The organism is Bartonella sp. B23 (assembly GCF_053793815.1).
The window spans coordinates 1,127,501-1,185,171 of sequence record NZ_CP200033.1 but is presented as its reverse complement, the minus strand read 5'-3'; the positions used below and the strand labels follow the sequence as shown (position 1 = coordinate 1,185,171).

At 37.9% G+C, this 57,671-nt stretch carries 38 protein-coding genes, 2 pseudogenes and 1 riboswitch (2 of these 41 running past the window's edge); of the genes and pseudogenes, 24 read left to right on the top strand and 16 right to left on the bottom strand.

The features are described 5' to 3' along the window. The 10 genes and pseudogenes from V4B17_RS05245 to V4B17_RS05200 form a co-directional block, all read left to right on the top strand. On the top strand, positions 1–5,152 hold the 3' portion of the coding sequence (locus V4B17_RS05245; RefSeq protein WP_455479128.1) for an autotransporter outer membrane beta-barrel domain-containing protein. Its footprint begins 446 nt before the window's first position; only the last 5,152 of its 5,598 coding nucleotides appear in the window; the start codon falls outside the window, past its left edge; it ends in the stop codon at positions 5,150–5,152. A gap of 657 nt (positions 5,153–5,809) precedes the next feature. After that, on the top strand, positions 5,810–9,304 hold the full coding sequence (locus V4B17_RS05240; RefSeq protein WP_455479127.1) for an autotransporter family protein: 3,495 nt from the start codon (positions 5,810–5,812) through the stop codon (positions 9,302–9,304). 1,487 nt (positions 9,305–10,791) lie between these two features. Beyond that, positions 10,792–10,968, top strand: coding sequence for a hypothetical protein (locus V4B17_RS05235; RefSeq protein ID WP_455479126.1), 177 nt, complete (start codon positions 10,792–10,794; stop codon positions 10,966–10,968). After that, a complete protein-coding gene (locus tag V4B17_RS05230; protein ID WP_455479125.1) occupies positions 10,958–11,131 on the top strand; it encodes a hypothetical protein in 174 nt (57 codons plus the stop codon). Before V4B17_RS05235 ends, V4B17_RS05230 begins: the two co-directional genes overlap by 11 nt. A gap of 1,454 nt (positions 11,132–12,585) precedes the next feature. Then, a complete protein-coding gene (locus V4B17_RS05225; protein ID WP_455479124.1) occupies positions 12,586–14,217 on the top strand; it encodes a hypothetical protein in 1,632 nt (543 codons plus the stop codon). Next, positions 14,171–14,968: an autotransporter outer membrane beta-barrel domain-containing protein gene (locus tag V4B17_RS05220; protein ID WP_455479123.1), complete on the top strand. Its 798-nt coding sequence runs from the start codon at positions 14,171–14,173 to the stop codon at positions 14,966–14,968. The genes V4B17_RS05225 and V4B17_RS05220 overlap by 47 nt, the downstream gene beginning before the upstream one ends. A gap of 99 nt (positions 14,969–15,067) precedes the next feature. Continuing rightward, a complete protein-coding gene (locus tag V4B17_RS05215) occupies positions 15,068–18,337 on the top strand; it encodes an autotransporter outer membrane beta-barrel domain-containing protein (RefSeq protein ID WP_455479122.1) in 3,270 nt (1,089 codons plus the stop codon). 162 nt (positions 18,338–18,499) lie between these two features. After that, positions 18,500–21,955, top strand: a complete 3,456-nt coding sequence (locus V4B17_RS05210; RefSeq protein WP_455479121.1) for an autotransporter outer membrane beta-barrel domain-containing protein — start codon at positions 18,500–18,502, stop codon at positions 21,953–21,955. Between the two features lie 799 nt (positions 21,956–22,754). Beyond that, on the top strand, positions 22,755–22,961 hold the full coding sequence (locus V4B17_RS05205) for a hypothetical protein (protein ID WP_455480230.1): 207 nt from the start codon (positions 22,755–22,757) through the stop codon (positions 22,959–22,961). 22 nt (positions 22,962–22,983) lie between these two features. Beyond that, positions 22,984–23,089, top strand: a pseudogene (locus V4B17_RS05200) (autotransporter outer membrane beta-barrel domain-containing protein); the annotation flags it as partial. Positions 23,090–23,222: 133 nt separating this feature from the next. Here the strand turns inward: V4B17_RS05200 and V4B17_RS05195 are convergent. The 4 genes from V4B17_RS05195 to V4B17_RS05180 form a co-directional block, all read right to left on the bottom strand. Then, complete coding sequence (locus V4B17_RS05195) at positions 23,223–24,194, bottom strand: WD40 repeat domain-containing protein (protein ID WP_455480191.1); 972 nt, start codon at positions 24,192–24,194, stop codon at positions 23,223–23,225. A 10-nt stretch (positions 24,195–24,204) separates the two neighbouring features. Then, entirely contained in the window at positions 24,205–25,233 is a 1,029-nt protein-coding gene (locus tag V4B17_RS05190) for a CobW family GTP-binding protein (protein WP_455480190.1), read from the bottom strand. Between the two features lie 14 nt (positions 25,234–25,247). Beyond that, the gene (locus tag V4B17_RS05185; RefSeq protein WP_455479120.1) at positions 25,248–25,988 is read right to left on the bottom strand and encodes a creatininase family protein; all 741 of its coding nucleotides are present in this window, start codon (positions 25,986–25,988) and stop codon (positions 25,248–25,250) included. A gap of 670 nt (positions 25,989–26,658) precedes the next feature. After that, positions 26,659–27,852 (bottom strand): multidrug effflux MFS transporter, encoded by a 1,194-nt coding sequence (locus V4B17_RS05180; protein ID WP_455479119.1) that lies wholly within the window; start codon positions 27,850–27,852, stop codon positions 26,659–26,661. Positions 27,853–28,597: 745 nt separating this feature from the next. Between V4B17_RS05180 and V4B17_RS05175 the strand changes: the two genes are divergently transcribed. The 5 genes and pseudogenes from V4B17_RS05175 (at position 28,598) to V4B17_RS05155 (ending at position 31,680) form a co-directional block, all read left to right on the top strand. Next, positions 28,598–29,089, top strand: coding sequence for a hypothetical protein (locus V4B17_RS05175; protein WP_455479118.1), 492 nt, complete (start codon positions 28,598–28,600; stop codon positions 29,087–29,089). 126 nt (positions 29,090–29,215) lie between these two features. Then, positions 29,216–29,779, top strand: coding sequence for a recombinase family protein (locus tag V4B17_RS05170; protein WP_455479117.1), 564 nt, complete (start codon positions 29,216–29,218; stop codon positions 29,777–29,779). A 69-nt stretch (positions 29,780–29,848) separates the two neighbouring features. Next, positions 29,849–30,153 (top strand): annotated as a pseudogene (locus V4B17_RS05165) (hypothetical protein). A 215-nt stretch (positions 30,154–30,368) separates the two neighbouring features. Next, entirely contained in the window at positions 30,369–30,566 is a 198-nt protein-coding gene (locus V4B17_RS05160; RefSeq protein ID WP_455479116.1) for a hypothetical protein, read from the top strand. 766 nt (positions 30,567–31,332) lie between these two features. Further along, complete coding sequence (locus V4B17_RS05155; protein ID WP_455479115.1) at positions 31,333–31,680, top strand: hypothetical protein; 348 nt, start codon at positions 31,333–31,335, stop codon at positions 31,678–31,680. Positions 31,681–32,091: 411 nt separating this feature from the next. On the opposite strand, the gene V4B17_RS05150 is transcribed toward V4B17_RS05155, so the two are convergent. Beyond that, complete coding sequence (locus V4B17_RS05150) at positions 32,092–33,420, bottom strand: NAD(P)H-dependent oxidoreductase (RefSeq protein WP_455479114.1); 1,329 nt, start codon at positions 33,418–33,420, stop codon at positions 32,092–32,094. 165 nt (positions 33,421–33,585) lie between these two features. Between V4B17_RS05150 and V4B17_RS05145 the strand changes: the two genes are divergently transcribed. Next, positions 33,586–34,065 (top strand): MaoC family dehydratase, encoded by a 480-nt coding sequence (locus V4B17_RS05145; RefSeq protein WP_455479113.1) that lies wholly within the window; start codon positions 33,586–33,588, stop codon positions 34,063–34,065. A 6-nt stretch (positions 34,066–34,071) separates the two neighbouring features. Here V4B17_RS05145 and V4B17_RS05140 read toward each other — a convergent pair whose 3' ends face one another. The 3 genes from V4B17_RS05140 to V4B17_RS05130 are packed head-to-tail and all read right to left on the bottom strand — an operon-like array spanning position 34,072 to position 36,583. Then, the gene (locus V4B17_RS05140; protein WP_455479112.1) at positions 34,072–34,731 is read right to left on the bottom strand and encodes a methionine ABC transporter permease; all 660 of its coding nucleotides are present in this window, start codon (positions 34,729–34,731) and stop codon (positions 34,072–34,074) included. Beyond that, positions 34,724–35,758, bottom strand: a complete 1,035-nt coding sequence (locus V4B17_RS05135; RefSeq protein ID WP_455479111.1) for a methionine ABC transporter ATP-binding protein — start codon at positions 35,756–35,758, stop codon at positions 34,724–34,726. The genes V4B17_RS05140 and V4B17_RS05135 overlap by 8 nt, the downstream gene beginning before the upstream one ends. Before the next feature lie 6 nt (positions 35,759–35,764). Further along, a complete protein-coding gene (locus tag V4B17_RS05130; protein WP_455479110.1) occupies positions 35,765–36,583 on the bottom strand; it encodes a MetQ/NlpA family ABC transporter substrate-binding protein in 819 nt (272 codons plus the stop codon). A 499-nt stretch (positions 36,584–37,082) separates the two neighbouring features. Here V4B17_RS05130 and V4B17_RS05125 point away from each other — a divergent pair, with 499 nt between their 5' ends. Then, positions 37,083–37,709, top strand: coding sequence for an SH3 domain-containing protein (locus V4B17_RS05125; RefSeq protein ID WP_455479109.1), 627 nt, complete (start codon positions 37,083–37,085; stop codon positions 37,707–37,709). 88 nt (positions 37,710–37,797) lie between these two features. Here V4B17_RS05125 and V4B17_RS05120 read toward each other — a convergent pair whose 3' ends face one another. The 3 genes from V4B17_RS05120 to V4B17_RS05110 all read right to left on the bottom strand — a co-directional run bounded on the left by V4B17_RS05120 (position 37,798) and on the right by V4B17_RS05110 (position 41,283). Continuing rightward, positions 37,798–38,829, bottom strand: coding sequence for an aspartate-semialdehyde dehydrogenase (locus V4B17_RS05120; protein WP_455479108.1), 1,032 nt, complete (start codon positions 38,827–38,829; stop codon positions 37,798–37,800). A gap of 1,571 nt (positions 38,830–40,400) precedes the next feature. Beyond that, positions 40,401–40,607, bottom strand: coding sequence for a Trm112 family protein (locus V4B17_RS05115; RefSeq protein WP_455479107.1), 207 nt, complete (start codon positions 40,605–40,607; stop codon positions 40,401–40,403). Between the two features lie 13 nt (positions 40,608–40,620). Further along, complete coding sequence (locus V4B17_RS05110) at positions 40,621–41,283, bottom strand: LON peptidase substrate-binding domain-containing protein (protein WP_455479106.1); 663 nt, start codon at positions 41,281–41,283, stop codon at positions 40,621–40,623. Between the two features lie 461 nt (positions 41,284–41,744). Further along, positions 41,745–41,844: riboswitch (glycine riboswitch) on the top strand. A gap of 136 nt (positions 41,845–41,980) precedes the next feature. On the opposite strand from V4B17_RS05110, the gene gcvT reads away from it, so the two are divergent. From gcvT to gcvP, 3 genes are read left to right on the top strand one after another with little or no spacing between them, the layout of a single operon-like run. Continuing rightward, positions 41,981–43,099 (top strand): glycine cleavage system aminomethyltransferase GcvT, encoded by a 1,119-nt coding sequence (gcvT, locus tag V4B17_RS05105; RefSeq protein WP_455480189.1) that lies wholly within the window; start codon positions 41,981–41,983, stop codon positions 43,097–43,099. A 5-nt stretch (positions 43,100–43,104) separates the two neighbouring features. Then, the gene (gene gcvH, locus V4B17_RS05100) at positions 43,105–43,473 is read left to right on the top strand and encodes a glycine cleavage system protein GcvH (RefSeq protein WP_455479105.1); all 369 of its coding nucleotides are present in this window, start codon (positions 43,105–43,107) and stop codon (positions 43,471–43,473) included. A gap of 5 nt (positions 43,474–43,478) precedes the next feature. Further along, the gene (gene gcvP / locus V4B17_RS05095; RefSeq protein WP_455480188.1) at positions 43,479–46,274 is read left to right on the top strand and encodes an aminomethyl-transferring glycine dehydrogenase; all 2,796 of its coding nucleotides are present in this window, start codon (positions 43,479–43,481) and stop codon (positions 46,272–46,274) included. Between the two features lie 299 nt (positions 46,275–46,573). On the opposite strand, the gene alr is transcribed toward gcvP, so the two are convergent. Next, positions 46,574–47,692 (bottom strand): alanine racemase, encoded by a 1,119-nt coding sequence (gene alr, locus V4B17_RS05090; protein ID WP_455479104.1) that lies wholly within the window; start codon positions 47,690–47,692, stop codon positions 46,574–46,576. Between the two features lie 566 nt (positions 47,693–48,258). Here alr and V4B17_RS05085 point away from each other — a divergent pair. Then, positions 48,259–49,089, top strand: coding sequence for a ferredoxin--NADP reductase (locus tag V4B17_RS05085; RefSeq protein ID WP_455479103.1), 831 nt, complete (start codon positions 48,259–48,261; stop codon positions 49,087–49,089). A 64-nt stretch (positions 49,090–49,153) separates the two neighbouring features. On the opposite strand, the gene V4B17_RS05080 is transcribed toward V4B17_RS05085, so the two are convergent. Further along, a complete protein-coding gene (locus V4B17_RS05080; RefSeq protein ID WP_455479102.1) occupies positions 49,154–49,276 on the bottom strand; it encodes a hypothetical protein in 123 nt (40 codons plus the stop codon). Between the two features lie 522 nt (positions 49,277–49,798). On the opposite strand from V4B17_RS05080, the gene trhO reads away from it, so the two are divergent. The 3 genes from trhO to V4B17_RS05065 all read left to right on the top strand — a co-directional run bounded on the left by trhO (position 49,799) and on the right by V4B17_RS05065 (position 53,606). After that, a complete protein-coding gene (gene trhO, locus V4B17_RS05075; RefSeq protein WP_455479101.1) occupies positions 49,799–50,716 on the top strand; it encodes an oxygen-dependent tRNA uridine(34) hydroxylase TrhO in 918 nt (305 codons plus the stop codon). Positions 50,717–51,842: 1,126 nt separating this feature from the next. Then, the gene (locus V4B17_RS05070; RefSeq protein WP_455479100.1) at positions 51,843–52,976 is read left to right on the top strand and encodes a type III PLP-dependent enzyme; all 1,134 of its coding nucleotides are present in this window, start codon (positions 51,843–51,845) and stop codon (positions 52,974–52,976) included. Positions 52,977–53,021: 45 nt separating this feature from the next. Beyond that, complete coding sequence (locus V4B17_RS05065) at positions 53,022–53,606, top strand: GNAT family N-acetyltransferase (protein ID WP_455479099.1); 585 nt, start codon at positions 53,022–53,024, stop codon at positions 53,604–53,606. A gap of 1,071 nt (positions 53,607–54,677) precedes the next feature. Here V4B17_RS05065 and V4B17_RS05060 read toward each other — a convergent pair. The 3 genes from V4B17_RS05060 to V4B17_RS05050 all read right to left on the bottom strand — a co-directional run. After that, positions 54,678–56,249: a DHA2 family efflux MFS transporter permease subunit gene (locus V4B17_RS05060; RefSeq protein WP_455479098.1), complete on the bottom strand. Its 1,572-nt coding sequence runs from the start codon at positions 56,247–56,249 to the stop codon at positions 54,678–54,680. A 37-nt stretch (positions 56,250–56,286) separates the two neighbouring features. Then, complete coding sequence (locus tag V4B17_RS05055) at positions 56,287–57,363, bottom strand: HlyD family secretion protein (protein ID WP_455479097.1); 1,077 nt, start codon at positions 57,361–57,363, stop codon at positions 56,287–56,289. 157 nt (positions 57,364–57,520) lie between these two features. Next, positions 57,521–57,671 carry the end of a Fur family transcriptional regulator gene (locus V4B17_RS05050; protein ID WP_455479096.1) on the bottom strand. 242 nt of this gene lie beyond the right edge of the window, so only the last 151 of its 393 coding nucleotides appear in the window; its start codon lies off the right edge, out of view; the stop codon is at positions 57,521–57,523.

Sequence of the window (57,671 nt, the reverse complement as noted above, 5' to 3'; positions counted from 1 at the left end):
AATGGGAAAGCGCATTATTAATGCTGGTGCTGATGGTGCTACTGGCGGCATTAATGCTGGTGCTGCTGGTGCTACTGGTGGTATTAGCGCTGGTGCTGCTGGTGGTGTGCTACCTGTTGGTATGGCATCTGAAGAGACAACTGTTAAGTTGCATGATATATCTATCAGGGGCATATCTTATCTTAAAGATAAGGGTATTAAAGATCTTATAATTCCCTTTGGTGATAGTGAATGTGGTGATGTGACGCTTGGCTTCGGGAGTGGTGTATTTGCAGGAATGGATTCAAATATTGAGTTGAAGAATTCAAATATTGAAGCTTTTGTTGCTGGGCTTAAAGCTCAAGAGGGTGGGAGAATTATCATGGATGGTGGGGGTATTAGACGTTCTAGCGTGGGTGTTTTGGCTAATTCCGAATCATCTGTTTTGTTGAATAAGGCAGTTATTGATGTAAATGAGGGTGGTCTTCGAGCTGTTGAAAATTCCGGAATAGTGATGAATTCTGGATCCATTTCCTTTGCAAAAGGTGGGATAGCAGTTGTGTCGGAAAGTGCGGCATCTGTTAAACTAAATGGGGTTAACATCACAATTAAGGAAGAAAAATCTAAAGAACAGGGTTCTGCGTTTGGACCTGAAAGTCTTCTCTTTCTATTAAGAGGCGGTTTTGTTTCTTTTAGAAATGCAAATGTTGATGTTTCCGATGCCGCTGTTCTGTGGATTAGGGATGAAGTTGCTGGTGTTTCCGATGCTCCCGATGTTAGGGTTCCTCTTAATAATAGAGTTCCTCTTGCCCCCCTTGTCTATAGTCCGTATGGCGTACATAGCGCTGAAGACGTTGCTGAGGCTAATAGAATGTATAATAAGTTCCGTGGAGCCCATAAAACCCAAGATGAAGTTTTTGGTGATACTATTTCCGCTATGTCTAAAATTTTCGGCCATCGTAACGTCTTTAGAGAAGGTGTCTTGAAGGTTAGCGCTGATATCCGTTCTGCAAACATTAAAGTGAGTGGTCTGGAATCTTACGGTGTATATTTTGATGGGGCGGCAAAAGGGGTTTTAGATGGGGCGGCAAAAGGGGATGCACAAGATGCGATAGGTAACAACAAGACGCATACAGTTCTTTTGAAAAGGTCTACCCTCGAAGTTCCGGATGGTGCAGCCGTTTATGGCCGTAATTCGAGAGGTTTTGTCCTTCTAGAGGAGAAGTCGAAACTTTCCGGTGATCTATTATTTGAAGCTGGACATTCTTCCAATTTGTCGGTTTCCGCTCATGACTCTGTTATTGAGGGTAGTGTTCACCTTGCTAAAAACGCTGATGTCAACGTTTTTTTGTCTCACGGATCGGAGTGGATTCTAAAAAAAGGCAAGCGTGGAAATTTGAGGAATTTAGATAATTTAGCTGAGAATTGTATAGGTTCATGTATCTCATCTTTGAGTCTTGTAGACAGTACTGTTCGGTTCAAATCTTTTTCGAGTAATGGGAGTGATGAATATCAAACACTTCGCATCGGAAAAGGGAAAGGCTTTGTTTACAGCTCTGATGGTCGGTCTTGGATTCACTTTAATGCGAATCTAGTTCCTAACGATTCGAATGATAAGCAGATATCTGATAGGCTTCTAATTCATGGTAATGTCTCTGGAGAGACAATAGTACATGTGCATGCGGTTTTAGCGGGTAATGAAGAACAATCGAATAAACCTCAGAGTGTTTCACTTATTCAAGTTCACGGAAAAGCAAAGAGAGATTCTTTTAAGTTGAATGGTCAGTACATTACAGTAGAAGATTCACCTTATAGATATACCCTTCACGCTTATGGTCCATATATTCCTCCGCGGCAGGAATTTTTCGATAAGAAGTTGATAAAAGACAGTGACGATTTTTGGGATTTCCGTTTAGAAAATACAGAGTTTGTTCCTCTTACTTATCGGTATAATTCCTTTGCTGCTCAGCAAGAATTTCCTCAGCGTAGTGATCCTTCTCAACGTAATAATGAAATTTCTACGGCATCTGCTGATGATGTTGTTTTTGGTGTTGATGTCAATGTAGTTGATGTGTCTGGGGTGGTTTTGGCGTCTAACGAATCTGGAGAACTTGGTTCGGTGTCTACTGATTCATCTGTTAGACCTCCTTTGCCGGTTGAAACTTTGAATTTAGGTGAAGATGAAGTATCTTCTGCGTCTGGGAGATCTGAGATAGATGAATCCCTTATAGGAGGTTCTTCGTCTGTTGTAATACCTCCTGCAGCTCCCGTATTTCGTGGGCCTGTACCTATAATTTCAGTTGCAGCTTCCAAGCCTGATTCCGCGTTGTCTGCGGTCTCTGGGGGATCTGAGGGAGCTAATGTTGCATCCGTTGTAAATGGTGTTGGGGATGTTGTTTCTTCTAGATGTGGTGGTACAGAACAAAATGATGCGGAGAAATCGCAAGTTGCTTATTCGTGCGGTGATGGCGGATCACATACAATAAAAGGTCATACATTGAGGGCAAGTGGTATGATGGGACATTCTGTGCATGCAAATAACGATAATACAATTGTTAATTTGGAGAAGGCTACTATTATTGGTGCGGGTTCTTCTGATCGTGAAAATAGTGTTGATCTTGGTGAGTTACCACTTGTGAGCGCTGTACTTGCAGAAACAAGTGCAAACATTGTTTTGGAAAAGGAATCAAAAATTCAATCTTCCATGATTGGGCTTGAAGCTCAAAGGGGTGGGAATATTAAAATGACCGATGGAATGGTCAATGCTCTTTATGTAGGTGCTTTGGCGGGTTCTGGTTCCTCTGTTCGTTTGGATAATACGAATATTTTTGCGAACGGACCTCTGGCTATAGCTGGTCTGGCTAGTACTGGTGGTGAGATAACCATGAATTCTGGAGCGATTACTCTTGCGGAGGGAGTCGCAGTTAGATCAGAAATGGGAGGACGTGCCGCATTAGACAATGTTAACATTACTGCAAAAAGAGAAAGAGGACAGTCAAATTCTGCAGAGGCGTTTGGGCGTTCGGCTTTTCTGTTAGGCAATAGTAGTTCTATTGATTTTACGAATGGGAATGTTGTTACCGATGCCGACGGTTTGTGGGTTAAGGATACCGGGGGTGTTGTTGGGTCTAACTCTTCTAGGAGAAGAAGATCTGCTGAGGTTCGTTCCCCTATAAATAGGGCTAGCATCGAATCTTCGACTATAACGGTAGAAGGTGAAAGGCGGTACGGCATACATTTTGATGGGTCAGAACAAGTTAGACCGCCATATGAATTACATGAATTTTCAAAGCCTTTCGAGGAATTAACCTTGGTTTCATTGAAAAAAACAGTTTTGACCGCTCCTAAAGGTACGGCTATTTATAGCAATAATTCTGGTGGTCGTGTTTCCTTAGAAAAGAAAGCAAATCTTGCTGGTGATTTGTTATTGAGATCTGAAAATAATTCTAAAGTGTTTGTTTCAGTTAGTGATTCTGAGCTTACAGGAGGCGTTCGTCTTGATAGGAGCTCTGCTGCTGAATTTTTGTTGAAGGATAGAGCAAAATGGACTTTAACACGACCAAAAAATAAAAACTTGCGCAATTCTGGCTCTATGAGTGATTCATCAATTTCATTGATACATCTTATTGATAGTTCTATTGTTTTTGAAGAACAAAACTCCAGCGAATCGGATAATTATCAAACGCTCCGCATTGGAAGAGGAGTAGGTGAGGTTTATAAAGCGCAAGGTGATACACACCTTTATCTCAATACATACTTGAATAAGGGAGGTCCTCTTCGGGACCAAAAAACGGATCGTGTTTTAATTCATGGTGATGTTTCTGGAAAGACGATAGTACATGTGGGTGCTGTTTCAGGAAGTCCAGGGGAAGGCACAGGGCTTGATGGAAATAACAAGGGTATCTCAATTATTCAGGTTTCCGGAAGAGCAGAGAAAGATTCCTTTGAGTTAAATGGTGGTTATGTCGCGCTGGGAAATTCACCTTATAAGTATGTGCTTCATGCTTATGGTATAGGTTCTGAATTAGGGAAAGCAAGTGCGGCTCAAAGATTAGTTGAGGGAGGAGGAGAATTTTGGGATTTCCGTCTCGAGAATGGAGGTATTGATCTTGATACTCCACCTGTGTCAGCTCCTGATCTTCGTCCTGGATCTGGTCTGAATCCTTCCATAAGGCCAACTGCAAAACCTCTTCCGGAGTCAATGGTTAAGGCTGTTGTTCCACAAGTTCCGACTTATCTGCTTTTGCCGGCCAGCGTGTTTCATGCTGGTTTGATGGATATAAATAATCAGAGCAAGCAATTGGAAATGCTGCGGTCTACATCTACTGGAATGTTAGAAATTCGCGAGAATCCTGCTTTATATTTACATAGCTACGGTGGACGTTTCCATTATACTTCAAACTTATCTGCACGGGAATATGGTTATGGAGGAAATCTTAACTATAATGCTGTGGAGGCAGTTGTTTTGTTACAAACCATTGAAAATGCATCCAGTGCCATTTCCTTGGGTGCCATTGGATCTTATGGAAAGTTTTCTCTAAAGCCTCTGAATGTTGAACAAAGCAAGGAGAGTGCATTTGATAAATGGACTGGTACAGCATACGGCAGTATACAACATGATAGTGGCCTCTATGTGGATGGTCTTTTCTCTTATGGATTCCTAAAAGGTGATGTTCTCACGTCTGCACGAGGGAAGACAGCAACATTGAAAGGCAATCCTTTAAGTGTGTCTTTGACTGGAGGCCAAGCATTTGAGACGGGATATGAAGGTTTCGTATTTGATCCGCAGGTTCAGGTTGTTTACCAGCGTCTCCAGTTCGATAAGGCTCGTGATGTTGACAACTTTGATATTAACATGGGTAAACTTGATCAGTGGGTAGCACGTGTTGGTGGACGTTTGGTTAAGATTCCTAGGGAATTTGAAGGAATGAATTCTATCGCTTTCTATGGAAAACTTCATTTGTCTCATAACTTTGGAGGAAAACAATCTATGTGTTTTAAAGATGCTTTCCAGTTGGGTGACTTTGGTTCTTCCGTAGAAGCTGGATTAGGCTTTAATGCGCGATTATCCAGAAATTTTGCACTTCATGCTGATATGATTTATCAGCATAAATTAACAAAGGCTGGTTTTTCTGGAGCTAGTTTTTCTGGAGGATTACGTTATCAATTTTAAGATAAGGCAACATATAACTTTATATGAAAGGCAGAATATCATTCTGCCTTTTTTTGGTAATGATCTGTGTTGCTATCAAAAGTTTTTTTCTTTTTGATATAAACAAAAAAGTTACAGTATTTTCTCTTTTTATTTTATGTGTGAGAAAATATTATCTATGATGAAGCGATTTTTTTGATAATGATATGGTACAGAGATTGACCTTTATGTTTTTTAGTGGTTGAGAGCTCGGTATTGATATGTAATATTTTGCCTTATGCTAATCTAATTTATTTACTATAGCATCTAAATTTCTCTTAAATTGCATTTTTACTGATTTGGACAATTTTTTCACTCAGATCTTTGAGAAGTTTAAAAATTGATAATTTTAAATTATGGATTTAATTAATTAGGTGTTATGAGTTATATTATTGCTTTACAAAAAGTACACAATGTATTATACAACCAAAAGTTGTAATGAGTATTTATTCTTTATGTAAGTGGTTGTGATGTTTCTAGTGAATTTTCTACCAGGCTTATTTGAATGATTCGTTGCGCTAATCAATGAGCAGTGGATGCATCCTTTTTGCTGCACCTTTTTGTATTGTGGTGTGCTGAGGGGGCGTTTTCGTGTGCTTTCGTTTTCAATGAGAGGGGAAAGAAAGTTTCGAGGGAACTATGATTAAAATATTTAGAAATCATGTATATTTATGTACCTTCACAACAGCTGTCCTTTCTTTTTTACAAAATGGGGTAGGAGTTTGTGCGAATGCAGAGGGAGAGAATGGATACAGTCTCAGTGGGAGAATTTTGGATAACGGATTTTATGGTATCGATTCTATTGGCTTTGAGGGGACAGGGTATAATCGTGTTCCTAGTGAGGATATCAACTTGGCCGGTACCAGTGCATCAGCCAACGCGCTCTATTGGGCAGCACCGATTGACTCGTATGTAGATAGTCTTAACAGTCACGTAATTCCTGATGTCTATGGATACGTAATTTCTGATGTAGGTGGCCATGTAATGCCTGGTGTAGATGGTTATGCAATTCCTGCTTTAGGTGGCCACGTAATGCCTGATGTAGATGGTTATGCAATTCCTGAGATAGGTTCTGCAAATAATGGATTTTATGGTGTCGGTTCTACCATCCTTGGGGGCGCTGGGCATGATCACGTTCTTGGAGGGTATGATAGCGATCTTGGCGAGAGTGGTAATTTTACCGATATCAATATCACTCCGATCGATGCGCTTGATCCGAATACTCCGATCAATGCACATTTGGGTGGGCATCTTGACGGCCATGAAATTCCTGAAGTTCCTCATACTTCTATTGATGCATCCCCTGATATCTCTATGGATGAAGTTGAGTATAATGCTACGAGAGGCAGGAAGAATTCATCTCCCTATTTCAGATATGTAGGTAGAAACAATAATCGTTTGGATCTTCTAATATATGATGGGCCGTATTATATATGTGATAATTGTGGTGAGGATAAAATTGGCTACAAATCTTATCAAATCACGCGCGACAAGGTTTCCAAATATCCTCCCGAATATGCCGCTAATTTTTCTTTTGCTATAAGAGTAAAGGGGCCGCATGCGGTGGTTCATGGAAAGAATATAACTGTTAGCAGTGGAGTATCCGGCAAAATCTTTGAAAATGGTGTGTTTGTATCAGAGAACGGAAAGGCTGTTTTGACAAAATCAACCATCAAGAATACGGATGTAGCTCTTTATGTTAATAACGGAATAATTGAGGTAGATAAGACGACTATTGATGAAAGTGCAACTGGTGTTCAGGCAATAGGGAATCCACAAGATGATGGTGTAACGCGTGTTGTGTTAACCAATACAAAGATTAAAACCCGTGATGGAAAGGCAAGTTTTTTAGGCTATCGCAGTGCAATTAAGATGGAAGGTGGAGAAGTCGATTTCACGAATAGTCATGGGGTTTATTCAGTGCGAGGTGGAAGGTTAGTTTTTGATGATGTTGCTATTACTGGAAGGGGAGAAGATAAAAATAAGAAAAATCATGCAGTTTTTTTCATGGATGTAGGTGGTTCTGTTAATTTTCAGGGGGTTGTTAATGCTACGGACGTCCATGGCATGCTGTTACGAGATACTGAAAATATTTTTGATTTGATTCCGGCAAATGATATTTCTTCGGAAAATATTGCTATGACTGAGATTAATATTAAATCTTCTTCTGTTACAGTAAATGGAAAAACATCTTATGGTATATACTTTCAGGGAAAAAGTAAGCGGGAGAGCATCGACAATGCAGAAAATTCAGAGGAAGCAAAAAAACCACCCAGATTAGAGGCTGTTAATTTGAGAACGACGATGTTTTCGGTTCCAGAGAGTACGGTTATTTATAGTACCGATGCCACTTATGGTGTTGTTAATCTAATGCAGAGCAATCTTTCAGGGAGTTCATTGTTAAAAGTTGTGGAGGGGGCTTCTGTGAAAGTTTTAGCTAGTGCCTCTACTCTTGAGGGGGGAACCTATGTTGATGATAATTCTACCGCTGAGCTTTATTTAGGCAGCGGTTCAACGTGGATTTTAAAACAAAAGGAACAAAAAAATCTCAGTGAATCTGATCCTATATATCCTGCGTCTATTATTTCATTAGTGAGCCTCATGGATAGCTCTATTAAGTTTCAAAAATTAGAATCTACTTCTCCTTATAATTATCAAACACTCCATATTGGAAAAGGATCTGGCAAGGTTTATATAGCGCAGAACAATGGTGCGAAAATTTATCTTAACACATATCTGAATGCTGGTGGTTCGCGGGATAATCAAAAAACTGATCGTGTTTTGGTCTATGGTGATGTTTCTGGAACGACTTTGGTTCATGTGCATGCTGTTTCAGAAAGTCCAGGCGGATCTACGGGGAGCGGCGGAAATAACCAAGGGATTTCTATTATTCAGGTTTCTGGAGAGGCAGAAGAAAATTCTTTTAAGTTGAATGGTGGTTATGTCGCGCTGGAAAATTCACCTTATCAGTATAGGCTTTATGCTTATGGTCCAAAATCTGATTTAGGAAAAGCGGATTCTGCCCAAAGATTGGTTAGAGGTGAAGGAGATTTTTGGGATTTTCGTCTCGAGAACAGACATGTTGACTCTGAGATTAAACCTGAACCTAGTCCAGCTCCTGGTCCCAAACCTGAATTTGATCCTCATCCTCGTCCAGATCCAGGAGTGAGAGCTGTAGTTCCGCAAGTACCGACTTATCTGCTTTTGCCAAATGCTTTGTTTCAAACGGGGTTGATAAATATTGGCAATCAGGGCAAGTGGGTAGAGGCTTTGCGGATTGCCCCCAGTGGGATGTTAGATATGCGTGAACGTTCTACCTTTTTTGTACGTGGTTATGGTGGAAATTACCGTTATACTTCGAACCTTTCTGCGCTTGAGTATGGTTATGGCGGTGAGCTTGATTCTAATACACTCGAGGCAGGTGTTTTGCTGCAAACAGTTGAGAATGAATATGGTAATACATCCTTTGGAATTATAGGGTCTTACGAGAGACTTACTTTGCAACCTTTGGATGTTGAACAAAGCCAAAAAAGTGAGTTTGATAAATGGACTGCTACAGTATATGGCAGCATGCAACATAATACGGGTTTCTATGTGGATGCTCTTTTGTCCTATGGTCTATTTCAAGGTGATGTTCTCACTCTTGCACGTGGGAAGACGGCGAAATTGAAGGGAAATCCTCTAAGTGCTTCATTGGCTTCTGGTAAAGCGTTTATGATAGGTGATGAAGGTCTTATTTTTGATCCGCAGGTTCAGGTCGTTTATCAGAATCTCCGATTTAATAAGACGCATGATGTTGACGGTTTTGATATTGATATGGGAAAACTTGATCAGTGGATAATGCGTGTTGGTGGTCGTTTGGTCAAGATTCCGAATAGAGCTGAAAAAGTAAATGCTGTCGCTTTTTATGGAAAACTTTATTTTTCTCATGGTTTTGGGGGAGCACGATCTGTGCATTTCAAAGATGCTTTTCAGTTAGGTGCTTTTGGTTCTTCCCTAGAAACAGGATTGGGTTTTAATGCCCGATTATCTCAAAAGTTTGTGCTTCATGGTGATCTTTCTTATCAACATAAATTAACCAAGGCCGGTTTTTCTGGAACCAGTTTTTCTGGTGGAATTCGTTATAAGTTTTAGCAGCCATATTTTTGACCAAATCTTTAAAAAGTCATAAGTACAACTTATGACTTTTTTCTTTATCTCTTTTCTTTTGTGAGATTTTTATAAAGATATAAATATTTTGCATGTTTTTAATGTGCTTTTTGGTTGGATTTTTTCAATTTTTCGTGAAAAATGAAATCGATTATTTGTGCTTAATAGTTTGCAAATTGTTTATTTTATAAAGATTTATTTATGTTAGTATCATGATCTAGTTGATAAAGATAATTCGTTGTCGCAGTTTTATTAAGAGTGCTGAGTATAAAAATATTCCCTCATCTCATTCTTTTTTTTGATGATGCAACAAGAATCATTCGCTCGCATATTACAAATGGAATTGGTATGCAGACTCAAAACCATTTTATAAAAGGCTCAAAATACATCTTAAAATCGTTTTTGTGCAAAGCATTTTTAAAATATTTAAGATCGAAAATAGAATGGTGCTGTTGTTTATATTTTTCTAAGGGTAAAAGATAAATTCTCATGGTTCTTGTAATCTTTATGGGTGGTATTGTGAGATGGAATTGAGGGCAATGAGAAATGTTTTTTAAGAAAGTGTGCGGATGAGTTATAAAATGGTATGCTGTTTTTCATGAAGGACGTATTATCATTAAAGAACAAAACAAACAAAATGAGAGACAATGAACAATCTTTACTCTTTCAAAAATATTGTTGTAAACGCATTTGAGAGTCGTAAAGTCGAATAAAAGCAAGTGATAAAGAGAGGAAATTGCTTTTATTTTATGAATTTTATATCTTTTCAAAATTAGTCAGAAGTTCTACTTCAGAGGGAAATAAGATGGATACACAGTAGTCTTATGCCACTTTTTCATATAGAGGCTGTAGCTATTTGCAGAGTGTTGGTTTGTCTTAATTTTCATTTTTATACCATGGTTGCATAAATTCTAGGTGTTGATTTACAAAAAATAGCCAAAACATCTATTTTTATAGGCACACTCACTAAATTTATTTTGGTCGGATTGTGTTTTTTACTCTGCATCTATACAAAAAACAAAATAAATTAATAAGACAAAAAAATATTTTATAAAACGTATCGGCTTTTAGTCCGTGGTGATGTTTCCGAGACAACGATGGTTCATGTACAAAGTGCTCCTGAAAATCCATGGTTGTACATGGGAGAGCGTGAAAACAACAAAGGCATTTCCTATTCAAGTTTATGGAAAGGCAAGTAAAACTTTTTTCAGCTGAATGGTTGCTATGTCACGCTGGACGGTTCACCTTATCAGTATAATCTTTATGCTTATGATCCAGGATCTGATTTATGGTGAGCGGATTTGTCTCAAAAATTGATTGAGAATATAGGAGATTTTTGGGATTTTTTGCCTCAAAAGTGAATTTGTTCGGTCTTCTCCCTCTGATTACAGGGAGGTGTTTCTTTTTGCTAATTTTTCCACCAACTTCGTCCCAATGTTATTCTATCCATTGGATATTCTGCCGCTGAGATTATGGGGTTAGATGGTTTTTCTACTTCTCATTTACCTTTTTCTGCATCATGTGATCTTATGGTTTCTGAATCCGATGTACCTGTTGTCGCTGATTTTGGTGTTGTAAGCCGTTCTTCTGTGTCTCGTTTAATTTCTGCCACATCTAATCCTACGGTTGCTGAAACCATTGCATATTGAAACCATTGCATATATTGTCACTGAAATTGATACTTCAGAGAAACATGCTTCTGCACTTGATGATGTTGTTTCTGCATTTGTTCTGGTCACACTCAATGGGGATGCTGCTCTATCCGATTTAGATTGTGGTTTTCTTATCTCTAAGACTTTTCTCTTCATTTAAAAAAATGTAAGAGCTGTCGTCCCACAGGTACTAACTTATATCTTTTTACAAAATGCCTTATTCCATGCTGGATGGTATTAGCAGTCAAAATAAGTATGCTGGGAGCATTGCGGACTATTTTTTATAGATCATTAAAAATCGATAAAAATTCTGTTGTATTTTTGCGTGGTTATGGTGGAAGTTATCGTTATGCTTCAAATTTATCAGCACTTGAATATAGTTATAGAGGTGAGATTGATTATAACGCCATAGAGGTTGGTACCTTGCCGAAGAATGTCGAGAGCGTATACAGCAACATTTCTTTTTGGATATAGAGACATGTAGGAAATTATTTTTACAACCTTTGGATGTTGAACAAAGCTAAAAAAGTATATTTGATAAATGGTTTGTTGCTACCTATGGAAGTATGCAACATGACGCGGATTTTTATATGGACGGGTTATTATCTTATGGTTTGTTTATGGGAAATGTTCTCATCTTTTGCACGTGGAAAAACAGTAACGCTAAAGGGAAAGTCCTCCAAGCAGTTCTTTAGCTGCTGGTAAAGCGTTTATGATGAGATGTGAAAGTTTTATTTTGGATCTGTAGATGTAATTTGTCTATAAGTACTTTTAGTTTAATAAGACATGTGGTGATGACAGATTCAATATTGAGGTGGGAAAATTGGATTATTGGATGATGCATGTTTGTGGGGGTATTTAACCGAGGCATTGGCTGTGATTGAAGAAGCGCACGTTGTTGTTTATCTATGATAAACTTTCTTTTGTTTGCGATTCTCGTGATAAACAACTTGTGCATTTAGAAGATTCTTTTCCGTTGAGTGTCTTTGATTTTTTTTAGAATCTGGATTTAGCGTTTATGCACAACGGTTTCCAAAGGTTATATTTCATAATGATTTGATCCTACAAGCATAATTTATGAAGGATGATTTTTCTGGAACACATTTTCCCAGCGAGTTAAGCTATTACTTTTAGCTGTATTTTTTCTTTGACACGTTATCTATAAAAATCACAAACATAAAACGTGTCTTTGTTATGTTATTTTTTTGATTTTGACTTTACATATAATACAAAACAAATTAAACGATAGGTATGCATAAATTGATTTTGATGGATGTTGTTTTTTAGTTTTTAATGAGAATAAGAAAAAAAATTACAGTAAATTATGACTAAAGTCTTAAAACGTTACGTATGTTTATGTACGCTCACAGCCTCTATTTTTTTCTTTGCGCCCAATATAGATATTAAGGCGCAGGATAATTTTTCGTGTAGTTCCCTTTTTATGATATATCCATGTGATTTTGTCGAGATATATGAAAAAAATATGGAATTTGAAACAGCTAATATGCGTGCTGTTGATACAGATTCCGTTAAGGCTACGGTCGTAAAAAATCTAGTAATATTGTCATTAAGGATGAAAAAGAAGAAAATTTAGCTGTTGGTGAGATCTTACAATTGAAAAAATCTGGTGCAATTACGTCAGAGATATTTGTGCCCCAAAAGATGTTAACCCTTGTGGGCGATGTTTTTGTGATTAGCAATAGCAAAAAAGTAAGTGGTTGTGATAATGGCATAAATCACGCAATTTTTGGTGTAAAACAAGGCGGTTTTCTTATTGTTGAGAATAGTGAGATTAATGTCACCAATGTTCATGGTTTAGTAAGTGAAAGTTCACCAATAATTTTTCCTGAAGATTGGTCTTTTGAAACCTTTCCGAAGTTTTGGAAGGATTCTGTGGTTTTTTTTGAAGACTCAAATATTACTATTAAAGAGCATGGGATTTATGGCCTATATTTTGGAGGGAAATCCTCAAAATATGAGTATGAAATGGGCGAGATGCTCTCTCCGTTAGGGATGTTGTGGTTTAAGAATACCGTCTTTAAAGTTCCAGATGGTACGGCTATTTATATCAATGATGCCAGAAGATTTCCTATTATCACTGTATCGAGTAACACATGTATTTTTGCTGATTTGTTATTAGATGTTAAGAATAACTCATATATGGGAATGCAAGCTGATGCTTTTTTTCTTGTAGGGGGATCACGCGTTAGTGAAGAGTCTTATGCTGAGATTGAGTTATTTAATAAATCGCAATGGACTGTGACGCCAGGAAAAAACAATAATCGGAAAAATTCACAATCTATAGATTCGTCAATTTCATTTCTGAGGCTCGCTGATAGTTCCCTTGTTTTTAAGAAACCAACAAGTGGTAATTATCAGACTCTTCATGTCGGAAGATCGAATAATGATGTTTTAGATAATGGTATCTTAAATTATGTTTATCTTGCGAAAGTTGATTCACGCCTTCTTACAAGTGCATATCTAGCTACAGATGGTGAAAATAGGGGAATAAAGGCTGATAAATTTTTTGTCTATGGTGATGTTTATGGAAAAACAAAAGTCTATATTTTGGAAGTTTCAGAAAGTTCAGAGAAAAGAGAAAACTTTAGTCAAGATGAGCAAAGAGATGGCTACAGTGTTTCGGTTATTCAGCTTCATGGAAAGTCAGAGGAAGATTCATTTAGGTTAGCAGCTGGTTGCGTAGCACTAAGAGGAGCGCCTTATCGATACCGTCTTTCCGCTTATGGCTCAAGTTCCTCTCTTAAGAAAGTAAAAGATGATGATAGATTGATAAAACAAAAGCTGGTTAATAGTAATGGGGGTTTTTGGGCTTTTCGTCTTGAAGCTGAGTATATGCAGCTTTCTTCTCGTAGGCTTCATTCTCAGTTGAAAAGCGCTCGGTTTGAAAGCAATGTTTCTCGTTGCCGTTTACCTCGATCCGTTGGATCTGGCGATGATCTGAATTATGTTGTGGCTGATTTTTGGGCTTTTGTTCTTCATCCTGAAGTGCCAATTAAGGCCGTTGTGCCACAAGTTCCAACGTATCTGCTTTTGCCAGATGCTTTGTTTCATGTTGGTTTTATGGACATGGGGAATCAAAATAAGCAGCTGGAGACTGTGCGTACTTCTGTTAGAGGACTTTTTGTAAGTAGTGAAAATCCGGCTTTTTTTGTGCGGGGTTACGGTGAAAATCATCGTTATGCTTCAGATTTATCTGCGCTTGAATATGGTTATAAAAAATCTTGATTATGATGCTGTAAAGGCGGGTGTTTTGCTAAAGGTGATTGAGAGTGCACATCGTGTCATGACCTTTGGAATTATAAGAACTTATGGAAAAATTGCTCTACAGCCTCAAGATGTTGAACAAAGCAAAAAAAATGTATTTGATAGCTGGTCGGTTACAGCGTATGGCAGCATGCAGTATGATACGGGTTTTTATCTAGATGGTCTGTTTTCTTGTGGTTTATTTAAGGGTGATGTCCTTACTCTTTCAAGGAGAAAGACGGCAACATTGAAGGGAAGTCCTCTGAGTGCTTCATTGATTGGTGGTAAGACGGTTGTGATAGGGTATGAAGGTTTTGTTTTTGATCCACAGGTTCAAGTTGTTTATCAAAATTTGCAATTTGATAAGATATCTGGTATTGGTAATTTTGATATTGAGATGGCAAAATCTGGGCAGTGGGTGATGCGTGTTGGTGGGCATTTTACGAGGAATCCTGCTGCATCCGAGAAGAGGTGTGTTGTTTCTCTCAGTGGAAAGCTTCATCTTGTTCATAATTTTGGAGGAGAACAATCTGTGCATTTTAAAGATGCATTCCAGCTTGGTGCCTTTGGTTCTTTCTTAAGAATTGGATTGGGTTTTAGTATTCAATTATTTTCAAAATTTGTATTTCATGGGGATGCAACTTATCAGCATCAACTTAGAAAAGATGGTTTCTCGGAAAACGGGTTTTTCTGGCAATCTTCAGTACCATTTTTAGCTATACATGGGATATGAGATAGGTTTTATGTTACTCACAATTCGAGTTTTTAACTGAGTTTTAGCGTAGTTGTTATTTGTTTCAAAAAAAGGGGGGAGAAAGTTTGCGATAGATTTATGGTTAATATACTTAAAAGTTATAAATTTTTCTTTACCTTCACAGCGGCTTCTTTTTTGCCAGTTGTCAATGTTAACGCCGCTGGGGCTTCGTGTGATCCAGAAGCGAGTTTTTATACATGCAGAGATGGTAAAAATCACACAATCAAAAATAAAAATTATCGTTTAGAAAGTTCTCAGGGATCGGTTTCTGATTCTGCTCCCATTGCAGCCATATATGTAGAAAAAGCAGGCACTGTTGTTAATGCTTCTCAGATAACAGTTATAGGCAATAATCCGGAGACAATATCCTCATATGGTGGATATGCACAAGGTGGTGGAAAGCTTGTTCTAACTGATTCAAATTTTAACAATATACCCGCTCTTCGTGCTCAGGATGCGGTTATTAGCATGACAAAAGGGTCAATTCAGGGGAGTTCGCATGCCATTTATGCATCGGGGAAAAAAACGGATATTTCTTTAATTACTGTAAATATTAATATTGAACCGGATAATTTAGATATAAAAGGGATTGGTATTCTTAGCGGTTATGGCGCACTGGTTAGGACGGCAGGTGGTAGCGTCACTTTTAATGAGATTGGCTCATTTTCAACACGGTTTAGGGGGCGGTATATTCTTGATACCACGACCATTAGGGGAAAAGGAAAAAGGGAGAACTTTGTAGCTGATAATAGAAATATGGTTATATTACCAGAAGCTTTTGAGATATTTCAAGGTGGTAATGTTCATTTGAAAAGTAGTTCTGTTCAGCTTACTGATATGCATGGCTTTTTGATTAAAAATTTTTCATTTTATGCAGATTTTGATGCAGCTGAAAATAGGTTATTTCTTAAGCATGGTTTATCAGAGCACTTCGTAGATACACGTATTAGTATTGAAAAATCAAATATTTCTGTGAAAGGAGAGGGAGCACACGGTCTGTATTTTCACGCATTAACTCTCGACGATACTATTAATATGCTCAATCAAAATGATATAAAACTTTCGGGAAGAGAAAGGAGTGTTCTGGGGATAGCATCTGTTCGTTTATACAGCACAAATTTTGCAGTTCCAGATGGTATAGCTATTTATAGTACGGGGTCTAATGGTTATGGATCTGAAGGTATTCTTGAATTATCAGATGAAACAAGGATTTCTGGTGATTTGTTGCTAAAAGCTGAAAGTAACTCTTCTCTATTTGTGAAAGCAAATGCTTCTTCTCTTAAAGGGGGTACGCGTGTTGAGGACATATCTAGAGCTGGATTAGAATTAAAGCGTAGCTCGACATGGTATCTTACCAAAAGTAGGTATGAAGGTTTACAGGAAAAAGATTCTACAGATTCATCAATCTCATATGTAAGTCTTTCCGATAGTACTATTGTTTTCGATAAACATCCATCTGGTGGTTATCAAACGCTGCGTATTGGAAAAAAAATAAATGCAGCTGAAGAAGACAAGATATTATACGATCTGTTATATAAAAAAGCCTATAGTGCAAAGGGGAATGTTCAGATCAAGCTTAGTACGTTTTTGGATGATGATGGTTTGTTTGATCCTCAACAAACGGATCGCATTTTGATCTATGGTGATGTTTCTGGAAATACTCTTGTTCATATAGAAAATTTTCAAAAAAATTCATACGAAGAGGTACGTGATGGAAGAGATCAAAGCATTTCACTTATTCAAGTTTCCGGGATAGCACAGGAAGATTCTTTTAAACTCGCCAGTGCCTATACCACAGTCAATGGTTTTCCTTATCAATATCATCTTCGTGGCTATGGCCCGAGTTCCTCCTTTGGAACAGCAGATGCTAAACAAAGATTAGTTGAAGGTGAAGGAGATTTTTGGGATTTCCGCCTCGAAGGTATCTATATTAATCCTGATCCAGATTCTTCTGAGACTGTGTCTCCTACGCCTTCTCCATATTCGCCCTTTGAACCGGGTGATACTTCATCTTTTGAGCCTTCTGTGCCGGTAGATCCTTCACTTACTCCCTCTACATCTAACACATCTTCTCCATCTGCGTCCTCTGAGCCAGGTGGTTCTCCATCTTCTGGGTCTTCTGCGCCGGTAGATCCTTCACTTACTCCCTCTACATCTGACACATCTTCTCCATCTGCACCTTCTGAGCCAGGTGGTTCTCCATCTTCTGGGTCTTCTGCGCCGGTAGATCCTTCACTTACTCCCTCTACATCTGACACATCTTCTCCATCTGCACCTTCTGAGCCAGGTGGTTCTCCATCTTCTAAGCCTTCTGCACCGGTAGATCCTTCACCCACTCCCTCTGTTCCTGTTAAGCCTGATATTCATTCAAAATTAGGAATTAGGGCTGTAGTTCCGCAAGTGCCAACTTATCTCCTTTTACCAAATGCTTTATTCCAGGCTGGATTGATGGATCTTACTGCTCAAAATAGAAAATTGGAGAAAATGCGAATTGCTTCTGGAGGTTCTTTAAAGAGCGGTGAAAATACAGCGTTTTTCCTGCATGCTTATGGTGGAAGTCATCATTATGCTTCCAATTTGTCTGCTTTTGAATATGGGTATGGAGCTGAACTCGATTATACTGCGCTGGAAGCAGGTGTTTTGCTGAAGGAAATTGAGAGTTTATACAGCCGCACATTCTTTGGGGTCACGGGAACTTATGGAAGTCTCTCTCTTCATCCTCTAAATGTTGAACAAAGAAAAAAGAGTCCATTTGATAAATGGTCTGTTGCTACCTATGGAAGTATGCAACATGACGCGGGTTTTTATATGGACGGATTATTATCTTATGGTCTGTTTAGGGGAGATGTTCTCACTCTTGCACGTGGCAAGGCAGCAACGCTAAAGGGTAAACAGCTCAATGCTTTCATGACCAGTGGTAAAACATTTGCAATAGGGCATGCGGGTGTTGTTTTTGATCCGCAGGTTCAGCTTATTTATCAGCGTCTCCAGTTTGATCGTGTGTGTGATGTTGATGATCTTGATATTGATATGGGAAAATTTAATCAATGGACGGCGCGTGCTGGTGGGCGTTTAACTAAGTTTCTTGCGCCTTTTGAAGGGGGGCGTGCTGTTTCTTTCTATGGTAAGCTTTATTTTATGCGTAGTTTTGGAGATAGACAGTTTGTGTCATTTAAAAATGATTTCCAGTTAGGTGATTTTGGCTCTTCTTTAGAAGCGGGTCTTGGCTTTAATGCCAAATTATCTTCAAAATTTGTATTTCACGGAGATATAAATTATCAGCATAGACTGACAAAAGCAGGGTTTTCTGGAATGGGCTTTTCTGGTAGATTACAATATCATTTTTAATTATCCATGAAATATAGAATAATATATATATAATTATATAAGTATTATCTTAATCATTAAGATAACTATTTATTGTATATTTATTTATTGTATATTTATTTTAAGAAGTTGATAATATACATTGTGTGATTGCTCTTCGTTAATAAATAGGGGTAAGGAAGAATGGTGATAAATGTATTTTATAAGCATGCATTTTTATACAATTTTACAATATCTATTCTTTATTTTTTGCAGATTATTTATGTTAATGCTGCAGGCTCTTCGAGTGATGCAGGAGAGGCATTGTATAAATGCGATGATGGAAGAACACATTTTCTTGCAGATAAAGTTTATTACTTAAAAAATTCTCAGGAGGCCGCTCCCATTGCAGCCATATATGTAGAAAAAGCAGGCACTGTTGTTAATGCCTCTCAGATAACAGTTTACGGTGATAATCCAGATAAAATATCTTCTTATGGGGCGTATGTAAGCAATGGTGGAAAACTTAATCTAATAGCGACAGATTTTAAGGACATACCTGCTCTTCGTGCTCAAAATGCAGTCATTAGCATGACAGTAGGGGAAATTAAGGGCGTTTCACATGCTGTTTATGCATGGGGAAGAGAAACAGATATTTCTTTAGTTAGTGTGAATATCGATGTTCAGCCAGATAATTTGAAGGTAAAAAGAATCGGTATTATGAGTGGTTTTGATGCAATGATTAGAATGTCAGACGGTACCGTTAATTTTAATCAGATTGGCTCATTTTCAACTCGGTTTGGGGGGCGGTATATTCTTGATACTATGGGTATTACGGGGCAAGGAAAGAGAGAAGAAGCTAGAACAGATGGTGATGGTGCTATGGGGGTATTGCCGGAAGCTTTTGAGATATTTCAAGGGGGTGATGTTCATTTGAAAAACAGTTTTATTCATCTTAACAATATGTATGCATTCTTTATTAAAAATTTTTCAAGTTATGTAGACGATAATGGCAAATTAATTCAAAAATATGTTTCACCAGATGGCTTTAAAAATACAAGTGTCAAGATTGAGAGATCAAATATTTCTGTGAAAGGGGAGGGAGCACACGGTCTGTATTTTCATATTTTATCTCCAGAAGATCTTGCTAAGATATCGGGGCAACAAAATAATGAAAAAATTTTAGAAACCAAAAAAGTTCTCACGGGGAAGGCATTTGTTCGTTTATATAATACAGATTTTGCAGTTCCAGATGGTATAGCTATTTATAGTACGGGGTCTAATGGCTATGGATCTGAAGGTATCCTTGAATTATCGGGTGAAACAAGGATTTCTGGTGATTTGTTGCTAAAAGCTGAAAGTAACTCTTCTCTATTTGTGAAAGCAAATGCTTCTTCTCTTAAAGGGGGTACGCGTGTTGAGGACATATCTAGAGCTGGATTAGAATTAAAGCGTAGCTCGACATGGTATCTTACCAAAAGTAGGTATGAAGGTTTACAGGAAAAAGATTCTACAGATTCATCAATCTCATATGTAAGTCTTTCCGATAGTACTATTGTTTTCGATAAACATCCATCTGGTGGTTATCAAACGCTGCGTATTGGAAAAAAAATAAATGCAGCTGAAGAAGACAAGATATTATACGATCTGTTATATAAAAAAGCCTATAGTGCAAAGGGGAATGTTCAGATCAAGCTTAGTACGTTTTTGGATGATGATGGTTTGTTTGATCCTCAACAAACGGATCGCATTTTGATCTATGGTGATGTTTCTGGAAATACTCTTGTTCATATAGAAAATTTTCAAAAAAATTCATACGAAGAGGTACGTGATGGAAGAGATCAAAGCATTTCACTTATTCAAGTTTCCGGGATAGCACAGGAAGATTCTTTTAAACTCGCCAGTGCCTATACCACAGTCAATGGTTTTCCTTATCAATATCATCTTCGTGGCTATGGCCCGAGTTCCTCCTTTGGAACAGCAGATGCTAAACAAAGATTAGTTGAAGGTGAAGGAGATTTTTGGGATTTCCGCCTCGAAGGTATCTATATTAATCCTGATCCAGATTCTTCTGAGACTGTGTCTCCTACGCCTTCTCCATATTCGCCCTTTGAACCGGGTGATACTTCATCTTTTGAGCCTTCTGTGCCGGTAGATCCTTCACTTACTCCCTCTACATCTAACACATCTTCTCCATCTGCGTCCTCTGAGCCAGGTGGTTCTCCATCTTCTGGGTCTTCTGCGCCGGTAGATCCTTCACTTACTCCCTCTACATCTAACACATCTTCTCCATCTGCGTCCTCTGAGCCAGGTGGTTCTCCATCTTCTGGGTCTTCTGCGCCGGTAGATCCTTCACTTACTCCCTCTACATCTGACACATCTTCTCCATTTGCACCTTCTGAGCCAGGTGGTTCTTCATCTTCTGGGTCTTCTGCGCCGGTAGATCCTTCACTTACTCCCTCTACATCTGACACATCTTCTCCATCTGCACCTTCTGAGCCAGGTGGTTCTCCATCTTCTAAGCCTTCTGCACCGGTAGATCCTTCACTTACTCCCTCTACATCTGACACATCTTCTCCATCTGCACCTTCTGAGCCAGGTGGTTCTCCATCTTCTAAGTCTTCTGCACCGGTAGATCCTTCACCCACTCCCTCTGTTCCTGTTAAGCCTGATATTCATTCAAAACTAGAAATTATGGCTGTAGTTCCGCAAGTGCCAACTTATCTCCTTTTACCAAATGCTTTATTCCAGGCTGGATTGATGGATCTTACCGCTCAAAATAGAAAATTGGAGAAAATGCGAATTGCTTCTGGAGGTTCTTTAAAGAGCGGTGAAAATACAGCGTTTTTCCTGCATGCTTATGGTGGAAGTCATCATTATGCTTCCAATTTGTCTGCTTTTGAATATGGGTATGGAGCTGAACTCGATTATACTGCGCTGGAAGCAGGTGTTTTGCTGAAGGAAATTGAGAGTTTATACAGCCGCACATTCTTTGGGGTCACGGGAACTTATGGAAGTCTCTCTCTTCATCCTCTAAATGTTGAACAAAGAAAAAAGAGTCCATTTGATAAATGGTCTGTTGCTACCTATGGAAGTATGCAACATGACGCGGGTTTTTATATGGACGGATTATTATCTTATGGTCTGTTTAGGGGAGATGTTCTCACTCTTGCACGTGGCAAGGCAGCAACGCTAAAGGGTAAACAGCTCAATGCTTTCATGACCAGTGGTAAAACATTTGCAATAGGGCATGCGGGTGTTGTTTTTGATCCGCAGGTTCAGCTTATTTATCAGCGTCTCCAGTTTGATCGTGTGTGTGATGTTGATGATCTTGATATTGATATGGGAAAATTTAATCAATGGACGGCGCGTGCTGGTGGGCGTTTAACTAAGTTTCTTGCGCCTTTTGAAGGGGGGCGTGCTGTTTCTTTCTATGGTAAGCTTTATTTTATGCGTAGTTTTGGAGATAGACAGTTTGTGTCATTTAAAAATGATTTCCAGTTAGGTGATTTTGGCTCTTCTTTAGAAGCGGGTCTTGGCTTTAATGCCAAATTATCTTCAAAATTTGTATTTCACGGAGATATAAATTATCAGCATAGACTGACAAAAGCAGGGTTTTCTGGAGCAAGTTTCTCTGCTGGTTTGCGCCACCTTTTTTGACAAAGTATGGTATGTGTTTTTATAAAAAAGGCAGTAAAAAATGCTGCCTTTTACTTTCTTAAAATCAATATTATTTCATCTCAGTAGTTCTTTTATTTATTGATGAAAAAAGCCACAATATGTAATTTTTTTGGTTTATGATTGAAAACGCTTCTTGACTGTATTGTTTTCTTTTATGCCACTATACCACAACGATTTTTTAAAAATTTTTGGTGTTTATAATATGATATGGGATTGGTAATTTCATTTTTATTTTCAGAATCTTGAATGATGAATGCTTGATGCTAATGGTATAATGTTTCAAAAAGTTGTTTGTTATTGATGATTTTTTTATTAATATAAGTGGATCAAAATTGGTTTTTAGAGACGATTTTCTTGGTGAATTTTGTTATTGTTTTTTATCTTCTCTTTGCTAGTTTTTGTGTAGATTACAAGTTTGAGTTGTGATTTTATTATCATGTTCTGTTTTAAATTTTTTTAAAGATATTTATTTGAGTATTTTTCAGTAATACTGGTCTTTTAAGAAAGAGGGTAATTTGAGGTGGGATTGTGATGAAAATGTTTTTAAAAATTTGCTTTCCTGGGTTTCACCAGTTATGATTTTTTGCAAATCGTAGGCGCTAATGCAAATGTTGAAGAAAGTGGATTTCAAATATTATTTCTGTTGCTATAGTAGCGCAAGAGGATGTTAAGGCGATGTGTACCGTAACCATCGGTGCTCCGAATTATGGTGTTATAAAAGAGAGAGCTTATAACAAGATAGTTTGAGAAATTAAGTGCTGGCGTTGTGGGTGGAACCATGTTTGGTATTTTTTCGAAAAGTTTTTTTGCGAGCTTTTTTACTGGCTTATTTTCAAGCAGTATGAAATTTTTCTGGAATCTTGCCAAAGAGATTTTAAGCAAAACAGTTTTAAGTTCCATATCTTCTGATATTATAAATGGGAATATTGGTGTTCTCGATGATGATGACAAGCCGTTTTTTGCTGGAAGCTTTAAGAGTAAGTGATTTTTATAGAAGTATGCATCGTGACATAGTTTTTTATATGGATGAGGTTGTTATCTTATGGTTTATTCATGGGTGATATTTTTATCCTTATACGGGGTAAAACAGCGACATTAAAAGGTAAATATCTTAGATATTTTAGAGATGTTTTCTAGCTTGATACATTTGGCTTTTTTGGAGAGGAAGAGGGTCTTGATTCTTAATGGTCTTTGGATGATCGTTCGGACATTCTGATCTGCAATGATTGTATTCTTGGTGCTTTTCTCAAACAGTGATGTTGATAATACCGCATTCACCATTTTCGCTGCCGAAAGCTAGGTTATGCCCCGTTTGATCCCATTTTAGCGCTGAAATGGCACTTTTTCCACATCCTTTGAGAAGAACTTCTTTTTTATCGCGAAAATGTGCACACAAAATCACTCCATCATTGAAGCCTATTGCCACAATTTCTTCGCTTGGATGGCATGAAACGGTACTGACAAGCGCATTTGCTCGTGTACCGAGTTCTAATGGTGTTTTCTCTATGGGGCCATCCTTTGTATGAAATGGCCAAACAATGGCCGCTGATGCGCCTGATGTTGCCAGCCATTTTCCTTTTGAGCTCCAAGACCAGCTTTTGACTTTACTTGGGTAGCCACTCATGCGTAAATGTTGGTTATCTGCGAGGCGCCAGCCATGTAGAGCGTTTTCTTGCATAGTAGAAATAACATATCGGTTGTCTGGTGAGAAGGTGACACCAAAATGTGCTCCTTTCCATATCAATGTGGTTGAAGTCGTTTGTGTTGATAACCAATGAAGTGTAACACCATTGTAATGGGCAACAGCAAGACGTAGACCTTTGGGGGCGAAAGCAAGACCCTCCACACTGTGTTCATGAATAAGCTTTTGCAGTCCTTTACCGATATTTACCAATGTTAGACGTGAAGAGGCAAAGGCAAAAACTTTCTGTGGTCCAAAAGCAACCTTGCTTATCCATTTGCGTTCTTGTTGACCCAGAACTTCTGTACGACCATCTGCTGTTGTTTGACAGGCTTTTCCATCTTCTCCACCTGTGATAATCGCTGTATTATCATGAGAAAAATGGCTTGAGATTATTCCTTGGTGAACTTCAATGATTTTTGGGGTTGAACTTAAAAAAACAATTAAACCTTCTACTGAGACGAAGGTTGGTTTATTGTTAATAAAACCGCAGGAAAGACAGTAGCTTCGGAGATCGTAATTGATAATGCTTGGGATTGTCATTCACTTATGCACAGCTTTCAAAACCAGTTTTAAGTTTTTCAGCATCAAGGGTACGGCCAATAAAAACAAGTCGGCTTTCACGTTTTTCATCTTCACGCCATGGGCGTTGATGCTGTCCTTCAAGAATCATGTGTATGCCTTGAATGGCATAACGATCATTATCTCCTTGAAATGCGATAATTCCTTTTAAACGCAAAATATCAGGGCCTTGTTGCTGTGTAATTTGTTGGATCCACGGAAAAAACTTTTCTGGTTGAAGAGAACCTGTTTTTAAACTTACGGAAGTGACCGTAATGTCATGAATGGTGGATGCATAGTGATGTTGATGATCATGATTGCAATCTGAGTTACACACATGGTCTGAATGTTGGTGATCGAGAAAATGGGGTTCGTGATCTAAAGCAAGTTGGAGATCAAAGGAACCACGATTGAGGAGTTTATCAAGAGGGATATTGGCGCGCTCTGTTGCATAAAGTACAGCTCGGGGATTAATCGCAAGAATGAGCGATTCAGCATGTGCACGTTCTTGTGCATTGACAAGATCAATCTTGTTTAAAAGAATGACATCAGAAAAGGCAATTTGATCTTCGGCTTCACGGTTCTTTTTCAGTTGAAACGGCAAATGTTTTGCATCAACGACTGCTATGACACTGTCAAGAACCGTTTTTTCATGTACAGTATCATCCATGAAAAAAGTTTGTGCAACGGGAACCGGATCAGCAAGCCCTGTTGTTTCTATAATGATTGCATCAAATCTATGAGAGCGTTGCATAAGGCTTTCCAGAATGCGAATAAGATCGCCGCGCACGGTGCAGCAAACACAGCCATTATTCATTTCATAAATTTCTTCATCCGATTCAACGATAAGGTCATTATCAATGCCAATTTCACCAAATTCATTGACAACGACTGCATAACGTTTGCCATGGTTTTCGCTTAAAATACGATTGAGAAGAGTGGTTTTTCCTGATCCAAGATAGCCCGTGATAACCGTAACTGGAAGTTTATTGGGCATATTTTGTGTCTTTTCTATGGTTGTATCTTTCATCATAATGCATTTATTTTAAATCGATTAATATCATCAAGTAAACCATGAAGTCCACAAAGAACATGAGAAAAAATTACTTCACCTGTTTTTGATGTTGCTTCGCTTGCATTGCCTGCTGCTCCCTGCGTGTTAAGGTCACGCATCGTCCACCCAAAGGCATGAGAACCATAAGCACGTAAATACCGATAATTGGCAATCATATCAGCTTGCTTATTATGAAAATTTTTTGCATTCTCCATATGCACTTTTTCTGGTGCTAAATAGAGCATCAAGGAGGTTTCGATAAATCCTCCATGGATATCAAGGTGTTGTTGAGACGGTTCCATTAAACCTTGCGGTAGACCAAAGCGATTCCAACTTGTTGCCACTGCGAGCATTGAAAAACGCCTTCGTAATTCGGTAATAACAATGCTCATTAAAGGTGAGTTGCCTCCGTGAGCGTTGAGAATAAGAAAACGTTTGATACCTTTACGATAGCAGCTTTCACCAATGTTTATCCACCGCTCTATGGCATCAGAAAAGGTAAGTGTTTGTGTGCCAGCAACATCCATATGTTCTACAGAATAGCCAATTTTTTCAACCGGTAAGAGTTCGATATGAAATTGCTCTTTTGTTTGTAAAGCGAGTGATTTTGCAAAAGATTCAGCAATAATCCAGTCAGTTTCAAAGGGGAGATGACTTCCATGATATTCATGTGCGCCCAAGGGTAAAAGAGCGAGAAAAGGCGTATCGGATATCATAATTTATTACCCAAAATGAAGTTAATAGATACAAAGTGATCAAAAATAGCAGAGTTGTCTCCCTCCCCAATCTAATCTATATGTGAGAGAAACGCAAATAGGAATACTCTTACATCAAATCAGATTATACGGAAATAAAAATTTTATCAAAATGGTAAAAACATCCTTCAAAAAAATTATATTAATTTTTGATACAATGTTAGCTTCTTGGTATTAAAGGGTAAGACGTATTTTGCAAAATTTTCCATTAAGTGTTTTTGTTCTTAAAAAGTGAGTATCTAGAGATACAACACTATACAGTACAGAAATTAAAATAAATTCTTTCTTTATCATCCGGAATGTAATCTAGGTGGAGATACGAATTTTCCTATCGCTTTTATGGAGGTAAAAAGCACGACAGATGCATGTTGATGTGAAAAAGATTATCATGATCGATTTTAAATTCTCGTCAAGATTATAAGACTCGTTTTGTTGAAGAATATGTATAAATATATCAAAATGTTAGAGATGTTCGCTTGACCAATAGGGTTTTTAACAGTGTGTGAGCAATTTTTTGTGTGAATAAATAGCTGGAGTCACTGAAAAGAAAATTGATTCTTATGGCCACCGTCACGCGAAGTAATGTCAAGGTTTTTAAGCGTAACATATCCTCCCAATTCAGTTGTTTAGCTTAGTTTTTTAAGATCATAAAATAATTTGCTTTCCTAATATAAATTATAAAACCTAATATACAGAGCATAGCTAATAAGATAGAAACGTTCAAAGGATTATGTCCAGATATTTTTCCAATAACGGCTGCACTAAATGCAGCGCTCCCTAATTGTAAAGCTCCCATAACACCAGATGCTGCACCAGCAGCTTGTGGATGTGATGAAATAGCCAATGCTGTTCCTAATGGTAGTAAAAAGCCATTGCCAAAAGTAAGAATAGAAATAGCTATTAAACTTGTTATAAGTGGCCACGGACTTATGTATATTTGTAAGGCAAAAAATATCCCTCCTATGACAAAAATAACATATCCACGTTTAATGGTGTGTTCCATAGGTTCTCGCTTAAGAAATCTTCGTGCTGCCAAATTACCCAAGACATAGGTTAAAGAAACACCAATATAACTATAACCAATATATAAAGTTGATAAACCTAAAGCTGTGAGGAAAAAAGGTGACTCTACGATATAAGCAAAATAGCATGCATATGCAAAACATGGGATCAGTGCATAAAAGATAAATTGTTTATTTTTAAGAACTTCTAAACTGTTTTGAATAATCCCCACAGGAGTAAAAGATTGACGTTTTGTAAGAGGGAGAGTTTCTGTTAATACAAAATAACAGAGCAAAATGGATAAAATTATAAAAAGACTTAAAAAGACAAAAGTAGCTTGCCAATTAAAAAATTGTAACAAGAATCCCCCAATTAATGGCGCAAGTGCTGGTGATGTTCCGACAAAAGGAAAAATAATCAAATAAAGTTTTCCTGCCGCGGTTTTATCCATCAAGTCGTTAATAATGGCACGACTTAAAACAATACCTGAACATGCTCCAAGACCTTGCAAAAAACGTAATGCTAAAAAAGCTTGAATATTGACAGCATAAATTATGCTCAATGTACTAAATAGCCATAAAGATAAACCAAACAGAAGTGTTTTTTTACGCCCAAAATTATCACTGATTGGTCCATAAATAAGTTGTCCAACAGCTAATGCGAGTAAAAAGATTGCCACTGCATTTTGAATTTGAGATTCCGTTACTTGATAATATTGGCACATATCTCCAAGTGCTGGTAAAAAGATATCAGTAGAAATCAAACCTCCTACTGATAAACATATAATAAGTATAATAAATAATAATGTAGGTTTATAAGACATAGAAAATACTCATTTAAATATATCACATAAAATTATAAAAAATATTTAAGTATGCATTTAAAAACTTGGTACTTTAATTTAACAAGAATATTAAATACATTTATATACAAAACAAATATAAAAAAGCTGTTTTAGATAACTAAACTTATCTAAGGTAAAGTAATGATAAAAAGTATTCAAATTGCCAATATTCAAACAATAATTTTAGTATCTATCATCAAAAGGCATGTTAAGCAAAATAATATTTTTATACAGATACCCGTCGTAGTTAAAGTAAATTCATACATTATTGCATCGCTAAGATTGATGATTTTTTAAACTAAACTACTAAACTAAATGACGTTTACGCAAGTTTAATGGCATTTATTTAGAGTATTTTCATCTGTTTTTGAAAAATGCGGATAGCATTTTAATAATAAGTGATCCCAAAATTTAATTTTTATTTTTCAATAACTAGTAAAAAGTAAATCATCCTAGTCCTAAGTTAGCCCTTAAATTTTTATGCTCTCCATGTTAAAGAGTTTCTTCTACTTTTAAATATCTACCCGTAATCTTAATGTTATAAAATACATATCTATAGAGCTAAATATTACATTAATCATTGAAAATGATGTTATATAAAATCGATATAGAAAATACCATAATATTACCGACGCTATCCGATATACGCATATTATGTTTTAAATTAAACAAAGCAGCTAAAATGAGCATTACAGCAGTGTTTGTCTATATTGGCTAAATGGAAATGACTCAGATAATTTTCCTGCTGATTGTTCAGACGCAGAGCGATGAATCTGGTGCTTATGTTTTATATGGTAAAGATAATGGTGTGCAAGCTCATCTTCAGGCGTCAATTTCAGATGATCAAAATCGACACCTGTATTTTGCATATCAAATTAATTATGATCCACTGAGATGGTTTATTAACAAAAGCGGTAAAGGAATAGATTTTTTTGCATCAAGTTCTTCAAAGGTAAACTGGATCACACGTTTCATCTTTTTTGCTGCATATCAATTTACTCAGTGCGTAACTAAAAGGCGTCAGCCAACTTTAACCATAGATGCATGTGGGACACCACTATCATCATCAACCGCATTAAATCTGATCAAACCGGTGAATTTTCCGTTCTCTTTCAGTTTTATCACTCAGAATTCTCAACCTTTTTTGGTAATTTTGTTTTTCAACTTATCGGCTTGCTCGATATTCTGTTCCGCAGATAACACTGAGGTAAAATAACGAAAGGCTTCTGGATCAAAAGTCATAATATTTGATGCTTTCAAAAATAACGAAAAAATATGTCTCATAAATCGTTTTTTATCTTATAATGCTAAGAGTATATCTAAAACAACTTATAAAACAAAAATGGCGCTGTTAGGTTATGCAAGAGTATCAACTAATCAACAGAAACTCACGCTTCAAATAAACGAACTTAAAAATGCTGGGGTGCGTGAAGATCGTATTTTTACCGATATAATGACAGGAACTACAGATAAGCGGGACGGGTTAAATCGGCTGCTTAGTCGTGCAGAAAAAGATGACGCTATTTTGTGTACAAAAATGGATCGGTTGTGGCGCAATACCGCTGATATGATTAGTATCATTGATAGCTGTTATAAAAAGGGGATAGCCATTCGTTTTTTGGAAAGTGGTTTAAGTACCGAAGGAACGATGGGAAAAATGGTTATTCAGATATTGGCCGCTGTGGCTGAAGCCGAACGCGCACGTATTTTAGAGCGAACCAATGATGGACGAACTGCTGCAATGGCAGCGGGTATAAAATTTGGTAGAAAGCCTCATCCAAAGAAAGAGGTGGCATTGTCACTGATTAAGCAAGGGTTTTCATCTAAAGTAGTTAAGGAGAAAACAGGAATTTCTCATGCTACTTATTTTCGGCTGAAACGCCAGATCTTTATAAGGAAATCATAGATTTTGAGGATTGTTTAAATTCAATTGCAATGTTAATTTTTGAATACAAGATATCGAGAGGAGTTTTCGATGAAAAAGAAATTACCCAAGAGTTACATGACTGATGCGGAACGTGAAGAATTGCGGGCAGGCGGTCTCTCTCAAAATAGTATTTATCTTGCTGAATCAGAGGCGGCTGATAAAGCTAACGATGGGCAGACAGCATGGAAATGGTTGGCAATGGCCGAGCTTTCTGCTCATACACTTTTGTTTCTTAAGTCTCAGAATGGCGCCAAGTTCATTCGCAATATGGGGTTTAATACTAAGAATGCCGATGAAGCATATGGATCAGATTGGCTAGATAAAGATGTGGTGATAGGGGCCATCATTTCTAAAAAATTTGAAAAGCTAGAACGGATTTTGTTTCGTGAAAATAACTATATAAAAAGTTTTGAAAAAACATTTATGAGTAAAAAATTGTGCAGTGTACAAGATTATTTATGCAATCATATTCGTGATCTTGGAAAGAGTAGAGATTTTTCGTTACTTATTAATACATAGTGTAGTTATTATAGAAAATGAGTTGTTTAAGTATTCCAATAGTCATACGATGGCCAATAGTCTTAAAACAGCACCAGCTGAAATAGATGTTATTAAAAATCATGCGGTACTTGTTGGAGATCCTGAAAAATATCAGACTGTAAATGAGGTTTATAGTTTATCCAAAAATAGAAAAGGCGGTTTACTTCATGAAGAAGCACGTCAGACCAATGGCATCGCATTATACGAGATTAGGAAATTTAGATAAATCACGTTTAACAGACATTGAAAATGTCTCTTATTGATGTTTGTCGTGATGATATGAAGGTGATGCGCAGGATTTATGAAAAAATGCAGGCTAAGGGCTATAGGTCTCGATCTTTCCTGCGATAAGGGTCATTCTCTTTGAGAGGTAAAAAGTAAAAGCTTTTGTATTTTAGTTTTTGTGGCTTTTGTTTAATACCATAAATGATAAATTATAATTATAAATCAATTTATTATCTTATGAAAGAAACGCATTTTTTGATATTAATGAAAAAAGAAAAATATCTTCATTTTTTTGATTAGCAGTTTACATCTAAAATTTCTTAGTGAGCGTGCCATTTTTTCTTATGCTAAAACGCGTCTTCTTAAAATTTTTGGCAATGATAATGTGGTATAAATCAGTGATAAAGGTTACTTTTGTTTGGTAAAATTTTTAATAATGTAGGTTTGTAGCTATACTAAATTGTTTCAAAAATATTGTTTTTACAGCGATCTGATTTTTGGATAGATTTTTTAAAGTGGGTGATTCAGAAATGCATTTTTCTGGCGTATTTCTCCACCGTTTGTAATTTCTGTTTTTGATGTATCACTTTTTATTTTGTAAATTTTAATTGTGTTTTTTTTGTGTCTTTACATGTAATTCATAATGTGTTATACGAATGTATCGTATTGTTATTTATGTGGCAAAATGATTAAATACAGAATTTTGTTTTGTATACGAAAATATTCTTTTACTTTTCAAGTAAAGAAAAAGAGGAGCAAAGAAAGCCATGTTTACAATATTTAAAAATCATGTGTTATCATGTATTTTTACAGTATTTATTCTTTTTTCTGTACACATTGCAGAGGGTAGTACAAGTATTTTGCAAGCTCGATTTCAAGAGGGGAAGGATTTTGCTGTACTAGGAAAAAATTCAATTATGGAGACGGTAGACAAAGCTGTTATCCGTGATGTTGGGAGACAAGATCGATTGGCTTTTGGAAAAATTGAAAAAGTGTCTTTATTTAAAGCATTTTGGGGCAGTGTAAATATTATCTCGTTGATTTCTTCTTTAATTACGGCGAATACACCTGGTACTATAGTGTCTATAATATCATTACTGTTTTTAATCCAATAGAATATCCATTAGATTTATTGATGATTTTTTGCTGTTTATTTCATTATTTTTGAATATTTAGAGTGGTCTATGCTGCATTGGGTAGGAAGAATTGCTGAAGACACTATGGAATGTTTCTTTGGTAGGCATTGGTGAAAGTTCAAAAATCTTCAATTGGTAGTTTTCATTTTTATATTATGGCTATTTTACAGTAACAAGGTAACACTATCGTTATATTTACTAGCTTTCAATGTTGTTATCTGCTCTTGTATTAAGGTGATTTATGAAAGGGCATTTTTGAACGTTTTTTTATGGTTTAAATAGGGGATAAAACAAAAAATATTCCTATATTCGGTGTTTTAACACAAAATGAAAAATGATCATTATAAATCAGTATGTTGAATTAAAATGCAGTAAGGGTTTATTCATGCATTAGCAGGAGGAGGAAAAATTAAGCAAAAGATCTTGTTTGGTGCGAAGACGTGCAATCCATTGGTCTTCACGGATGGCGGTGTTATGCACTGTAATGAGTTCATTCTTCTTAATTTCAGCTATCACTGTTGCTTTTTCTAGAAGACCACAGGGAATAGCTTGGCGAGCGCGTGCTTCTGCAGCACTCATTGTCCAAGCGCGATAACTATAAAGGCCAATAAAATCTAACTGATCGCCGGGGTGTAAATCTTTTTTAGCAACAGCACAAACTTCTGCTACTGGGTGATTAAGCGGAACCATATCTTTTTTGCCATAAAGCATAACACGTGCACAGGTTAGAGGAACTTCCATTGCGGTTAAATGATAGGGGCGATGAAAGGTGAAGTAGGGTCCTTGACCAATTTTTAAGTCTTCCATACGTTCGCGTAAACGTGGGTGCGCTATTTCTGCAATGACAAAAACACCTGGGGAGACTCCTTGACCTGTTGAATAGTCCACAACGCCATATTGCTTTAAAATACCACCATCTCGCTGGGGGATAAGCACTTTGCTTAAATCTTGAAGCGCTACTTGTGGCCCATGCATTCCTGGGCAATCGGGAAGAAGTCCGGTTGCATTGGCAATTGCTGCCATTTCAACCATCGTTTTGGAACCATCAATAAATTCAACTAACATGCGCACATTCATATTACGTTGTAACGCTTCTTCTTCGTAATTATCAGGTGTGGCATCAAAGATAAGAGGGTTATTTTTTCCCTTACCAGCCGCAACAATTTTATGCCCAAGTGCTGAGATAAATTCGATAAGTTCCATACAGGAAGAAGGTTCGTCACCTGCGCCAAGTGTATAAATAAGTCCTCGTCTTTCTGCTTCGTGTTTGAGATAAGCACCAATCGTAACGTCTGCTTCAACATTCATTGTGACAAGATGTTTGTTGTTTTCGAATGTTTTGAAACCAATTTTTGCACCAGCTTCAGGATAGCCAGTAGCATCAACAATAATATCAATTTGTTCATGGCGTAAAACAAGATCAATATCGCTTGTGATTGCAATTAAACCTTTTTCGATAGTTTGACTTAAGGCATTAGCATTTTCAACTTCGCGTGCATGGTCATCCTTGCCATAGGCCAGTGTAGCGGCATCAAAAACACGTGAAGGTGTGCGGGTAGCGACAGCTGCGATCATTATGCCGTCCATATGTGCAACGCTTGACAGCAAATCTGTTCCCATTTCACCACAGCCAATTAGTCCAACACGGATGGGGGGATGGTTTTCTGCACGCTGCTTCAAATCACGTGCTAAACCCGTTAGATTCACATTGCTTGCCATGATTTTTTCCCACTTGAAAATCACCTTATTAGAGAGGTGCTTTCTTATTCATAAGGCGAACTTGCTTTTAAAACAGTTAACTTTTATTCTTGATGCTCTAATCAATGGGTTTTATAAAAGCAAGGGGGTAGGGATACTTTTATCAAATAAAACAGGAATAGCGTTATGCAGCAAAAAATAGCAGTACAGGATGTAGCTAATTTTTTGGGGAAAGAAATAGGGTTATCTCAATGGCGTCTTGTTACACAGGATATGATTAATCAATTTGCATGCGCAACAGATGATTATCAATGGATACATGTAGATGAGGAAAAGGCTAAAAAAACGCCTTTTGGTGGCACTATCGCTCATGGTTTTTTGACATTATCACTTTTGTCTACGTTGGCTTATGAGGCACTTCCAGAGCTGGAAGGCGCAACAATGGGGATTAATTATGGTTTCGATAAAATACGCTTCATGAGTCCCGTGAAAACAGGTGCACGTGTACGTGCTCGTTTTGTTTTACATGATGCCGAAATTCGTCCTTCTGGTCGAGTTGTTTTTCATTATGGAGTCACGGTGGAAATTGAACAGTTAAAAAAACCAGCTCTTACTGCTCAATGGCTTATTATTGCTATGGTAGGAGAGAAATTTACAAACTCTTAAATTATTTTAATGCTTTGTTTTATCAAGTTTTTGCACAATTTTATCAAAAGACCATTGGGTAAAAACATTAAGAATGACCAAAAGAATGATGACACTTGTCATGATGGAGGTATTGTAACGCTGGTAACCATAGCGGATTGCCATGTCGCCTAAACCACCTCCGCCGAGATATCCAGCAAGTGACGTGGCTCCAATAATAGAAATAATCATGGCTGTAAAACCTGTGATTAGGCTAGGTAGCGCTTCAGGAATAAGAACATACCTGATAATTTGAAGACGACTTGCTCCCATAGAACGGACAGTTTCAATTAATCCGTTGTCAACTGTCTTAAAAGAGAGCTCTGCCATTCGTGCATAAAAAGGAATAGCTGAAATGGTGAGTACAAAGATTACAGAAGGCATTCCTACGCCTCTTCCTACAATCATACGGGTAATAGGGAGAAGGTAAAATGCAAGAATAATAAAGGGAATAGCACGAATACTATCAATAATAATGCTCAAAGGGCGGTTGATCAGACATGAGGAAAAAATTCTTCCACGTGCGGTTGTATAAAGCAGAAGACCAAGGGGAAGACCGATAATAAGTGCCATCAAAGAAGCGCTTATCGTCATCAATATTGTACCAAAAACGGCATTGGGAAGTTCCTGAGAGAGAACATTAAACATAACCTAAGACCTCGCAATATCGCCCTTTTTCTGTCAACCACTGAATAGCTTTTTCTAAAGCTTCTTTGTTTTTGCTAGGAAGACCTAAGAATAAGCGTCCGATGGTTTCACCTTGAATTGTGTCAATACCACCATGCAGAATACGTGCCCTTAAGCCAATTTCATCTTCCAGAAGGTGAAGAAAAGGTTGTTGGGCAATTTCACCTGCAATATTGATTTCAATAATAGCTTCTTGGCCTATTGGTTTAAGATTTTTTGCGAATTTTTCAGGGAGTTGTGGGGTGATAAGTTTGAGCATGGCAATGGTTGTCTCTTCTTGCGGTGATGTAAAAATATCTTTCACACGTCCTTCTTCCACAATGCGTCCTTGATTGAGGACAACAACGCGATGGGCAATGGCACGCACCACTTCCATTTCGTGGGTAATGAGCAAAATAGTAAGATTGAGACGCTTATTAATATCAGCAAGCAGTTCCAGAATAGATTGCGTTGTTTCAGGATCAAGAGCGGAGGTTGCTTCATCTGATAATAATATTTTAGGATTAGCTGCCAGAGAGCGTGCAATACCAACACGTTGTTTCTGTCCTCCTGAAAGTTCCGTTGGATAACAGTACTCTTTACCACATAATCCTACCAATTCAATGAGTTCAAGAGCACGTTCATGGCGCTGTTTTTTGTTTATACCTATTAATTTAAGTGGTAATGCAATATTGCTAAGAACATTTTGCGATGATAAAAGATTGAAATGTTGAAAAATCATTCCAATGCGTTGACGGTAAGGTGCCCATTCCGCCTCTGACAAATTTGAGATATCCACTTTTTCAAAAAAAATCGACCCTGCGTCAACTTTCTCTAATCCGTTTAAACAGCGGATAAGTGTCGATTTTCCTGTTCCGCTGCGGCCGATAATACCAAGGATTTCGCCTGCATGAATATTTAGAGATAAATTATCAACTGCTGGAATTTTAGCCGTTTTGTTAAAATAACGGCTGATATTTTTCAAGGAGATAAGGGCGGGTTTTTCCATTCACAATTACCAAGATGTTTGAGCGGTTGTACCAAAAATTTCTCTGATTTTCGCGCGGACAGGTTCGCTATTGTAGGCAGAAACTAATTGTTTGACCCACGGTTTATCTTTATCGCTGGTACGTACAACAATAATATTATTATAAGGATTATTCTCTGCTTTTTCCCATGCGATCGCGTCTTTTTGTAAGTTTAATACGGAAATCAAAGCCCAGTTTGTATTTATAATCGCAATGTCAAAATCATTAACTGCACGCCCTAATATACCTGCATCCAATTCATGAATTTGCAAATTTTTAGGGTTTTCAACAATGTCAAGTGGAGATGCGAGAATATCATGAGGATCTTTTAACTTAATGAGGCCTAAAGAATTGAGAAGAAGTAATGCCCTTCCACCATTTGATGGATCATTTGGAATGCCAACATGTGCTCTGTCGCGCAGTTCTTTTATATCTTTGATTTTTTGAGAATAGACACCAATTGGGGTAATAAACGTATACCCTACAATTGAAAGTTCGTAACCACGCTGCTCAATTTGGTTATTGAGATAAGGTGTGTGCTGAAAAGCATTCGCATCAATCTCTCCCGCATTAACAGCATCGTTAGGCAGAGTGTAATCAGAAAAATAAATAAGTTCAATATCTAGATCAGTTTTTTTGGCTTGTTCGACAGCAATTTTCCAAATAGTCGCTTCATGCCCTTCCATAACACCGAGTTTTATTTTTGATTTGTCTGCTGCCATAGAAAAGGCAGTAAAGAAGAAGAGAGCAAAGAGAGAAAGGAGTAATCCGATAGCGGCATTTTGAGATAATTTTTTTAATACCATGTGCGTTTATCTTTCTTCTTCAAGAGATTTTTTGAAGGGACGATTCAACATACTTTTTCCATCTTAGGGAAATTTGAGACTATAAAAGCTTTACAGAATATTCAATTATTTTTTCCCATACTGTAAGCATTATTTGGAAAACAACATAATTAGTTAGCGGAACTTTTCCAAAATTTCTCCAAAATTCAGGAAATAAATTCTTGTATTGCAATTATTTGTTTGGGGAACCAATGGCAATTTCAAAACTTCTTTAGGTGATGATTAGCTGAATGGCTTAGCGATCAGATGATGTTTTAGCAGTAAATCTATGAAGAAAATATTGCGCAATCAGGACAATAGGTCGTGTGTACAGGGCGGTAAGAGGTATAGGTAAGGAAGCTTTTCTCAAAATGTGGTGGATTTTTAAGGAGATAAAGAATTGCACACCACTTTACTAAAACGTGGCAAATTTTGCAAAGGCGAATATTTTGCCGTTCATACTTTGGAGAGGAAAAAAATAATGTTAAAAAGAAGTTTTTTATCAACCACAATGATTTTATTAGCTTTGGGTGGATCAGGGCTTGGATTGACTAATTCTTATGCGGTGGCTGGAACGGTTGCACGCGTGGAATTAAGCCAGGCGATTTTGCGCACAGGTCCAGCAACGGCCTATAAAGTTATTACAGAAGTTCCAATTGGAGCGAAAGTGCAAATTAATGGTTGTCTATCCAATAAAGCTTGGTGTTTACTTCATTATAATGGAAGTGATGGTTGGGCATCGGCACGTTATTTGAATGTCAATAATGTTCCTACAATTACCTTGACACATATGGGCATGAAGACAAATTCTGCGACAAAAGAACAAAGAGAAAAAGTAAAACAGGTTGTTTCCAGTTTTAAAACTCTTAAAGTGCCTCAAAAAACACGAAATAACGCACAAAAATTGTACAGAACAGATGTGATTATTGATTCAACAGGTGTAAAAAAAAGAGATGAACGAACAATTTTTAATCCATCACCAAAGGCACGCGGTGTATCTGTAAAGCACGTAACTGCTTATAATCCCTTTTTTGCCGATGATGTTAATTTTAGAAATTTTGAACGAAACGAAACACGTTACCGTATTGTAACCTATCCTGCTACATAAAGATAAAAAAATCTAACGGTCATTGGGATGGTAGAAACAAACACAGCAGCATAAGGTGCTTCTTTGCTTTATGCTGTGCCCGTTTCGTTTAGTTTGTTGATTTAGGCTTTATAAAATTACGAGAAATGAGTAATTCAGCAATTTGAACTGCATTCAATGCTGCTCCTTTTCTTAAATTGTCAGCGACAATCCAGAAAGCTAATCCATTTTCAATGGTGATATCTTCACGAATACGGCTGATAAAGATGTCATCTTCTCCAGTACATTCATAAGGCGTTATATAGCCGCCATCTTCATGTTTATCAATAAGTTGGCAACCGGGCGCATCACGTAGAAGGGCTTGCGCTTCATGGGCGCTTAGAGGTTTTTCAAATTCAACATGAACAGCTTCAGCATGACCGATAAAGACAGGAACCCGAACAGCAGTAGCTGTTAATTTGATCTTAGGATCAAGAATTTTCTTGGTTTCAACCGTCATTTTCCATTCTTCTTTTGTGTAGCCATCTTCCATGAAAACGTCGATATGAGGAATGACATTAAAGGCAATACGTTTGGTGAATTTTTTTGATGTAATTGGGTCTGCAACAAAAACCGCTCGTGATTGTTCAAAGAGTTCATCCATCCCTTTTTTTCCAGCCCCGGAAACCGATTGATAAGTGGATACAACGACGCGTTTAATGATTGCAGCATCATGGAGAGGTTTTAAAGCTAAAACAAGTTGAATTGTTGAACAATTGGGATTGGCTATAATATTGCGTTTGGAAAATTCACTAATGGCTTTGGCATTTACTTCTGGGACAATCAATGGAATATTGGCATCGTAACGCCAAGTGGATGAGTTGTCGATCACAACACAGCCGGTAGCAGCGATTCTAGGGGCATATTCCTTGGAAATGTTTCCTCCCGCAGACATAAGGCAAAGATCCGTGTCAGAAAAATCATAAGTATCAAGTGCTTTTACTTTTAAAGTTTTATCGCCATAGGAGACACCTTGCCCTAATGAGCGTCGTGATGCTAAAGGCACTACTTCGTGAGTCGGAAAACCACGTTCTTCTAGAATTGTGAGCATCTCACGACCAACATTTCCGGTTGCGCCGACAACCGCAACTTTAAAACTCATTTTTCTATACTCCTGTCCTTCTCCATTCTTTTTCCCTAGGCGAACCCTATGAGAGGGCGAGTTGTCAAGGAATATTAAATCACATTGTTGGTTTCAGAAGCCTAATTTTTGTGCGTGTCAATTATGATCTACAACACAAAAAAAACGCCTCATTTCCAATGCTATCACCCTTCTGAATCTTTGAAAGTTGAGAAAGTTTGAATATTTCATGCCAAGCCGCGTGGATATCTACCTTGACAGAGTTCCAGTCTAGAGAGTTCTTTATCTTCTGTCAATTGTTTCCCTTAAGAAGTTTGAATTTTGTAACGATTGTGTTACGCATTGCTTTACGTTTGTGAAGTTTTTTATCATATGTTTACGATAAATACTTCATTATACTGAGATTCATTGAAAATGATAGCTGTGTTTTTTAAAGTGTTATTTTTGCTTTGTAGCTCTCATTATCACTTAAATAAATTCTTTAGGAATTTATTTAAGTGATACCCACCAAAATTATAAAATAAATAATGTGGTGTTTTCACATTACTCATAAATCAATCGCAAGATTGCTTTCTGTTTTTCTGGGTTCAGCACTTTGAAACCTTCCAAAAGCAAATATTCAATTTTACTCGATATTTTATTATCATGATGGTATAAGGTGTTTTCCTTTGTTGAGGTATCAGCATCAAAGAATAAAAGTGGAACGTTCAATGTATCGGTTGTTTACTGTAAACATTTCTCTTCTATACGATTTAACCCTTTTTATATTTTTGGATTTATTGGGAAGTTATATTTAAGTGGCTGCTTAATTGTTTTGAGATATTCCCATCATTGTTTTTTGAAAGCGAATTTTCTTGCCTATAGAGCCTATAGATTTTTGCCTATAGAAATGCAGTTAAAATGTGGATTTTTGATTTTCATTTTCAGGCTTCCCCCTCTGGACGCGAGCACTGTTGCATTTGTATTCTGGGTTCTGGAAGTGTTGAACACAAAAAGTTTTTTGCTTTTAGTGTCTATAGCACTTTGGCATAACAAAAGTCCCAGAAATTATGGGATATTTGCATAGCATGTTCATTTTTTGCGCGTGAGTTTTCAGGCTTACAGACTTCATTAATCACGGTCGTATACGACCAAAACCAACAGCTTATTCGTAGGGCAATTTTCTTAAATCATCAATCATAATTTAAGACAAGTTTTCTTGTTACTCAATTTTTTCAATTGAAGAACAACGCATTACAATGCGTTTCTTTATTTTGATGGGATCTTATGAGAGTCTTATCTTCTCTTTCGTATAAAGTAACAGGCTCGCATCTTCACATTGAGAAGTAAAAAACTTTTATTTGCTTCTTATAAAACGGCGTGATGCACGAATAAAGGATATGTGAGATTAGGGGGTAAACATTTTCTTATGAATCGCCTTAATACGATAACAGCGTAACATTGGGCGTTGGTAAATAAAATGATGGTGTTGCCCTGCTACAAATTACTTCTCTAGAACGAGCAAATATTGAAAACACTGTGTCAAAAAAGAGTTTATCTTGATCAAGAAGTTATTGATAATAGGTCGCTATAAAAAAATAAATGAATATTGTTTACTTTCTATATGTTGCTTTTTCACTATTTTGCAAAGGCCGTGCTTCTGAGGTAAGCATAATGGGAATACCATCACGAATGGGATAGGCGAGATTTGCTTTGAATGAAATTAATTCTTGTGTTTTTCGGTTTAAAGAGAGTGTGCTTCCTGTGATTGGACAGACCAGTAATTCGAGCATTTTAGGGTCAGTGGTTATTTTTTTCATGTTTTAGCATTCATTAGTTTAAATGGTAATTTTCCCCTGTTTGTTTCATAAGGGAGCGTTCAGTTAAAGCAAGGAGAGTTTGGGCACGGATTCCAATATCTGGAGCTTCAAGTAGAGCTTGTTTTTCTGCCGGTGTAAAGGGGATAAGGGCTGAAAAAGCATTAACCAATAAAGGTGTGGGTGCTTGTGTGATACTGTTCCAATTATATTCTATTTCATGTATGGCGAGATATTTCTCAACAATGTTGAGGAGGTTTTCTCGATTAATATTTTCTGCAATGTCTGGCTCTTTTAAGTCTTTTATGTTTGATCGGATAATAGCGGTTCGATAGGGCTTTGTGTTCACCAATTCTTGTTCTAAGGTGAAGCGGCAAACGCCCTGTAGTATAATAAAAAGGTGCCCGTTTCCCATTTCATTGTAGTTTGTAATGCGCCCTATACAGCCTATTTTGTAAAGTGGTATGGAGAGACGGTCTGCATCTGATGAAAGCGGTTGAATGATTCCTAATAAACGATCGGATACCATAGCAGTTTCAACCATTTCTAGCGTTTCAGGTTCAAAAATGTTGAGCGATAAAAAACCACCTGGCAGTAAAAGTGCACCTTCTAAGGGAAAAAGAGCAATTTGTTTTGGTAGATCATTTTCACAGTTGTAATGAATATTGCCCGCTTTCATGAGTATTCTTTAACCTTTATTTGTTGAAGTTTGGTATGTAAATAGCTGCAATTTATGACACTATTGAGAGATAAAAAACTTAGAGAGAAGAAAAATTAACCCTTTGTGCATTAAAATTATTATAAAATATTTTAAATCTTTACTCTTAAAGGATATGAAACTCCGTGATGAGGGTTTGGTTGCGTAAAGGAGAGGGTATTGCTTGGTAATCCTTTTGAGTGCGTGACATTTTGCACTTTTTCAAGCTGTGTCTTTATTTACGGCCTTTGCAATTTTTCTCCTTAATTTTCTGAAGGGTGGCCATCTACGATTTTCATAATACTCAAAAGACCGCTATTATAAGCCTTTGAAGACATCCTATGCAAGTCTAAAATTAGGGAATTCCAGTCATTTTGCTGATGACAGTGTGAAAAAGATGGTTTATAGGTGATGTATGTTGGAAAGAACATTGTTGCTTCTTTCATTCTTTTGCGGGAGAGCGCAGACTGCAAACTTTCGCACCTGCCGCCGAAGGGGAAAAAAGCCCATAATCTCTCAGGCTCTAAGGACCGTAAAAGGAAAAAGGCAGATCTGGAAAGTCGGAATGATCCGCGCCGAAGGTGTAAGCGAAACTCTTTTCGCGAGTCTCTCAGGTTTGTAACAGAGGGGTGTATGGATAGCCACGTTGTATGGTTTTCAGCGCGATTTTGGAGATATCATGGGCACACTACAAGAACTCGAAACATCCTCTTTAAAAATACTTCCATTACATGAATTACATGAAAAAGCCAGGGCGAAATTTGGCGCTTTTGCCGGTTGGAAAATGCCTTTGACTTATCCACTTGGGGTGATGAAAGAGCATCTTCATACGCGTGCTCACGCTGGACTTTTTGATATTTCTCATATGAAATTGATTGCTATTGAAGGACTACAGGCCATCGAATTTTTATCCTATGCTCTTCCCATTGATGCGGCATTGTTAAAGATTGGCCAATCACGTTATAATTATTTGCTTAATGAGCGGGCAGGAATTCTTGATGACCTTATTGTTACCCGTTTGGCAGAATGCCGTTTTATGCTGGTTGCAAATGCTGGCAATGCACAGGCTGATCTTGCTGAACTTGAGAGGCGTGCTGTTGGTTTTGAATGTCAAATCATTGCCCTTGAGAGGGTGTTACTTGCTCTCCAAGGACCAGAAGCGGCAGCCGTTATTGGTGATTCTGGGTTACTTGGTAATGAACTGTTGTTTATGCAAGGATTTGAGCCACAACAAGATTGGTTTATAACGCGTTCTGGTTATACGGGAGAAGATGGTTTTGAAATTGCCCTTCCCATAGGATGCGCACATGCATTGGCCGAAAAATTGTTGAGTGATCCTCGTGTGGAGTGGGTTGGTCTCGCTGCGCGCGATAGTCTTCGATTGGAAGCAGGGTTGTGTTTGCATGGCAATGATATTACGCCTGATACTACGCCCATTGAAGCAGCATTGACATGGGCCGTTCCCAAAAGTGTTCGAGAAAAAGCGCAATTTTATGGGGCGAAGGCTTTTCTTGAAGCTGTTCAGAAAGGGCCTTCTCGTTGTCGTGTTGGTTTAAAATCACAAACACGCCAACCCATTCGTGCAGGCGCAGTGCTTCTCGATGATAAAGGTCATCAGATTGGGGAGGTAACATCAGGCGGTTTTGGTCCTTCTTTTGATGGTCCTATAGCGATGGGATACGTTCTTTCCGGTTGGAAAATGGAAGGAACGGAAGTTTTTACGGAGTTGCGTGGTAAAAAGATTGCACTGTCTGTTCATTCACTTCCCTTTGTTGAACAACGTTATTTTAAAGGATAATTTTTATGTCTAGAATTTACTTTACACAAGATCATGAATGGCTCAGTGTTGAAGGAGAAGTGGTTACGGTTGGGATCACAAATCATGCTCAAGAGCAGTTAGGTGATTTGGTTTTTGTCGATTTGCCGCAAAGTGGAACACAGCTTTCTAAGGGAGATGCTGCTGCTGTTGTGGAATCAGTGAAGGCGGCATCAGATGTTTATGCACCTCTTGATGGTGAAGTGGTTGAAATTAATGAAGATTTGGCAAATAGTCCTGAAATGGTAAACCAGAAAGCTGAAAAAGAAGGTTGGCTCTGGAAAATGACATTGCAGGATGCAACGCAACTTGAAGGATTGCTGGATGAGACTGCTTATAAAGCACTGATTGGATGAGTGCTATGTTAGAGCGTCATTTTTTTTCTCGTCATATTGGGATTCGTCCCGATGAAATACAAAAAATGCTTGATGTTTTAGAGCTTGATTCTCTTGATACGCTCGTTTCTCAAGCTGTTCCGCACTCTATCCATTTGGGGCGTTCACTTAATTTGCCAAAGGCCGCCAGTGAAGCGCAAGCCTTGAAAGAACTCTCCAAGATGATGGGGTGTAATCGTATGCACAAAAGTTTTATTGGGCAAGGCTATCACGGAACAGATATACCTCCCGTTATTTTGCGCAATCTTTTTGAAAATCCAGCTTGGTATACTGCTTATACACCTTATCAGGCAGAAATTAGCCAAGGCCGTTTAGAGCTTTTGTTTTATTTTCAGACCTTGGTTAGTGAATTAACGGGTTTGCCCGTTGCAGCTGCTTCACTTCTTGATGAAGCAACAGCTCTCGCTGAAGCCAATGCGGTGGCTGTACGCTTTGCTCGTGAGAAAAAGACAAAGATTTCTGTTCAGAGTCTTTTGCATCCTCAGACTTTGAGTGTTGCAAAAACGCGTGCTGAAACACAAGGGATTCAGATTAGCCAAAATAGCGAAATTTCTTCTGATACAGCCGCGATTGTCTTATCTTGGCCAGATACAAAAGGCTCTTTTAATGATTATAGTGGAGTCATTCAGGAGGCAAAAGAAAAAAGAGCTCTGGTGATTGTTGTTGCAGATCCTTTGGCACTTACTCTTATGGAACAACCAGCGCAATGGGGGGCTGATATTGTTGTTGGTTCTATGCAGCGTTATGGGGTTCCAATGGGGTTTGGTGGCCCTCATGCTGGTTATCTTGCGGTAAGCGAAGCTTTAACGCGTCTCATTCCAGGGCGTATTGTTGGTCAATCCGTTGATACAAAAGGGCGCGTTGGTTTTCGCCTAGCTTTACAAACGCGTGAACAACATATTCGGCGCGATAAAGCAACATCAAACATTTGCACAGCACAGGCTTTGTTAGCAAATATGGCAACAGCTTATGCTGTTTGGCATGGGCCGCAAGGATTACAGGAAATTGCGCAGCGGATTCATCATTTAACATGTCGTTTTGTTGCTGGTTTAGAAGCAGCGGGGGTTCATGTTGAAGGACAGAACTTTTTTGATTGTGTGAGTATTGCTGTTAAGGGAAGAGCCCAAGATATTGCTAATCAAGCGAAAATGGGTGGGCGTCTCGTTCGTGTTCTTGATGATGACACGATTGCGATTAATTTTGATGAATTGTCGACAGAAAAAGATGCTTGTGCTTTAGCACAGCTTTTTGGTGCACAATTAGTTGATCAGGTTTCTTCACGGCTTTTTGGTAAAGGGCGTGATGCTGCTTTTCTTTCACAGTCCTTTTTTCATGCGGTTCAATCAGAGACAGACATGATGCGTTTTTTACGTCGTTTGTCAGATAAGGATTTAGCATTAGATCGGGCAATGATCCCTCTTGGTTCTTGTACTATGAAATTGAATGCGGCAGCTGAATTGATGCCTGTGAGTTGGCCTACGGTGGCCAATATACATCCCTTTGTTCCGAAAGAGAATACTGTTGGTTATCAAAAAATGATAAATCAGCTAAATGTGTGGTTGTGCGAAATTACAGGATTTGCGCAAGTTTCTTTCCAGCCAAACTCTGGTGCTCAAGGAGAATATGCGGGGCTTTTGGCGATCCGTCGATATTACCAATCACGTGGACAACATCAACGCACGCTTTGTCTTATTCCCGCATCGGCACATGGTACTAATCCAGCTTCAGCTCATATGGCAGGTATGGAAGTCGTTGTGGTGAAATGCTTGAGCGATGGTAATGTTGATATTGATGATCTCAAAATGAAAGCGCAATTGCATAAAAATAAGCTAGCTGCTCTCATGATCACCTATCCTTCAACCCATGGTGTTTACGAGGAAAGCATCAAGGAAATTTGTTCTGTTGTCCATGAAAATGGCGGACAAGTTTATTTTGATGGTGCTAATTTGAATGCACTTGTTGGGCTTGCCCGTCCGGCAGATATTGGGGCGGATGTTTGTCATATGAACCTTCATAAAACATTTGCAATTCCCCATGGCGGTGGTGGTCCTGGTGTTGGTCCAATTGGGGTGGCAGAGCATTTAAGGCCATTTTTGCCAGGCCATGAACAAGAGAGGACAGCATATGCGGTTTCAGCTGCACCTTATGGAAGTGCCTCTATTCTTGTTATTACGTGGATGTACATTCGGATGATGGGGGCTGATGGTTTAAAATATGCAACACAAACAGCAATCTTGAATGCTAATTATATTGCTGCGCGTCTTTCAAAGGCTTATTCCATTCTTTATCGAGGTAAGAATGGGCGTGTTGCGCATGAATGTATTGTCGATACTCGCGTGCTGAAAGAGCAATATGGCGTGAGTGTTGACGATATTGCAAAACGTTTGATCGATTACGGTTTTCACGCGCCGACAATGTCTTTTCCTGTTCCTGGGACTTTGATGATTGAGCCAACAGAATCAGAGCCAAAAGCTGAGATCGATCGTTTCTGTGATGCTTTGCTCTTGATTGCTGAAGAAGCTAAAAAAGTTGGTGAGGGTGTTTGGCCAAAAGATGATAATCCATTGGTTAATGCACCGCATACATTGATCGATACGGTAAACGATGATTGGGTACGACCTTATTCACGACAAGAGGCTGCTTTTCCAAATTCTTCTCTTGATCCGGCGAATAAATATTGGCCTCCTGTTTCTCGTATTGACAATGTTGCAGGAGATAAAATGCTCATTTGTTCTTGTCCGCCATTGGGAAATACATATTAAATTTATTTATCATATAACGGAAAAATCCCGTACATTCCTATGCGGGCTTTTATTATTAGCTGATATTCGTTTCTTACGAAATTATCTTGATGATATTAGCTATACCCTTAAAACAAAATGATAATATTTTTTCTCTTTGTTTTTCTCATGCCATTGCTTTTAAGCAGGAACTTTGATGAATAGAATGTTGTGGTGTGGGGCATGGCAGACGTATATCTGTCTGCTGTTTTGTCTTGTGTAGAAGGGTGTATAATATCATTTTTTAAAGTGAAGCTTTCAATCACTTTCTTTAAAGAGCTTTAAATGTAAATGCGTTTGTATCGGGGACTTAGGGAAGTCAGAATTTCATTAGGGATGGTGTTTGCATCTGTAGACATCTTTTCAAGTGTTTGGTGGGGTCCAATGATTTCTACCCAATCACCTCGTTGCGGTTTTTTATCAAGATCGGTAGCGTCAACGACAGTGGAATCCATAGAAATGCATCCGACGATAGGCAGTTTTTTTCCATCGAAATAAACTGCACCTTTATTTGAAAGAATGCGTGGAAAGCCGTCAGCATATCCGATAGAAATAGTTATAAGCGTGCTTGGTTTTCGGGTAATGAAGGTTCCTCCATAGCCAACAGGGAATCCTGCTTCGATAAAGCGGCTTTGAATGACTTGAGCTTCAAGTTTTAAAACAGGTTTAAGAGGTGTTGAGTGTTTCCTCCGCAGACCGATTCCGTAAAGTGCAATGCCTGGACGAACAAGATCAAAATAAAAATCGTTCCCAAGAAAAATACCTCCAGAATTAGCAAAGGAAACTTTGCAAGTAGGCAATTTCGCAAGGATGGTTTTTAAAGTAGCCAATTGTGTATAATTAGATGAATGTGTGTCATCATCTCCGTTAGCGAGGTGACTGAGAATATATTTTATCTCTGCTTTTTCGAAAATCGTAGGTTGTTTGATGAGTTTTTGTAATTCTTTTTTATCAAGTCCTAAACGGTTCATATTAGTATCTATTTGAATAATTGCGGGGAATTTTTTATCTTTTTTTTGACAGAGTGTTTGCCAGTCTTCGAGTGAATTCCAAGAATTAAGAACAGGAACAATGCCGGATTGTGCTACAAATTCTTCCGCCGTGTGTGGAAGTCCATTAAGAAGGGCAATCGTGATATTTGATGGTAAAATATTTTTTAATTGGAGTGCTTCTTCGATTTTGGCTACAAAAAAAGTGCGGCAACCAGCTTGATAAAGTGCAGGAGCAATTTTGTTAACACCCAACCCATAAGCATTTGCTTTTACAACTGCAGAACATTCAATCGGAGCAACGCGTTTGGCTAAAGTTGTATAATTTGCAACAATAGCACTCACATTAATGGTTGCTACAGCTGTAGAAGGAAATAATGCGTTTGCTTCATCATTAACGGATTCGTTCATTTTAAAATCCTATCTCGAGTCAATGAGACAAAAAGTTCTTTTTGATTATTTCATATAGTTTTTTATGATATATGGAAAGGGTGCACATATTATTTGCTATTGTTAAAATCATGAGCAGTTTATATGGGAGGATGCGCTGTGAAAGCAATTCTTTGATATAAAATGCTTTTTTCTTGATACAATATGTAAAGTTGTGTTTTGGTGATTTGTGGTTGGGTGTATATTGGTAAAGGTTTTTCACTCTTAAAGAAGTTGTTGAAAAAGCTTAATTTAGTGCTCATCATGAAGATTTTATTTTTTTGAAGATATCATTTGTGGGCGCTTTTAAGTTGAAAATTTTATGTGATGAGGATAATGCGCATCATTGACTATGAATTGCAAGTGAGGATGTTGTTGCGTGTGTTTCATTCTTAACTGCTTTCATGCTTATTTTGTTAATTTTGAAACAAAAAATGTTAATTGCGTGATTTTTATTTTAAGAGAAATATTGGCAGACAGGTGTATGGGCGTTATATCATTTTCAAAATATGAGATTTAATGTTCAATAAGAAAACGAGGAAGAGCTTATGGATATGTTTGCTCGTAATTTTCAGTCAAATATCAGCGGCGGTTCGTCAAACTTTCCGATTTCTGAAAATGTGTTCGCGCTCACTGTTCAAGAAGTTTATCACTATACAGACCGTTTGTTTAAATTTCGTCTGAATCGTCCAGAAAGTTTTCGTTTTCGTTCAGGTGAATTTGTTATGATTGGTTTGCCAAATGCAGAAAAACCAGTTTATCGTGCGTATTCGATTGCAAGTCCATTTTGGGATGAACAGCTTGAGTTTTTTTCAATCAAAGTTCCAGGGGGACCATTAACCGAACATCTGCAAAAAATCAAAATTGGTGATACGGTTTTAATGCGTAAGAAGTCTACGGGGACATTGGTTCTTGATGCTCTTATTCCAGGAAAGCGTCTTTACCTTCTTTCAACGGGGACGGGTGTTGCTCCCTTTGCAAGTCTTATCCGTGATCCTGAAACTTATGAAAAATTTTTAGAAGTGGTTCTTATTCAAACAACCCGTGAACGGGATGAGCTTACTTATGCAAAAACTCTTGTTGTCTCTTTACAGCAAGATCCGCTGATTGGTGCATATGCGCAGCAGTTGAAATTTTATCCCATGACCACTCGTGAACCTTCCGATTATATGGGGCGCATCACAACAGTTATGGAAAGTGGTTCTTTTTTTGAAATGACGGGTTTGCCAAAAATTTCTCCTGATGAAGATCGGGTGATGATTTGTGGTTCTATGGCAATGTTAAAGGATTGCGCGAAAATGTGTGAATCCTTTGGTCTTGTCGAGGGGGCAAATAATGCACCTGCTACTTATGTTGTGGAGCGCGCTTTTGTAGGATGAAAGGGCGTTATGTTGCAGCATGTGCTAATGCATTAATAGCATGCCGTAATAAGCTTTCTAGGAGCTATCTAAGAACCAGCGATGCAGAAAGCATTAGAAAATCGGAGCCATTGAGGGGTATTTTTTGTGTAATGCCGCTTGTTGGGCAAAAATGGATTTCAGAGAAGGAAGATGATAAAGCTTGCACAAAGGTAATGCCACAAGCTGCTTGAGCAGGGAAAAATTTAAAATATGAACAGCCGTTGTAATGCTTTTATTAATTCATTTGGTGTAACAGTATCAGAGAGAAAAGGGATTTCATTGTTTTTGCACAATCAATTAATTCGTTTTATAATCAACATCTTACGATAAATTTTTCTCCTGCACGTTTCGTTTGTCCATAGTGTATACTGTAAAAAATTGTGCCTGCCCCAATAATTTATGCGGATACTTCTTGTGTAATTGCTTAATTTCATTGACTGTATTTGGTATTCGTAATGTAATTTCAATTCCTTTTTAACAAGAGTACCTAGTAGAGGTATTGCACTTTGCAGATCGTCCAGGAGAAAAAAAGATACAACGGTTTGTCTTTGGAGAAGTGATAGAAGGTATTCTATTTTTTTGGCACATGGTAAGATGATGCGATGTGTATAGCTTGAGTCAATACAATATATGAAAGAATAAATGAATAGGTCTTGAAATTGGATGAAACGCGCGTTATGGCAAGACTATGGAAAAGAATTTTAGAGTTGCTGCTATTTATTGCTTTGCAGATTTGAATCATTATCGTCAATTACAAAAGCCTTTGCTCGATTTATGTCAAGCGAAGAATATTAAGGGTACTCTGCTTTTGGCACAAGAAGGAATTAATGGAACTGTTGCTGGTTCTTGTGATGCAATTGAAACATTAGTGAATTTTATTACAGCTGAGCCCGCATTTCAAACACCAGAAATTAAATATTCGTGGGCACTAAAAATGCCGTTTCATCGCATGAAGGTGCGATTGAAAAAAGAGATTGTGACAATGGGGGTTGAAGGTGTTGATCCGTTAAAAGTTGTTGGTACTTATGTAGATCCTGAAGATTGGAATGCTCTTATTCAAGATGAAGAGACAATTTTAATTGATACGCGTAACGATTATGAATATGCGATTGGGAGCTTTCAAGGAGCGATTGATCCGTGTATTAAAACGTTTCGTGAATTTCCCGCGTGGATTCTCAAGCATGAAGCTGATTTAAAAAAGAAAAAGAAAATTGCTATGTTTTGTACAGGTGGTATTCGATGTGAAAAATCAACATCTTATGTTCGTGAACTTGGTTATGAGCAGGTTTACCATTTAAAAGGTGGGATTCTGAAATATTTGGAAACGATTCCGAAAGAAGAAAGTTTGTGGTGGGGTGAATGCTTTGTTTTTGATGAGCGCGTTTCTGTTAAGCATGGTCTTGAAGAATGTGGGCGCGAATTATGTCACGCATGTCGTTCTCCTCTTAATGCTGAAAGCAAATTATCATCTCATTATGAGGAAGGTGTTTCGTGTGATGCTTGTTACAGTGTGCGGAGTGAAGCTGATAGGAAGCGTTTTCGCGAACGTCATAGACAATTTCAATTATCAAAATTGCGTGCAACTGATTCTCATCAAAAATCATAGGGGTATTGTATTTTAGAGCTTAAAGACTTGGCTTTTTTCTCTTGTTAAGAGAGAAAAGTGTTCAGTGTAAGTGGAAGAGTATTTTATCAAATTGAGCATTGTCCGGTTTTTTGTCTGCCATGTAAATTTAAGCTGTTGATTTATAAATATACATCGTCATTGCGCATTTTGAATCAAATATCTTTAATCTTGTGGTGTTTTTTATTTCAAACATTCTTAATTCTGAAACAGTAAAAACGGTGTAATGGTAACTCACTGGAGGGGATAGCTTAGAGGAGCGTGTGACTTAAAAACAAGTTTTAAAATGGATAAAATATGCGATTAATTATTGAGCCATTTAAATGCAGGAGCAAGTGCAGTAGTGGGATAGATAAATGTAATGATGGTATACAGGTTTATGATTTCATAAGCATAAGGATGGGAGTACCTAATGGATATTGGGTTATAGCTTCCATGGATGATGTTTGAAGGTAGGCTTAGGAAGCAAAGAAAAGAGATTCCTTATGAAACGATATTGCGGGTTGTTGGCACAACAGTGTGGAAATTTCGTGAAGATTACAATCCCATTAAAAGGGGTAAGGTAGCTTTTTTACTTAAAAAACTGTTGCTTTATTGCATCATCTTATCTTTAAAAATTAAAAAATGTTTAAAATAAAAAAAATGATTGAAATGAAGAAGAATTGGTCTTATATGCAATGTTGCTCAAGGTCGCACGTGCCTGTGGGTGTCCGCCGGTTCTCAAATGGTGAGATTAACCGGTACGGTACCTGGAACTAACCGCTCCAGTCATTCTTACGGCCAACCGAAAGAGTGAGGACATCTTGAAGCAACGACGGTGCGGGCCTTTCTGGTGTCTTCCAGCTATATGACTGCTGGGATAACTACAGAGGCACACCTCATTGCCTTCAGTGCGGAAGTGGTTTTCTCAACTCCAATCAAAAAGGCAGATAAAGTAGAACAATGCAGTTTTTGCGCTGTTCTTTATTGCATGCAATGTTGGTTTCTTCCTGATTATTAAAATAATTGGGACGCTGATAGTGGTTGTGTGTGTTTTGTCCTTTGGTTATTGGCGGCTCTATGCTGTCCAATTATAGAGTGGGGATTTTGTTCCCTTGGGAGAGTTGATATGGCAACGCAACGTATTCGCGATTTTCTTGCAACACATCGTTCTGAAGGTCCATGCTTAATTGTTGACCTTGATGTTGTCCGTGAAAATTATTTAAATTTTGAAAAAGCTCTTCCACAGTCTCGTATTTTTTATGCGATAAAAGCAAATCCAGCACCTGAGATTTTGAGTTTGCTTGCTTCTTTAGGCTCATCTTTTGATGCGGCTTCTGTTGCAGAAATTGAAATGGCTTTAAAAGCAGGGGCAACGCCTGAACGCATTTCTTTTGGGAATACTATTAAAAAAGAGCGTGATATTGCGCGTGCATATGCATTTGGTATTTCGCTTTATGCGGTTGATTGTATTGAAGAAGTAGAAAAAATTGCGCGCGCTGCTCCAGGATCTCGCGTTTTTTGCCGTGTTCTTACTGATGGAAAAGGTGCAGAGTGGCCATTGTCACGCAAATTTGGCTGTGTTCCTGCTATGGCAGTTGATGTGTTACGTCGGGCATATCAATTAGGCTTGCAAGCGTATGGCGTTTCTTTTCATGTGGGGTCTCAACAGACAGATTTTAGCGCATGGGACCGTGCTTTATCAGATGCGGCTGCGGTTTTTAGCCGTTTGGAGCAAGAAGGAATTTCGTTGAAATTGGTTAATATGGGGGGTGGTTTTCCGATCCGTTATTTGAAAGATGTTCCTACAGAACAGGCTTATGGTACGGCTGTTTTTGATTCATTGAAAAAATATTTTGGCAATCGTATTCCTGAAACAATTATTGAACCAGGGCGTGGAATGGTTGGCAATGCTGGTGTTATTCGCACAGAAGTTGTTCTTATATCCAAAAAAGCAGATAATGATAATGTTCGATGGGTTTATCTTGATATTGGAAAATTTAATGGTCTTGCCGAAACTATGGATGAAGCGATCCGTTATCCTATTGAAACACCTCATGACGATAAGGCAATGGAGCCTTGTATTTTAGCGGGTCCAACATGCGATTCAGCAGATGTTCTCTATGAAAAAACACCTTACCTATTACCTTTATCTCTTACGGTGGGGGATGAGGTGTTGATCCATGGAACTGGTGCTTACACAGCGACTTATGCATCTGTTGCATTTAATGGTTTTGAGCCTTTGCGATCCTATGTGATTTGAGCCTTTCTTTATGATAACAAAGATATAGTGGGGCGTGTGACAGAGATGAATATGATTAATTTTCAAACAAAAGATGGTGCATTTTTTACACTTGCATGTGAGCAAGAAGTTGACAAGCCGCATCGGGAACACGTACTTGATTTAGCTCTTGGAAAGGGACGTAAGCGTAAGTCATCAGAAGCTTTACGCTGTGGTCGTTTGGCTGCGTGTGGGTTGTCTTTTGTCGTGAAAAATGCATTTGGAGAGCTTGTGGCTAGTGTACGTCTTTGGCATGTTCGGTTTAACAAGGGACAAAATGGCACACAGCATGCTTTGCTTTTAGGACCTCTGGCTGTTTTGGCGGAGTATTCCGGTATCGGAATCGGATCGGTTCTTATGCAGCATGCAATTGAAACGGCAAAAAAACTCGGTTATGGTGCTATTTTACTTGTGGGGGATTGTAAGTTTTATCAGCGTTTTGGTTTTTCGAGCAGCTTAACAAAAAATTTGGCAATGCCAGGTCCTTATGAAAAACACCGCTTTCAAGCGTTGGAATTGATACCAGAATATCTTTCCGCATGTCATGGCACTCTGGTTCCTAGTGGAGAACGAGAGGATTTGAGTCATTTTCGACATCATAAAGTGGCTTAAGGATTTTATTTTCCAACAGTAGTGGTATTTGAGGCGATGTCCATTTTTGTTGCTTGGCGCGGTTTTTCTCTTATTTGTGTTTTCTTATCTCTGATAATTTCCGTTGGTTTATTGAAGCCACCCAGTATTTTTTATCGATGTTTTAACAGAAATTTTTCAGCTGGTTGGTGTTAAAAAAATCTTTAATTGGAAGCTAAGATGTAAATTGAAGAACAGCAGAAATTGTATCAAAATATGTTTTGAAATAACGGCATACTTCATAAATTATTGCACATAGAGACAGGATTCTTTTGTTATTATGGATGTATCTATAATTAAAGTATCTGGGCAAGTTTGTACTTTTGAATTTTGTGAATCGAAAATGATTAGCTATCAATAAAGAAGGATATACTTAGGTATGTTCTTCGCTAAAAAAGATTCTTATGCATTAATGAGAGAAAATATTATCTTTTAATGGTTTGAACAGCTGTGGATGTGTGTACTGACAATATGAGGTGCTGCTTCTGTGCTTAATAATTTTGAATCCAGCCATGATAAAAAAATGTTATAAGCATTGGGCAAAGTACACTGATCAATTTTATCGTTATGTTTAGAAAGATAAACTCTTTGATAGTCTTTTCTTTGTACGACTTGATATTGTGTTTAAATAACAATATGTTACGTGTTTAAGAGAAGTTTTTTTGTGAAAACAAAAATGCCATCACAGTGTTCTTTGTGATAAAGGTGTAAATGTTACTCCAATAATTTTTTCTTGTCATGTGAGCAGGAGTCAAAAAAAAACCTAATAGAAATGGTTGTTTTATCTATGCGGTGTAAGAATTTTGAAGCGCTTTAGATAAGGTAAGAACTTTGTTTGTTATAGTCTAAAACTGTACAATTATTCATTTATAAGAGGATAATTCTAAAAAGTACGCAACTGTCTTAAATTTCAAAAATTTTAGTCAGAAAGAACTGTTTATCCTCAGATATTGTGTCATATAGCTTGTATTTATAGGAGATAAAGTTGTAGGGAATGGGGAGAGGTGATTGATTACAGGTAAAAAATATTTCCCGATTTTCATAAGGTCAAGATCAGTGACCGGGAGGAGTATCGGTGAGTGGTGGTGTTTTTTTGAGAAAAATAGTCATGAATGCCAAAACGCTAAAGATAATGGCTATGATGAAGAAAATGTCGCTAAAAGCCATAACCATCGCTTGTATGCGCGCTATATTAAAAAGTTGGAAGAGAGCAAGAGCATGTGAATCAAAAGTTATAGTTTTGAGGTACACAGCAAGGCTTGAGAGCATTTCAGTTGCTTGGTTGTTTCCTTGTTGGAGAGTTTCAGCTATTCGTTCATAATGTAGGTCTGTGCGTTTCGTTATAAGAGTGCTGATAATGGCAAGTCCCACGGCACCACCAAGGTTACGTGTGAGATTAAAAAGTCCAGAGGCATTTTTCATTCGTTCTGGTGAGAGTGACCCGAGGGCAATATTGTTAATAGGGATCATGCATAACATAATAGAAGCACCACGGAAAACTTGAGGCCAAAAGAGCTCCCAAAAATCCCAGTTATCTGTTATGGAACTAGCCATCCAGGTTCCCAACGCAAAGCCAAAAAGTCCTATCGCCATCATCAAACGTGCATCAATTCGTGCTGAAAGAAATCCAGCAAAGGGCGCGGTTATTAACGTGACAAGTCCTGAAAGGAACAATGTTTCTCCGATCATGAGGGCATCATAGTGGCGGACTTGGCTCAAATAGAGGGGATAAAGGTATGTAAGTCCATAAAGACCTATTCCAAGCATAAAAGAAAAAATTGCTGCGGTTGAAAAATTAAAATTGGAAAAAGCTGAAAGATCAACAATTGGTTCTTTTGCAGTAAAAGTGCGCCAGAAGAATAAGGCTGCAGACAAGATCATGATAATGAATATGTTTAGAATCAGATTATCATTTAGCCAATCACGACGCGCCCCCTCTTCTAGAATATATTCTAAAGTTCCTAAAAAAACAGCCATAGAAATGAAACCGAACCAGTCAAATTTAGCCATTAAAGAGGGATCCGCTTTATCAAAATCAATCAATTTCCAAGCGAGAATTGAGATAATAATTCCGCAGGGAACATTGATGAGAAAGAGCCAGTGCCATGATAAAATATGACAAAAATAGCCTCCTACTGTTGGGCCAATGGTGGGAGCTAACGTTGCTACAAGCCCAATGACAGGGGCAATAATTGGCCGTTTGGAAGGAGGAAAAAGTGTGTAGGAGGCGACAAAAACGCTAGGAATAATACCTCCACCGATAAAACCTTGGAGTGCGCGGTACACAATCATCTCTTCAATAGATGTTGCTGTTGCACAAAGAATAGAGGTAATCGTAAATCCGATAGCTGATACGCTAAAGAAAATGCGTGTTGAAAGCAATCTTCCCAAGAATCCAGAAAGAGGCAACATGATGACTTCAGCGATGAGATAGGAGGTTTGAACCCATGAAATTTCTTCAGAGCTTGCTGAAAGACCAGCTTGAATTTCAGATAAAGAGGAGGAAACGATTTGGATATCAAGAATAGCCATGAACATGCCAAAGGCCATGGCAATGAAAACCACGATTTTGCGGATTTCTATGCGTTCTTGAGAATGTATGGACTCTGGTATGGGAGATGTCATGGTGAGATCATCTTTTTTATTATAAGAGGTCTTTAGTTTACGATTTTGTACGTGTATCAATTTTTACTGAAACACTCATTCCTGCTCGGATATTTCCAGTTTTTAATACCTCTTTTGGAATAGAAATACGTACTGGAACGCGTTGGACAATTTTGGTGAAGTTGCCGGTAGCATTTTGTGGAGGTAGGAGGGAAAAGACAGCTCCTGTTGCAGGCGCAATAGAAAGCACTGTTCCTGTAAAAACATCTTCTTTGAAGGCATCAACAGTAATATAAGCTGTTTGTCCAGCATGAATACTTTGCAGTTGTGTTTCTTTATAGTTCGCTTCAATGTAAAGTGCATGTGTAGGAACTAACGCCGCAAGACGTTGTCCATTCATAACAAAATCCCCCATTTTCGCCGTTAAATTTCCAATAATTCCATCAAATGGAGCTCGTATAATGGTTGAATCAAGATCACGTTGTGCTTTTTTATGTGTGAGTTCTAGACTTTTTGTTTGGCTTTCTATTTCACTTCGCTGTGCTTCTAGCACTTGGATATTCGCACGTGCCGCTGCTATTTGTGCATCTGCACGGTTAACATTAGCAATAGCTTGTTCGTAAGCTGATTTGGCATCATCAACATTGGATTGAGGGGCATAACGGTTGGCTTTAAGTTCTGTGGTGCGTTTTAAGGTTAGTTGCGCATTGGTTGCTATGGCTGAAGCGGCAACTTTTTGTGCTTGCGCATCATCTAATGCACTGTGAGCAGCTGTAATTTGTGCATCAATACGTAGAAGAGTTTTTTTCTGCGTATTAAGACGGGCTTCTGTTTGTTCTAAGGCTATTTGATAATCGCCATTATCTAAGCAGAATAAGACATCGTCTTTTTTTACAATTTGGTTGGCTTTAACATCAATTTTCTCAATATATCCATTTAATTTAGGAGCAATAGCTGTTATGTCTCCTTGCACATAGGCATCTTCAGTGGCGAGCATATAACGCCAATGTGTTATCCACTTGTAGCCAAACCAAAGCAAAAAAGGCACAAGGACGATAAGAAGAGCGCTGATTATTTTCTTTTGTTTTGTTTCCTTGAAATATCTGCTTGAAAAAAATTTCTCAGATATGGACATAATTCTATACTTTCAATTTTATGTTTCAATGAATAAAACAAACCCATCTCTATAGTGAGAGAGTGATATGTACGCAAGAGCGATAAGAGCTTTTCAAGCAATGAGGTGGTTCCTAACACATAATGCCAAATTATACAAATTTGCAAGTATAGAGGCGTCATTTTGTTGCGCATTTTTTACAAATGCCTCGTACTTCTAGAATGCTTCTGCGTGCTTGGAAATCCACTGCTTGAACCATTTGTTTTAGGTTGGATACAATGGTTTTGTTTTGTATTTCGTCTACCTTGCCACAGTTTTCGCAAATTGTG

Coding starts and splice junctions, on each gene's coding strand:
- V4B17_RS05135 (WP_455479111.1), bottom strand. CDS start 35,758: ATGGAAAAACCCGCCCTTATCTCCTTGAAAAATATCAGCCGTTATTTT.
- V4B17_RS05220 (WP_455479123.1), top strand. CDS start 14,171: ATGCTTCAGATTTATCTGCGCTTGAATATGGTTATAAAAAATCTTGAT.
- V4B17_RS05160 (WP_455479116.1), top strand. CDS start 30,369: ATGGCCAATAGTCTTAAAACAGCACCAGCTGAAATAGATGTTATTAAA.
- V4B17_RS05065 (WP_455479099.1), top strand. CDS start 53,022: ATGAATATGATTAATTTTCAAACAAAAGATGGTGCATTTTTTACACTT.
- V4B17_RS05235 (WP_455479126.1), top strand. CDS start 10,792: ATGGGGTTAGATGGTTTTTCTACTTCTCATTTACCTTTTTCTGCATCA.
- V4B17_RS05085 (WP_455479103.1), top strand. CDS start 48,259: ATGGATATGTTTGCTCGTAATTTTCAGTCAAATATCAGCGGCGGTTCG.
- V4B17_RS05150 (WP_455479114.1), bottom strand. CDS start 33,420: ATGGCAAGCAATGTGAATCTAACGGGTTTAGCACGTGATTTGAAGCAG.
- V4B17_RS05140 (WP_455479112.1), bottom strand. CDS start 34,731: ATGTTTAATGTTCTCTCTCAGGAACTTCCCAATGCCGTTTTTGGTACA.
- V4B17_RS05155 (WP_455479115.1), top strand. CDS start 31,333: ATGTTTACAATATTTAAAAATCATGTGTTATCATGTATTTTTACAGTA.
- gcvT (WP_455480189.1), top strand. CDS start 41,981: ATGGGCACACTACAAGAACTCGAAACATCCTCTTTAAAAATACTTCCA.
- gcvP (WP_455480188.1), top strand. CDS start 43,479: ATGTTAGAGCGTCATTTTTTTTCTCGTCATATTGGGATTCGTCCCGAT.
- V4B17_RS05120 (WP_455479108.1), bottom strand. CDS start 38,829: ATGAGTTTTAAAGTTGCGGTTGTCGGCGCAACCGGAAATGTTGGTCGT.
- trhO (WP_455479101.1), top strand. CDS start 49,799: ATGGAAAAGAATTTTAGAGTTGCTGCTATTTATTGCTTTGCAGATTTG.
- V4B17_RS05055 (WP_455479097.1), bottom strand. CDS start 57,363: ATGTCCATATCTGAGAAATTTTTTTCAAGCAGATATTTCAAGGAAACA.
- V4B17_RS05115 (WP_455479107.1), bottom strand. CDS start 40,607: ATGAAAAAAATAACCACTGACCCTAAAATGCTCGAATTACTGGTCTGT.
- alr (WP_455479104.1), bottom strand. CDS start 47,692: ATGAACGAATCCGTTAATGATGAAGCAAACGCATTATTTCCTTCTACA.
- V4B17_RS05185 (WP_455479120.1), bottom strand. CDS start 25,988: ATGATATCCGATACGCCTTTTCTCGCTCTTTTACCCTTGGGCGCACAT.
- V4B17_RS05170 (WP_455479117.1), top strand. CDS start 29,216: ATGGCGCTGTTAGGTTATGCAAGAGTATCAACTAATCAACAGAAACTC.
- gcvH (WP_455479105.1), top strand. CDS start 43,105: ATGTCTAGAATTTACTTTACACAAGATCATGAATGGCTCAGTGTTGAA.
- V4B17_RS05060 (WP_455479098.1), bottom strand. CDS start 56,249: ATGACATCTCCCATACCAGAGTCCATACATTCTCAAGAACGCATAGAA.
- V4B17_RS05240 (WP_455479127.1), top strand. CDS start 5,810: ATGATTAAAATATTTAGAAATCATGTATATTTATGTACCTTCACAACA.
- V4B17_RS05175 (WP_455479118.1), top strand. CDS start 28,598: ATGACTCAGATAATTTTCCTGCTGATTGTTCAGACGCAGAGCGATGAA.
- V4B17_RS05180 (WP_455479119.1), bottom strand. CDS start 27,852: ATGTCTTATAAACCTACATTATTATTTATTATACTTATTATATGTTTA.
- V4B17_RS05070 (WP_455479100.1), top strand. CDS start 51,843: ATGGCAACGCAACGTATTCGCGATTTTCTTGCAACACATCGTTCTGAA.
- V4B17_RS05110 (WP_455479106.1), bottom strand. CDS start 41,283: ATGAAAGCGGGCAATATTCATTACAACTGTGAAAATGATCTACCAAAA.
- V4B17_RS05125 (WP_455479109.1), top strand. CDS start 37,083: ATGTTAAAAAGAAGTTTTTTATCAACCACAATGATTTTATTAGCTTTG.
- V4B17_RS05145 (WP_455479113.1), top strand. CDS start 33,586: ATGCAGCAAAAAATAGCAGTACAGGATGTAGCTAATTTTTTGGGGAAA.
- V4B17_RS05130 (WP_455479110.1), bottom strand. CDS start 36,583: ATGGTATTAAAAAAATTATCTCAAAATGCCGCTATCGGATTACTCCTT.
- V4B17_RS05215 (WP_455479122.1), top strand. CDS start 15,068: ATGGTTAATATACTTAAAAGTTATAAATTTTTCTTTACCTTCACAGCG.
- V4B17_RS05210 (WP_455479121.1), top strand. CDS start 18,500: ATGGTGATAAATGTATTTTATAAGCATGCATTTTTATACAATTTTACA.
- V4B17_RS05205 (WP_455480230.1), top strand. CDS start 22,755: ATGTTTGGTATTTTTTCGAAAAGTTTTTTTGCGAGCTTTTTTACTGGC.